Genomic DNA, 54,596 nt, shown 5'->3' with positions numbered 1-54,596 from the left:
CCACGCTGGCCGTGCTGGAAACGACCGACCTGCACACGAACGTGCTGTCGTACGACTATTTCAAGCTTGCTGCCGACAATTCGCTCGGCTTCGAGCGCGTGGCGACGCTCATCAACCAGGCGCGTGCGCAGTTTCCGAACACGCTGCTGCTGGATAACGGCGACACCATCCAGGGCACCGCGCTGTCGGACTACCAGGCCATGGTGAGCCCGGTCACGTGCGACCAGACGCTGGCGATCTACAAGGTGATGAACGCTGCCAAGTTCGACGGCGGCGGCATCGGCAATCACGAGTTCAACTATGGCCTGCCGTATCTGTCGCAGGTTACGGGCAATACGTTCAACGTCGATGGCCTGCCCGATCCGGCCACGCAGAAGAAATGCGCAGGCCCGGCCTTCCCGCAGGTGCTGGCCAACGTGGTGAGCGCGAAGACCAACGCGCCGCTCTTCCAGCCGTACACGATCATCACCAAGACGGTAACCGCCACGGCGCCGGATGGCAGCACGATCAGCGCACCGGTCAAGGTCGGCATCATCAGCTTCACGCCGCCCACGATCACGAGCTGGGACAAGCGCTGGCTCGACGGCAAGGTCTATACGGTCGGCATCAAGGAAACGGCAGCCAAGTACATCCCTGAAATGCGCGCGAACGGCGCCGACCTGGTGGTGGCGATTTCGCACGGCGGCCTGGATAACTCGACGTATTCGCCGACGATGGAAAACGGCAGCTGGTGGCTGTCCACCGTGCCGGGCATCGACGCCATGTTGATCGGCCACTCGCACCAGCTCTTCCCGGATGCAAAGAGCACGGTCAGCCAGTTCAACCTGCCGGGTGTGGACAAGGTTGCCGGCACCGTGAACGGCGTGCCGACCGTGATGGCCAACTACTGGGGCAAGCACCTCGGCGTGATCAAGCTGGGCCTGACGTTCAACGGCACGAACTGGGCCGTCGACAAGACGCAGACCACGGTGGAAGCGCGCTCGATCCAGAACGCCGACAAGACGTACGTGGCCGCCGACCCGACGGTCTCGGCCGCAATTGCCACCGAACACCAGGCGACGATCAACTACGTGAAGACGCCGGTGGGCAGCACCGACTTCAACATGAGCACGTACTTTGCCGACGTGGGCGACCCGGGCGCGATCGAGATCGTGAACCAGGCGCAGGCCCAGTATGTGTCCGACTATGTCCAGGCGAACCTGCCGCAATACGCGTCGCTGCCGGTGCTGTCGGTGAGCGCGCCGTTCAAGAGCGGCTTTGGCGGCGGTACGGATTTCACCGATGTTGCAGCCGGCCCGCTGGCGATCAACAACGCAGCTGACCTGTACCTGTATCCGAACACGGTCTACGCGGTGAAGGTGGCCGGCTCCGACATCAAGAACTGGTTGGAAACGGCAGCCAAGCGCTTCAACACCATCGACCCGACGCAAGCGACGGTGCAGAAGCTGGTGAGCACGTTCCCGGGCTACAACTTCGACATGTTCACCACGCCGGACCTGACGTATGAGATTGACGTCACGCAGCCAGTCGGTAGCCGCATCAAGAACCTGATGTACAAGGGCGTGGCACTCGACCCGGCAGCGCAGTTCATCGTGGCGACCAACAACTACCGCGCAAGCGGCGGCGGCAACTTCCCCGGCCTGGATGGCAGCAAGACGATCTATGCGTCGCCCGATGCCAACCGTGACGTGCTGATCAGCTACATCAAGAAGATCGGCAGCGTGAAGCGTGCGACGAACGGCTCGCAGCGTAGCTGGCGCTTTACGAAGCTGGCGACGTCTTCGGCAACGGTGGTGTTCCCGTCGGCGGCGGGCAAGTTGGCTGTGGCCACGGCCGCGGGCATCAACAACGTCACGCTGTATCAGGCCGACGACGGCACCAACAAGGGGCTGTCGCTGTACCAGATCGACCTGACGCAGTAAGAGGAACTCGCCATGCCTTCTCTTCGTTCCGCATGGGTTGGTGCACCGGCCATGGAATCTCCGCGCCAGTCGGTGCCGATGCTGACCGTGGCCGCGGCGCTTGCGATCATCGTGGCGGCAGGCGGTTGGCTGTCGCATGCGCGCCAGGCACCCGCCGTCGATGCCACGCAGCTGGAATCGTGGCGCGCGATGGTCGTGCAGGCCATGGAGCCCGAGGCGCTGCAGCAGCTGCGTCAACGCGCCCGCAGCGGCTCGGTGCCGGCGCAATCCGCGTTGGGCGAAGCCTTGCTCAGCGCGCACGACGGCACCTTGCGAAATGAAGGGATGCGCTGGCTTGAAACCGCTGCATCGAGCGACCCACGTGCGCAGTTATCGCTGGGCAAGGCGCTGCTGCTCGGTACCGGCGGTGTGGAACGCGACTACCCGCGTGCGTTGCGCCTGCTGCGTCAATCCGCTGACAAGGGCGACGCGGCCGCGGCGTACTACCTGGGCGTGATGTATCGCAGCGGCTACGGCACGGCAGTCGACACAACGCAGGCTGCACACTGGTTTGATCGTGCTGCCCGCCACGAGATTCCGGCCGCGATGTTCATGCTGGCGAATGCCTACCGCGACGGTGATGGTGTGCCACGCGATGAAGCCCGCGCGCTGGCGTTGTATCAGGACGCCGCCGAGCACGAATTGCCGGAGGCCGTGCAAGCTCTGGCGATGGCGTATCAGAACGGCGAACTGGGTCTCAAGCGCGACGATGCCGCGTATCACCAGCAGTGGATTGAAACGGCGCATGCGCTGAAGCATCCTGCGCTCGCGCCGTAATAGAGCGTTCTCTTCAGTAGAGCCCGCGGGTCTGGGCGTGCAGGCGCACCAGACCCAGCAGGGCATCAATCTGCGGCGTCGGCACGCCCACATGCTGGCCGATCTCCCGCACCGACGCCACCAGCGCATCGATCTCCAGCGGGCCGCGTCCGGCCTCTGCATCCTGCAGCATCGACGTCCTGAACGCCCCGAGTTGACGCGTCACCGCGCTGCGTTCTTCGCCGCTCTGCTCGATCGGGCAGCCGATGCGTGCCCCAATTGCTTTGGCCTCTTCCATGACGCCGAGGCAAAACGCGCTGACCAGCGGATCATCGAGAATGCGATCGCACGTCGCGCCCGTGAGCACCGACACCGGGTTCATCGTCATGTTGCCCCACAGCTTGAACCAGATATCGCGCTGGATGGCTTCGCTGCGTTCGATCTGCAAACCAGCGCGTTCAAGCAGCGCACCGATTGCATCGAGGCGCGGTGAGGTGCCGCCCGCAGGTTCGCCGATGATCAATCGCTTGCCGAACCCATGGCGCACGCGGCCCGGCGCAGCGGTCGAGCACGTCAGGTGCACCACGCAGCCGACCACGTTCTTCGTTGGAATGGCCTGCGCGATGCGTCCGTGTGGATCCACCGATTGCAGGCGCAGACCTTCCAGCGGGCCAGGTCGATCAAAGAACCACCACGGCACGCCGTTCATCGCCACCACCACGGAAGTCTCAGGGCCGACGAGCGGGCCGATGGTTTGGGCCACGCTGTCCATGGCTGGCGCCTTCACGGCCACGACCACGACATCCTGCACACCGAGCGCATGCGCATCGTCACTCGCGTGCACCGGCACAGATCGTGTGTTGCCGTCTTCGGTCAGTCGCAGCCCTTCGGCCTGCAGTGCTTGAAGCGTCCTGCCCCGCGCCAATACGTTGACGGGTTGATCGGCCAGTGCGAGCTTCGCCCCAAGATAGCCGCCGACCGCGCCGGCGCCCACGATGCAAATGCGTGTCATGTGATCAGGTTCGGTAGGAAGGATCGATGCGGTCGATGGTGCGGGTGAGCGCCGCAAACACATCTTCGCCTGCGCCAAAATTTGGGTTGAACTGCAGCGAATCGCGCGTGCAGTTGCGCGCAATCGCTTCGGGAATCTCCAACACCGGGCCCATCGATGTGGAAGCGAGCTGGATTTCGCACGCGCGGTTGAGCAGCCACAGCACCGCAAACGCCCGCGCAATCGAATCGCCCCAGGCCAGCAGTCCGTGGTTGCGCAAGATTACCGCGGGCTTGTCACCGATGTTCCTGACCAGGCGCGGCCCTTCATCGGCATGCACGGTAATGCTTTCAAAGTCGTGATACGCGACCTTGCCGTGCAGCTGCGCCGCATAGAAATTGCTGATCGACAGACCATCGCGCGCGCAGGCCACGGCCATGCCGGCGGTCGTGTGGGTGTGCATCACGCAGTGCGCGCCCGGGATACCGGCATGAATGGCGGCATGCACGGTAAAACCCGCCGGGTTGACCGGCCAGTCCGGCTGACCCGCTGTGCGCCGCACGTTGCCCTGCAGGTCGATCTTCACCAGGTTCGACGCGCAAACCTCGGCATAAGTCAGGCCAAACGGATTGATCAGAAAGGTCGGACCGTCATCGTCATCCGCACCGTCTTCCGGTTGCAGGCGCAGCGTGATGTGGTTGTAGATGAGTTCGGTCCAACCCAGCTGCGCAAAGATGCGATAGCACGCCGCCAGCTTCACGCGCGCGCCCCATTCTCTTGGGCCGCACCAAGTCGGGCGATGGGCCTGGATGTCCGAACCGGAATCGGGCGAAAGCGAAAGCACCGTCATGACCTGTCTCCTGATCGCAGGGGCCATGCGCCGGTCGGGTTGCCGGCGCTTAAGTGATTCACATGTTAATGAATTTGCGCCGGGCGTCAAACAACGTTACATCTGCCGTCTGCTAGGGCAACTGGTTGCGCAGGACCACCAACCACTGCATGACCGAATTCGTATACGGATCGAGCTGGTTGGCGTCATTCAACTCGGTGATGCTCATCGACGCGGATTGCTGCACGTTGCCGCCAATCGATTTCACTTCATGGCGCACCGGGTCCATCTCGACGACGAGATCGCAATGCATGGGCGTTCTGCCGGGCTGGATCTCGGCCGGGTCCGTCATGAAGCGATCGGCGCCGCGTGCGGTGCAGATGAGGTCACCCGGACGAGGCACCGCCGGTGTGCGCTCAAGGACAAAGGCGGGATGCCTGAGCAGATGATCGCGCGCGTCGGTCACATATTCCGCATGCGTAGCGCCGGTCAGAAATTGATCGTTCTGCAGGCCGGCCTTGCGCATGATCCACGAGATGAACACCGCAGACCACGCCCAGCCGCCGGTGGTCAACTGCTGGCAGGTCGGTGTCTTGCCGACGATGCCCCAGTAGCGCTTGGCCAGCATGCAGCCGCGCGCGGTGGCTTCGCCGCCCGTGCCGTCCGGATAACGCAGGCAGGGTGCCTGGGCAGGTGCGGCAGGCTCGGCCACTGCCTTGGGCAGCGGCATGTCGGTACCGCTTCCTTCATCAGACGGGGTGGGCATCGGGTCGTCGGGTGTCAGCCAACGGCCTTGCGGCTGGTCAGGAAAACCGCCGCCTGCCACGCAATACGTATCGTCGCGCCCCACGCGCACCACTTGGCGCCCCCACCGATCCCATTCGGTCAGGGCAATCTCGATCATCTTTTCGCGCGGTGTGGCACCCGGGCGCGTCTGCACGACTTCGTTGTCGGGTAGCGGTTCGGCTTGCGGGCGCGCAGGCGGCGTCGCACAACCGGCAAACCAGAAGACCGGTGCGATCAGGACAAGCGGCAGGGCAATGCGCAGAGCGAGCGAATTGCGCAGGAAAGGGCGGGACATGAAAGAGGGAGAAGGGATGGCCTGACGGGGAGACAGGCCTTCCGACGTGGTATGCCAATGCTGCGGTCGATTCACGCATGCAATGGCATGCCACGTCGTTGGCGCTCACCAGACAGGCTGGCTGCGCCGAGGGCTGTCATTGCATCAGGCGTTGACAGCGTCCTTGAACTTCTGGCCGGCCTTGAACTTGACCGTCTTGGCCGCTTCGACCTTGATTTCTTCGCCGGTGCGCGGGTTGCGAGCCATACGCTCCGCACGCTCACCTTGGCTGAAGGTACCAAAGCCGATAAGGCTGACCGCATCGCCCTTGCCAACGGATTCCATGATGGCTTGCAGCGTCACGTTCAGTGCCTGCTCGGCCTTGGCCTTGGTCAGACCGTCTACGCCGCTGGCGATGGCGTCGATCAGTTCGGTTTTCGTCATTGCTTGACTCCCTTCAAGAGTAGATAAAACACACAACAGAGCGTCCGGGGGATGGCTCCAAGGGCGACATGATACCGGCATGCGAACAGCGTCGGCACGTGAGCTTTGTAACGGCGCATGGCATGTGGGTTCCGTAAACCCGCATGGGCGCTACGTTGCGAGGCTATCCCATCACATCAATATTGGCGCTCGATGGTCTGGTTCGCGGTTGGCTTGTCTGCTCGTTGATCGGTTCGACGCAGTCGACTGGTTGGTTTACCTTTTTTCTTATGTATACAGATAGTAGTAGTAGATAACGGTGGACAGTTTCTGTGGATAAGTGAAAAAAGCGCTTTGTGTTCAAGCACTTGTTGCAAGCAAAACAGCGGGTACCGCGTGTGCTCTCAGGTGGATAGCTTGCTGGTTTTTCCGATCGCCCGATTGGCAACCCCGTCACTTGTGCCCACACCGTCGACAGGGCAGCCACAGACAGCCAACAGCCTTTGCCGATAGTTATCCACAGCTGCAGGCGGAGTTATCCACAGCTGCAGGCGGAGTTATCCACAGCTGCAGGCGGAGTTATCCACACTGATGGGGCAGCATGGGGTTGCGGCGCGTGTCGAGATGCCATGCTTTTGGTGTAGGCTCACGGCTTCGTTGATCTACGTTTTTGTTTCGCTTTACAGCGCTATTTCCCAATGACACGCACGTCCCCTGATGCCACGCCGGCTCTGGCTGAGTCCCCGCCCGCGACGGAAGCGCCGGCCAAACTGCGCCGCCGCGATCGCATCGAGGTGCGCGAATCGGGCGTGCACGGACGCGGCGTGTATGCCGTGGTCGCTATCGCACGCGGCAAGAAGATCATCGAATACAAGGGCGAGCACATCACGTGGAAGGAGGCGCTGCGCCGCCATCCGCATGACCCCTCCGACCCGAATCACACGTTCTATTTCAGCCTGGAAGACGGCAGCGTGATCGACGCCAAGTACGGCGGCAACCGCGCGCGCTGGATCAACCACGCCTGCAAGCCGAACTGCGAAGCGCGCGAAGCGGATGGCCGCGTGTTCATTCACGCGCTGCGCGACATCGAAGCCGGCGAAGAACTGTTCTACGACTACGGCCTCGTCATCGAGGGCCGTCAGACCAAGGCACTGAAGGAACAGTTCGCGTGCCGCTGCGGCGCGAAGAAATGCCGCGGCACAATGCTGGCGCCGCCCGAGAAGACCAAGAAGAAGTAAGTCGAACGCTCGTCGTTCAGACGGCGTCGTCTGCCAGCGGCAGACGCAACACGAAGCGCATCACGCGGCTGCCATCGCGCGCGGTTGCATCGTCGATGGCAACGGTGCCGCCGTGCAGGCGCACGATGTCGTGCACGATGGCCAGGCCCAGGCCGCTGCCTTGCGGCTGCCCAGGGCGGTGGTCCGCATCCCCACGGAAGAAGCGCTGGAAGACTTCACCGCGCCGCTCGGGCGGAATGCCCGGGCCGTTGTCTTCCACACTCACCACACCCCACCATCGGGATGCCGCGTCGGCCTCAATGCCGGCGCGCAAGGTCACGCGTCCGCCGGCCGGCACGTATTTGATGGCGTTGTCGAGCAGGTTGTTGATGGCTTCGCGCAGCAGCACTGCATTGGCCAGCACCGGCGCCTGCAACGAACCCGGCAATGTGGCGTCGTGCGGCCAGGCCTCGAAGCCCAGGTCCAGCCCGCGCGCGAGCGCGCGCGGCACCCACTCGGCGCCGGTGTCGAACGCCAGCGAGACAAGATCGACGCGCATCGGCGTGCCCAGTTGGTCCAGCGTCATACCTGGCTCGGCACGCGCCAGCGTGAGCAACTGGTTGGATAGACGCACCGCGCGGTTCGCACCCGATTGCAGCTCGAGCAGCGCGGGGCGGGCATCGTCCAATGTCTTGGCGTCGACAGCGCGATCGGCGTGCAGCTTCAACGCCGTCAGCGGCGTGCGGAGTTGATGTGCCGCGTCTGCGATGAAGGTGCGCTGCGCTTCCAGTGCGTCGCGCAGCCGGGCCAGCAGCGCGTTCATCGCGTTGATGAGCGGCTGCAGTTCGGCCGGCACGCGTTCGGCCGATTCCGCCGGCAGCGGTGTCACCGAACGCGCGCTCTGCTTGTTGAGCGTATCGGCCAGCGTCTGCAACGGCTGCAATTCTTCCTTGAGCACGAGCGAAAGAATCAGCCCGCCAATTGCCAGCAGCACGATCAATGGAATCGATACCGACAGCAGCACTTCCTTGGCGGCCGTATCGCGATGGTCCAGCAGCTCCGCCACTTCCACGACGATGCCGCCCTCGGCCTGCATGGCATCGGGCGGGTTGGACGGGTTGAACGCCGGTGCCGTCTGCGCCTGCGTGGGCGCGAGCGCAGGGCGCGTGACATCGTCTTCGGGATCGGGCGGTACAGGTAGTCGCGGCGAGCGCGGCTTGGGCACCTCCGCGCTCACGCCCGGCACGAGCAGATGCACCGCACGTACCTGTTTGCCGTCGATCCAGCTGTAGAACACGCGCGCATCGCCAATGCGAACCTGGCCCGAGCCGTAGCCCAATGGCGTGTCGCGCCCAACGAGGGTGCCGGTGGGGCCGGAAATGCGCCAGTAGATGCGGTCTTCGCCGCTGTTCTGGACGAGCGTCTGGGCGGTGAGAGCAATGTCGTAGAGCTTGGCCGCCGGCACATGCGGACCGGCGATGCGCAATTGCTCAGCCAGCGTGTTCGCCACCCCCACCAATGCGCGATCGAACACCTGCGCGGTGTAATGCGCGGCGAGCCAGTACGACAGCGCGCCGGTCCCCACAATGAGGCCGAACAGCGGTGTCGCCAGCGCACGCAACAGATGCAGGCGCAGGCTGATCGCACCGTTGCCGCCCTTGGCCGGTGCAGCTGAAGCCGACGACGAGGCGGGACGGTGGCGCTTGAACATGGATGAGACCTACGCCGCCGCGCGTGCCTGCAGCAAATAGCCGAAGCCGCGCACCGTGACGATCTCTGCCTCGGAATGTTCGATCTTGCGGCGCACGCGGTGCACATAGACTTCGATGGCCGTATCGCCCACCACGTCGTGGCTGGCTTCACCGATGGCGTGGCCGAAGCTCGCAAGGTGGTCCTGCAACTGCACCTTGCTGACCACCCGGCCTTGGCGAAGCATCAGCAACTCCAGCACGGCAAATTCGCGCGGCGACAGTTCCAGCGGTGCGGCATCGACAAAGATGCGGCGCTCCACGCCACTCATGCGCAACCGTCCGACAAGGATGTCGGGCCGCGCGGCCGGCTCGGTCGAATCATTGCGACGGCGCAGCAGGGCGCCTACGCGGGCCACGAGTTCGAGCATCTCGAACGGTTTGAGGAGGTAATCATCGGCGCCGGCGTTCAGCCCGTTCACCTTGTCGAGCAGGCCGTCCCGTGCGGTGAGGATCAGCACCGGGGTCACGCGATCGCGCGCCCGAAATTGCGACAGCAGCGTCATGCCGTCGATGCCGGGCAGCCCGAGATCGAGGATCACCAGGTCGTGCGTCTGCCTCGTGAGCTGTTCCGTGGCGAAAACACCGTCGTGCACGACCTGCACCCGATGCCCGGCTTGGGTGAGTCCGGCATGGATGCCGCTGGCGATGGCGCGGTCGTCTTCAATCAGCAGGATGCGCATTGACTCGATCCAGAGTGCGGGCGGAAAAGGGCAAAAAGGCGCAATCGGCGAGATTTGGCAGCGCTACAATGCGCGGATGACCGATGCCCTGCTCACCATCACCGATCTGGAGGCCGCCATCAATTTCTGGCGCGCCCGTTCGCCCGCGGAAGGCGAGGAACTGCGGCTGTGTGCCGAGGCGTCGGCGCTGGCCAAGCCGTATGCGCTGATGATTGTACAAGGCGCCACCCGCATCGCCCCTGAGCAACTGGGCGACAAGGCGCGGGCGGCCTATGAAGCGTGGCGCGCAGCCACACGGGGCTGAGCGCCAGCATTGCGATCGTTACTTCGTGCCTTTCGCGGCCTGCTCGATAAAGCGCGCGAGATCGGCGTCACGGTGCGTGAGCCCGTTTGCATCATGCGTGGACAACGTGATCTCCACGCGATTCCACACGTTGAACCACTCCGGGTGGTGATTCATCTGCTCGGCCTTGATCGCCACGCGCGTCATGAAGCCGAAGGCGGCGTTGAAGTCGGCAAAGGTGAAAGTCTTCTGGATGGCGTCGCGGTCGCTCTGCAGCGTCCAGCCGGGCAGTTCGGCAAAGAGGGCCTTGCGTTGGTCGTCGTTCAGGGTCGGCATCATGAGGGGTGCGAAGTTCTGTCTTGAATGCGCGCAGTATAGTCAGCGCGCAACGATCTGCGCTCAGATGTCCGCCGTGTCTGCCCAACCTTCGCGGTTTCCGACGTTCAGCACCACATCGCCATCCATCACATCGCCCGCACCGATGGTCGGCAGCGCGGCGAGTTCTTCATACAGCGGCGTGAAGTCCGGGCGCGTGGCATCGAACAGTTGCTCGAAGCTGTCGATGGTGAAGTAGGTCTTCTGAAACGTGTCGATGCGATAGCGCGTGCGCATGATGCGGCGCACGTCAAACCCGATGCGGTTCGGGCTGGCCGAATCCAGCGCATATACCGATTCACTCTTGCTCGACACGATGCCCGCCCCGTAGATGCGCAGGCCGGCCGGCGTACGGATCAGCCCGAATTCCACCGTGTACCAGTACAGGCGCGCCAGCATGTCGAGCTGACCCAGGCGTGCAGCCTTCAGGCCACCCTTGCCGTAGGCTTCCATGTAGTCGGCAAAGATCGGGTTAATCAGCAGCGGCACGTGGCCGAAGATGTCGTGAAAGCAATCCGGCTCTTGCAGGTAATCGAGCTGATCGGGGCGACGCATCCACCAGCTCGCGGGGAAGCGACGGTTGGCCAGGTGATCGAAGAACACTTCGTCGGGCACCAGGCCGGGCACGGCGACGATCTGCCAGCCGGTGGCGCGCATCAGCGTTTCGTTGAGCTGGTCGAAGGACGGCACGGCATCGCGGCTCATGCCCAGCGTCGACAGGCCTTGCAGGAATTCGTCGCACACACGGCCGGGCAGCAGCGCTTCCTGGCGGTCGTACAGCGTGCGCCACGTTGCATGGTCGGCGGCGGTGTAGCGATGCACCGGTTGCTGCATGGTGAAGTCGGCGCGCAGCGTCTGGCCGTCAAGGCCTTCTGCAAATTGCTCGCGCAGCTTGTCGGTCAGGGTGCCGTTGAAGCCGGCCGGAGCGGCGTTTTGGGCTGCTTCGGGGGCATTGGTTGCGATGGCCATTTGTGATGTCGATCTTGTGCAATCAGAGTCCGGCCAGTGTAGGGGCGCGTCGACGCGGGTTGGCCGCAAAACGGCCACACATTGCACGTGGTTTGCGGAAATCATGCAGAATGCAGCCTGTCAACGCAGGAGGTGTGCATGATTTCGCTTGATACCTTCGATCTAGCCCTGTTAGCGGCGCTTCAGCGCGATGGGCGTGCGACGCATCAGCAGCTTTCGGAGCAGGTTCACCTTTCGGCCAGCCAGGTCGGGCGGCGTCTGGCGCGGCTTGAATCGGAAGGCGTGATCGAGGGCTACCGCGTCGTGCTTTCGCCGACCGGGCTGGGGTTGGGCGTGACGGTGTTTGCCAGCGTCAAGCTCGCCCATCACGGCGACGCCATCGTCGAACGCTTTCATGAAGAGATCAGCCTGCTCGATGCGGTGCAGGAATGCTATTCCGTGGCGGGCGACGCCGATTACATGCTCCGCGTGGTGGTGCCGGATCTGCCCGCACTGTCGGAATTCGTCATGCGCAAGCTGATGCGCGTGCCGGGTGTGGATAACGTGCGGTCCAATATCGTACTGACAGCCCTGAAGAGGGATGGCGCGTTGCCGCTATCCCACCTTGGTGGGTAAATTGGCGCCTTGCGCCAGGGTGCTCGGCGTGTCACGCTGCAAGCCGACATGACTTTGCTGATATGAAACGCCTGTCTTGGGCGGGAGACCACGATGGTTGAAGGGCACACCACGCATCCGGCGCACGCGCCGGCGCATCTGTCAGGCGGCTACGGCATGCCGGCACGGGTTCGCGCGTGGTGGGTGGCTGCTGCCGTGGCAGGCGTGACCTACGGCGGCATGCTGACCATGGTGGCCGTGGAAGTCCCACCCGGCACCCCGCTGGTCGGTCGCATCGTCGCGCAGCCGCTGTGGAAAATGCTGATGGCGTTGCTGCTGGCGCGCGCCGCCTCGCTGCACGAGATTCCGCGCGAGCGGCGCTGGCTGATCGGCGCCATGATGTTTTCCGCACTCGGGGATCTGTGGCTCGCTCTGCCGGGGCTCGCGTTCTCGTTCATGGCCGGGCTGGGCTGCTTCCTGCTGGCGCATCTGTGCTATCTGCGGGTGCTGGTGGGGCTGCGTGGCGTGTCGTCGGCCATCCGCATGATCGGTGTCGGCGTGATGATCGGCGTGGCCATCGGCATGCTGCTGTGGTACTGGCCAGGCCTCGGCGAGCTCAAGGGGCCCGTCATCGCCTACATGATCGTCCTCTCGGCGATGGTGTGCGCGGCATTGCTAGCCCGCCTGCCGGGGCCGCTGACGGCGTGGGGCGCACTCGCGTTTGCAGCTTCCGACGCGATGATCGGCATCAGCGTGTTCGTCTTTCCGTTCACCGACCACGAGCTGGCGATCTGGTGGAGTTACGCCGCTGCGCAGCTGCTCATCAGCGCGGGATTGCTCACGCGCCGCACACCGCCGCCGCGCCGCGCTGCTGCATAAGTCCGTCCGACGTTTCTTCCGCTGCGGGAGCCCGATGCTGGAGACCCTCGACGCTGCCACCACGGCAGCCCGCTTGCCGTATGCCGCCTTGGCCGATGCCATCGCCCAGGTGTTGCGCGACGCGCGCGCAGGCCGTGCCCTGGCGCCGGCCCGCCTTGTGATGCCCGTGGCGGGCGGGGGCAGTCTGTTGCTGATGCCCGCGTCCAACGCCGACATCGCCATCACCAAGATGATCACCGTGCATCCGCACAACCCTGGGCAGGGCTTGCCGGCGATCCACGGTGAGGTGGTGGTGATGGATGCCCGCACGGGTGTGCGCCGGCTGATGCTGGATGGCCCGACCGTTACCGCGCACCGTACCGCCGCTGTGTCGTTGCTGGCGGCGCGCTTGCTGGCACCTGAGCCCGCGGGAGATCTCCTGTTGATCGGCGCCGGTGCCCAGGCCCGCGCACATCTGGAGGCCTTCCGCTTCGGACTGGGCACGCGTCGCGTCACCATCATTGCGCGCACGGCTGCAAGTGCCGATGGGCTGGCTGACTACGCACGCGCGCTCGGCATGAACGCCACCGCGCTCGCGGGCGGCGATGCGGCAGGCGTGGCGGATGCGGCCCGCGCAGCATTGCCGCAGGCCTCTCTGGTGATCACTGCCACACCGTCATCGCAACCGGTGCTCCCGGATTTGGGGGATCCAAGCCAACCTGCGGGCTACGCGTGGGGAGCGCATCACTTCATCGCGGCTGTTGGCGCATTCCGGCCCGACATGGCGGAGCTGCCGCCACGCCTGTGCGTGCATGCCGCAGCGGTCGACCGGCTGTACGCCGATACGCTCGTCGACCTGGAAGCCGAAGCCGGTGACCTACTCCAGGCTGGCGTGCCATGGTCCCGTGTGCGGCCGTTACAACAGTGCATCGATACGCCGCCCGACACGCTCACGCAGCCCGCGCCGGTGTCCCCGGTGGTGTTCAAAAGCGTCGGCAGTGCCCTGTGGGATCTGGCTGCTTGCGTGCTTGCGCTGACCAAGTCCACGGCTGTTTAAAAATTGGGCATGTGCTGCAGAAGCGCGCCGCAGGCCGATCGCGCGCACATGTTGTAACAGGAAACCTCTAGAAAAAGGGTTCTAGTCTAGGCAATCACACGGGATAATGGCCATCCCTTCCGCCTGGGAGGAGACGTAGAACGCACCGCAAACGAATCAACACATTTTTCGCGGATGCGTCTGACACAGGAGCACATACAGAGATGGCCTATAAAAAAGCACTGGCGGCCGCCGCCGGGATGATCCTCGCCACCGCCGCGCACGCACAGGCTGCCGGCAGCAATATCGTCAGCCTCGGCTGGTTCCGCGTGATGCCGGACAGCTCGAGCGATCCGCTGTTCATCAACAGCGTTGGCGGCGCACCCATCAATCAACCGGTGCCGAACACCGGCGCAAAGATCAAGGAAGCGGATACCGTTGGCCTGGCCTTTACGCACTTCTTCACCGACAACATTGCCGTGGAGCTCGTCGGTGGCATTCCGCCGCGCCACAAGATTGAAGGTACGGGCTCGTTCTCCGGCTATGGCGAGATCGGTTCGGCCAAGCAATGGAGCCCGGCCGTGCTTGCCAAGTGGTACTTCTTCAACGCGGACAGCAAGTTCCGTCCGTATGTCGGCGCCGGCTTGAACTACACCTGGTTCTCCGACGAGAAGATCACCAACAGCGCGTTCCAGAATCAGGTCCTGGGTCGTGGCACGCCGGGCAGCACGAGCAATGTGACGACCGACAGCTCGCTCAACCCGGTGCTGAACGTGGGCGCCACGTACGCCATCACCAAGGATTGGTTCGTTGGCTTGTCTGTGTCCTACCTGCCGCTGAAGACCACGGCAAAGATCGACACCACGCTGATCAACGGTGTGCACATTCAGAGCGAAGCGAAGATCAAGATCAATCCGGTCGTGACCTTCCTGAACGTCGGCTACCGCTTCTAAGCGGCTTCCGCGTCAACAAAAAGGCGTGCCACAGCGGCACGCCTTTTTTTGTTGCCAACTCCCGCTCCCGGTTCAGCCGGAAGATTTGACCGGGTAGCCGGCTTGCTCGATGGCGGCCTTGACGGCGTCGGTGCTGGCACCGCTGGTGACGGCCACGGTTTGCTTGTCCAGATCGACCTGCACATTGGCGCCGGCATCGACCTGCTGCACCGCACGGGTGACAGCTGAGACGCAATGGCCGCAGCTCATGCCGCTCACGGAAAAGGTCGTGGAAGACGTCGTCATCGTTTGCTCCTGAAAGAGGGAAGGGGGATCACGGCAGCAGTATGAACCTTCCCATCATTGGAAGCGCAAGCGTAAAATGGGCTTGACCTTGCCAAGATGGGAAGGTCTAGGCTGATGCCATCTCTTCAGAACGGACGCTTTCATGACTGCAGCCAGCCTTCCCGACGTGCCTTCGACCGATCTCGATATCGGTGGGATGACGTGCGCTGCCTGTGCGGGCCGTGTCGAACGTGCCTTGCGTGCCGTGCCCGGCGTGACCGAAGCGAGCGTGAATCTCGCGACCGAGCGGGCGCGCGTGCAAGGCGGCGCGGCAAGCGATGCGCTGATCGCCGCTGTTACCGCGGCCGGCTATGAGGCCCACGTCGCTACCGATGAAACCGCTGCGCCCGCTGCTGCCGAACCCGACTTCTGGGAAGGCGCCGGCCCTGTGTGCATTGCCGCCGCACTGTCTGTGCCGCTTGTTTTGCCGATGATTGTCGGGTGGTTCGGTGGCGACTGGATGTTGCCGGCCTGGGTGCAATGGCTGCTGGCAACGCCTGTGCAGTTCGTGATTGGCGCACGCTTCTACAAGGCCGGCTGGAAGGCGCTCCGTGCGGGTGCCGGCAATATGGATCTGCTGGTCGCGCTCGGCACGTCGGCGGCGTATGGGCTGTCGCTGTGGCTATGGTGGCGTGCCGGGGCGGACGGGATGCACCACGCGCCGCACCTGTACTTCGAAAGCGCCGCCGTGGTCATCACGCTGGTGCGGCTTGGCAAGTGGCTGGAAGTGCGTGCCAAGCGCCAGACAGCCCAGGCCATCCGTGCCTTGCAGGCGCTGCGTCCCGACACCGCTCGCGTGCGCGGTGCCGACGGCACGCTGCGCGATACCCCTGTCGCCCAGGTGCGCGTGGGCGATGTGGTGTCCGTGCGCGCCGGTGAACGCATCCCCGTGGACGCGGTGGTGCTGGAAGGCGCGAGCCACGTCGATGAATCCATGCTGACCGGCGAAAGCCTGCCCGTGCCCAAGCGCGAAGGCGACCGCGTGACCGCCGGCGCCATCGCCACCGATGGCGTGCTGCTGGTGCGTACCACGGCGATTGGCGCGGACACCATGCTCTCGCGCATCATCCGTCTCGTTGAAGACGCACAGGCTGCCAAGCCGCCGATCCAGCAACTGGTCGACCGCGTCAGCGCCATTTTCGTGCCGGCGGTGCTGGCGGCGGCGTTGCTCACGCTGGCGGGTTGGACCATTGCCGGTGCGGGGTGGGAGACGGCCATCGTCAACGCTGTTGCCGTGCTGGTAATTGCCTGCCCATGTGCGCTGGGTCTTGCGACGCCGTCCGCCATCATGGCCGGCACGGGTGCGGGCGCGCGGCGCGGCATCCTGATTGCGGACGCGCAGGCGCTGGAACGCGCGCAACAAGTGGATTTCGTCGTCTTCGACAAGACGGGCACGCTCACCGTCGGCCAGCCGCGTGTGACGTCGGTGGAACCGGCATCCGGCATCGACGCCGACATGCTGCTCGATCAGCTTGCCGCGCTGCAGGCCGAGAACACGCATCCGCTGGCACAGGCCACGCGCGACTATGCCAAGGAGAGGGGTCGCGCTATCACGCCCGCGCAATCGCCGGAAGTGCTGGCCGGACGCGGCACGCGGGGCATCGTGAATGGCGCATCGCTGCAACTTGGCAATGCGCGGTGGATGGATGAACTGGGGCTCGATCGCAGCGCATTGCAAGCGCGCGCCGATGCGCTGGAGGCGCAAGGCAACACCGTCTCGTGGCTCGCACAACGTGATGAAGGTGGCGTGCAGTTGCGTGGCCTGATTGCATTTGGCGATGCGCTCAAGCCCGGTGCGAAGTCGGCCGTGGCGGCGCTGCAGGCCCGTGGCGTGCGCACCGCGCTCGTGACGGGCGACAACGCTGGGGCAGCGCACAGCGTGGCGCGGGCACTCGGCATCGATGAAGTGGCTGCGCAAGTGCTGCCGCAAGACAAGGCCGCACGCGTGACGGCGTGGCAGCAGGGCGGCCATGTGGTGGCGATGGTGGGCGATGGCATCAACGACGCGCCTGCGCTGGCGGCGGCCGATGTCGGCATCGCCATGGCCACCGGCACCGATGTGGCGATGCAGGCCGCCGGTATCACGCTCATGCGCGGCGAACCGCGTCTGGTGAGCGACGCGCTCGACCTCTCGCGCCGCACCGTGGCCAAGATCCGCCAGAACCTGTTCTGGGCCTTCATCTATAACGTGGTGGGCATTCCGCTGGCGGCATTCGGCTTGCTGAACCCGACATTTGCCGGCGCGGCCATGGCGTTCTCCAGCGTGAGCGTGGTCACCAATGCGCTGATGCTGCGCCGCTGGCGCGCCACCGGAGACAAGGCATGACGCGCACCGATCTGATCGACAAAGGCCCCGTCAACATTGGCGAGGCCGCAAAGACCAGTGGCGTGTCGGCCAAGATGATCCGGTACTACGAAAGCATCGGCCTGCTGCCGCCGAGTCCGCGCACCGAAGGCAACTACCGCATGTACGACGCGCGGGCGTTGCATGTGCTGCGCTTTATCCACAGGTCGCGCTCGCTGGGTTTCGCGCTGGAGGAAATCCGCACGCTGCTGTCGTTGTGGAACGATCGCGAACGGGCCAGCGCCGATGTGAAGGCCGTCACCCTGCGCCACGTGGCGGATCTCGACGCGCGCATCAGCGAGCTGCAGACCATGCGCGACACGCTCATGACGCTCGCCAATGCGTGCCACGGCGATGATCGCCCCGATTGCCCGATCCTCCAGAGCGTGGCTGGCGAGGGCGGGGAGGCCGGCGGCTCCGACGCCTGCTGTCTCTGACAGGCCGCGCGACTGACGCGCATTGCGGCGGGCGGCGTCTATGCCACAATCTGGCAACCCAAGGAGGAGACGCCGATGACGCAAGCCCCCGCGCAGGTCACTGCCCATCAAGCACTGGAAACCCGCCAGCGCATGAAGGACGGCACTGAACTGCTGGTCCGCACCTGGTTGCCCGCGCCGGACACCGGTGAGCCGCGCGGCACCGTCATCCTGGTTCACGGCATGGCCGAACACAGCGGCCGTTATCCGCATGTGGCCAAGGTGCTCACCAACCTGGGCTTGCGCGTACGTGCCTTCGACCTGCGGGGCCACGGCAAGAGCGGCGGCCCGCGCATGGCGCTCGACGCGCAAGACAACTACCTCACCGATCTTGCAGAAATCGTCGATGCCGTCGTCGCCGAATGGCACGAGATGCCGTTCGTGCTCGGCCACAGCATGGGCGGGTTGATCGTCGCGCGCTTTACCACCGCGCGTATCCGGCCCGTGCGGGGCGTGCTGCTGTCATCGCCTGCGCTGCGAGTGAAATTGCCGCCCGGAGCGGGGATCGTGCGTGGCCTCCTGTCTGCGCTGGCGCCCAAGCTGGCGGTGCCCAATCCGGTGGACCCGGCCAAGCTCTCGCATGACCCGAGCATCGCCGCCGCCTATCGCGCAGACCCGCTGGTGCAGGGCACGATCAGTGCGTCGCTGCTCGAATTCATGCTCAATGCGATCACGCAGGCGCAGCAGGATGCGCCTCGCCTCGAAGCGCCGATGCTGCTGATGGCCGGTGGCGCGGATTCGATTGTCGATCCGTCAGGCAGCCGGGATTTCTATGCGAATGCGCCGGAAGATTTGCGGACCTTGGCGTGGTTCGACAACGGGTATCACGAGATCTTCAACGAAGCCGAGCCGCTGCGTAGCGAGGTGTTTGGAAAGATGACGGAGTGGCTGGCTTCGCGGATTTGATTTGAAGTGAATTGGTTGCACCACAACAATAAAAACCAATAACACCAAGGAAAAGAAGCACGGAGACATGGATACCTACGACTACATCATCATCGGCGCAGGCTCCGCCGGCTGCGTCCTCGCCAACCGGCTGACCCGCGACCCCGACGTTTCCGTCCTGCTGCTCGAAGCGGGCGGCAAGGACGATTACCACTGGATCCACATCCCCGTCGGCTACCTGTATTGCATCGGCAATCCGCGCACCGATTGGTTGTATCGCACGCGCGAAGAGCCCGGGCTGAACGGCCGCTCGCTCGGCTACCCACGCGGCCGTGTGCTGGGAGGCTGCTCGTCGATCAACGGCATGATCTATATGCGGGGCCAGCGCGAGGACTACGACGGCTGGGCCGCCATCACCGGCGACGATTCATGGAAATGGGATGCGGTGCTGCCGCTCTTCAAGGCCAGCGAAAACCACCACGGCGGTGCCAACGAATGGCACGGCGCCAACGGCGAATGGCGCGTCGAGCCGCAACGCCTGCATTGGCAGGTGCTCGAGACATTCATCGAAGCGGCCGTGCAGGCGGGCATTCCGCGCACGAGCGACTTCAACCGTGGCGACAACTTCGGCGTCGGCTACTTCGAGGTCAACCAGAAGCGCGGCATCCGCTGGAACACGGCCAAGGGCTTTCTGCGCCCGGCATCGCAGCGGCCGAACCTGACCATCGTGACGGGCGCGCAGGTGCGGGCGCTGACGTTTGACGGCAAGCGCTGCACCGGCGTGACCTATCGCGGCGCAGGGCAGGACTACACCGTGGCCGCGCGCGAAGAGGTGATCCTGTCGGCCGGCGCGATCAACTCGCCGCAATTGCTGGAGCTGGCGGGGATCGGCCAGCCGGAGCGTTTGCAGGCGCTCGGCATTCCGGTGCGCCAGGCGCTGCCGGGCGTCGGAGAAAACCTGCAGGATCACCTGCAGCTGCGCAGCGTGGTCAAAGTGAACGGCGTACCCACGCTCAATACACGCGCCTCCAACTGGTGGGGCAAGGCCCTCATCGGCATGCAATACGCATTCAATCAGAGCGGGCCGATGAGCATGGCGCCGTCGCAGCTGGGCCTGTTCGCGCGCTCGAACCCGCACGTGTCGCGCCCCGATGTGGAGTATCACGTGCAGCCGCTTTCGCTCGACAAGTTCGGCGATCCGCTGCACGCGTTCAATGCGTTTACCGCGAGTGTGTGCAACCTGCGGCCGACTTCGCGCGGCACGGTGCATGTCACGTCCGCCGATCCGTTTGCGGCACCGACCATCGCGCCGAACTACTTGTCGACCGAGGAAGACCGCAAGGTCGCGGCCGATTCGCTGCGGCTCACGCGCCGCATCGTCGCGCAACCGGCCTTGGCGCAATACAAGCCGGAGGAGTACCTGCCCGGCGCGGCGTTTCAAACCGACGAAGAACTCGCCCGCGCCGCCGGAGAAATCGGCACGACCATCTTCCACCCGGTCGGTACGTGCCGCATGGGGCGCGCCGATGACGCAAACGCCGTGGTCGATGCGCAGCTGCGCGTGCGCGGCATTGACGGCCTGCGGGTGGTGGACGCGTCCGTCATGCCGACGATTACCTCGGGCAACACCAACTCGCCGACGATCATGATTGCGGAGAAGGCGAGCGAGATGATCCGTGCCGCGCGCAAGGCCCGCGCGCGCGGTGAGGCCGTGCCAGCCTGACGCCGGTTCCGACGCGATGACACGGGCATGACACACCGCCCGTGTCCACTGGATACGCAATCGGCATTGCCCCCATAGGTAACTCTACGTATCACCCCCATGTGGGGCAGAAAGCTAATACTGGTGCGGGTTTCCGGCGCGTAAGCGGGGTGTAATCGACTCGGTAAAAACCCCGATGTTTTGCAACGCAACAGCCGTTGACAATCATCCGCACCATAAAAAGGGCGGGAGACCAGAGGGAATCATGGCGCAGGACATCATTCTCGAAACGCGCGGACTGACCAAGGGCTTCAAGGGCTTTACCGCCGTGTCCGACGTCAACCTGCGCGTGCAGCGTGGGTCCATCCATGCGCTCATCGGCCCGAACGGTGCCGGCAAGACGACCTGTTTCAACCTGCTGACCAAATTCCTGGTGCCCACGCGCGGCACGATCCTGTTCAATGGCGTCGATATCACGTCGGAGAAGCCGGCACAGATTGCGCGCCGCGGCGTGATCCGCTCGTTTCAGATCTCCGCCGTGTTTCCGCATCTGACGGTGATGGAAAACGTTCGCGTCGGGCTGCAGCGGCAGCTTGGTACGGCGTACGCGTTCTGGCGTAGCGAGCAGTCTCTCAACACGCTGAATGCGCGGGCGATGGAGCTGCTCGAACAGGTGGGGCTGACGGAGTTTGCGCACACCGTGACGGTGGAGCTGCCCTACGGCCGCAAGCGCGCACTGGAGATTGCCACCACGCTGGCGATGGAGCCCGAGCTGATGCTGCTCGACGAGCCCACGCAGGGCATGGGCCACGAAGATGTGGACCGCGTGACGGAGCTGATCAAGCGCGTCGCGCAGGGCCGCACCATCCTGATGGTGGAACACAACATGAACGTGGTCTCGTCCATCGCCGACAAGATCACGGTGCTGCAGCGCGGCCAGATCCTGGCCGAAGGCCCGTACGAAGACGTCTCGAAGAACCCGCAGGTGATGGAAGCCTATATGGGCACCGCCGATGCGGCGCTGGAAGGCCATTAGGCCATTGAGGCTGTTGAGGCCACTGATCGGCGCTGATCGATCACGCGGCGCGGCGGCATGCCGCGCATCAAACGTAAGCGAACGCTAGACCCGAACACACGAGAACACTGCATGAGCACGCCCGCGCTCCAGATCAAGGACCTGCACGCCTGGTACGGCGAATCGCACATCCTGCATGGTGTCGACCTGACCGTGAACCGCGGCGAGGTGGTCACGCTGCTCGGCCGCAACGGCGCGGGCCGCACCACCACGCTGCGCGCCATCATGGGCCTGGTGGGCACGCGCAAGGGCTCCATCGTCGTGCATGACGCAAGCGGCCAGGGCGTGGAAACGATCGACCTGCCCACGCACAAGATCGCCCACTGCGGCATCGGGTACTGCCCCGAAGAGCGCGGCATCTTCTCGAGCCTCTCGTGCGAAGAAAACCTGATGCTGCCGCCGGTACTGAAGGGCCAGGTGGCCAAGACCGGCAATGCCGGCATGAGCATCGAAGAAATCTACGAGATGTTCCCGAACCTGGCCGAGCGGCGCCAGAGCCAGGGCACGCGCTTGTCGGGCGGCGAGCAGCAGATGCTGGCGGTCGGACGCATCCTGCGCACGGGTGCCAACCTGTTGCTGCTCGACGAGATTTCCGAGGGCCTTGCGCCGGTGATCGTGCAGGCGCTGGCCCGCATGATCCTGATGCTCAAGAAGCGCGGCTACACGGTGGTGATGGTGGAGCAGAACTTCCGCTTTGCCGCGCCGCTGGCAGATCGCTTTTATGTGATGGAACACGGCCGCATCGTCGAGCGTTTCGAGGCGGCGCAACTGCAGGACAAGATGCCGGTGCTGCACGAACTGCTCGGCGTGTAAGACGTTTTCCCGATCGACTTGCAAGACCCATGCGCCAGCGTGATCCGCGGCGCGCACGACACAGGAGACAAGACCATGACACTCAAGAAGCTGGCTGGTGCATTGATGGCGGTAGGACTGGGCGCGGCTGCTTTCGGCGCGCATGCGCAGGTGAGCGGCGACAAGGTGAAGATCGGCTACATCACCGATCTGTCGGGTCTGTATGCCGACATCGACGGGCAGGGCGGTGTCGAGGCGGTCAAGATGGCGATCGAGGATGCGGGCGGCAAGGTGCTGGGCAAGCCGATCGAACTCGTGACGGCGGACCACCAGAACAAGGCCGACATTGCTGCTTCGAAGGCGCGCGAGTGGATGGACCAGCAAGGCCTGGACATGCTGCTGGGCGGCACGAACTCCGCCACCGGCCTGGCCATGAACAAGGTGGCTGCTGAGAAGAAGCGCGTGTTCATCGACATCGGGGCCGGCACCGCACGCCTGACCAACGAAGAGTGCACGCCGTACACGATCCACTATGCGTACGACACCGTGGCGCTGGCCAAGGGCACGGGCAGCGCGGTGGTCAAGCAGGGCGGCAAGTCGTGGTTCTTCCTGACCGCTGATTACGCCTTCGGTCATTCGCTGGAGAACGACACGACCGCCGTGGTCAAGGCCAACGGCGGCACGGTGGTGGGTTCGGTCAAGCACCCGCTGTCGGCGTCGGACTTCTCGTCGTACCTGCTGCAGGCGCAGTCGTCCAAGGCGCAGATCCTGGGCCTGGCCAATGCCGGTGGCGACACGATCAACTCGATCAAGGCAGCCAAGGAATTCGGCATCACCAAGACGATGAAGATCGCGGGCCTGCTGATGTTCATCAACGACGTGCATAGCCTGGGCCTGCAGACGGCCGAAGGCCTGCTGATGACCGACAGTTGGTACTGGGACATGAACGACGCCACGCGCAAGTTCGCCAACCGCTACTTCATGAAGATGAAGAAGATGCCGAGCAGCCTGCAGGCGGCGGATTACTCGGCAGTGTCGAACTACATCAAGGCGGTGGCGGCTGCTGGCACGGATGATCCGGACAAGGTCATCGCGCAGCTCAAGAAGACCAAGATCGACGACTTCTACACGAAGGGCACCATCCGCCAGGACGGCCGTGCCATCCACGACATGTACCTGCTGCAGGTGAAGTCGCCGGCCGAATCGAAGAAGCCGTGGGACTACCTGAAGGTCGTGGCGACGATCCCGGGCGAGCAGGCTTTCACCACGCCGGCCGAGTCGAAGTGCTTGCTGATGAAGAAGTAAAAGCGTAGGCAATCCGGCGCCGCCGTCCGTGTGGATGGCGGCGTCATCAACGTTGTTGGTGTGGTGTTCTCTTCCTGACCGCGATGGAAATCTTCGGCGTTCCGCTACCGGCCATGCTCAGCCAGCTGCTGCTGGGCCTGGTCAACGGTTCCTTCTATGCGATGTTGAGCCTCGGCCTTGCGGTCATCTTCGGGCTGCTCAACGTCATCAATTTTGCGCACGGGGCGCTGTTCATGCTGGGCGCGGTGCTCACCTGGATGGGCTTCTCGTATCTGGGCGTGCCGTACTGGGCGATGCTGGTGCTGTCGCCGCTGGCGATCGGCCTGCTGGGCGTGGTGATCGAACGCACGCTGCTGCGGTTCATCTACAAGCTTGATCATCTCTACGGCCTGCTGCTCACGCTGGGCGTGACGCTCGTCATCGAAGGCGTGTTCCGCGCCATCTACGGTGTGTCTGGCTTGCCATATGACACGCCCCAACTGCTGCAGGGTGCCACCGACCTCGGCTTCATGATGCTGCCCAACTATCGCGCGTGGGTGGTGGTGGCGTCGCTGGCGGTGTGCTTCGCCACGTGGTTCATGATCGAGAAGACGAAGCTGGGCGCCTACCTGCGCGCCGGCACCGAGAACCCGAAGCTGGTCGAAGCCTTTGGCGTGAACGTGCCGCTGATGGTCACGCTCACCTACGGTTTTGGCGTGGCGCTGGCGGCGTTTGCGGGCGTGCTGGCGGCACCGGTCATCCAGATCTCGCCGCTGATGGGGCAGAGCATGATCATCACCGTGTTTGCGGTGGTGGTGATCGGCGGCATGGGGTCGATTCTCGGTTCGATCGTCACCGGCCTGGGCCTGGGTGTGATCGAGGGGCTGACCAAGGTGTTTTATCCACAGGCGTCGGCCACCGTGGTGTTCGTGATCATGGTGCTGGTGCTGCTGGTGCGTCCGGCGGGCCTGTTCGGTAAAGAGAAATGAGCGGCGCGGCCAACATGACCAACTCTTCCTCCTTCAAATACGTCCTGTACGCCCTGCTGCTGGTGGCGCTGATTGCCGCGCCGCTGGTGGGCGCGTATCCGGTGTTCGTTGCCAAGCTGCTGTGCTTCGCACTGTTTGCCTCCGCGTTCAACCTGCTGCTGGGCTACACGGGGCTGCTGTCGTTCGGGCATGCGGCCTTCTTTGGCGGCGCGGGCTACGTGGCCGGCTACATGATGCGCGACTTGCACGTCACGCCGGAGCTTGGCCTGCTGGCCGGCACCGCAGCCGGCGCGTTCATCGGCCTGATCGTGGGCCTGCTCGCCATCCGCCGTCAGGGCATCTACTTTGCGATGATCACGCTGGCGCTGGCGCAGATGCTGTACTTCTTCTGCCTGCAGGTGCCGTTCACGGGCGGTGAAGACGGCCTGCAAGGCGTGCCGCGCGGCAAGCTGTTCGGCGTGGTGGATCTGTCGTCGGACCTGACGCTGTACTACGTGGTGCTCGTGATCGTGGTCGCGGCGTTCCTGCTGATCGTGCGCACGATCCATTCGCCGTTCGGGCAGATCCTCAAGGCCATCAAGGAGAACGAGCCGCGCGCCACGTCCCTCGGCTACGACACCGATCGCTTCAAGCTGCTGGCCTTCGTGCTGTCGGCGGCGCTGACGGGCCTGGCCGGTTCGCTCAAGACCCTGGTGCTCGGTTTCGAGACGCTCACCGACGTGCACTGGTCGATGTCCGGCTCAGTCATCCTGATGACGCTGGTGGGCGGCCTCGGTATCCTGTCCGGCCCGCTGCTGGGCGCGGCGCTGGTGATTGCACTGGAAAACAAGCTCGGCGACATCGGCAGCTTCCTGGCCGGCGCCACCGGCATCGACGGCTTCAATATCCTCGGCGAATCGGTCACCACGGTCACGGGCGCGATCTTCGTGATCTGCGTGCTGACCTTCCGCCGCGGCATCATGGGCGAAATTTCGGCGCGTGTGCCCTGGCTGCGACGTTGACGCCACAATGCGCGAAGATGCCGCTAGATTTCAGCCGAACAGCTGATCTTGGTGCCTGATGCACCGTAAGGGTTTGCTCTAGTTGCTGCATTGCGGTGCATCTTTTACAGTCGCGTTACGGTTTTCGCACGAGATAAATGAGGCGGGAGCGAGGAGACGACAGCACACACCGCACGTACGGTGGAGATGCAAAATAGATGAAGGCCCTGCCAGGCGATCCCCGGCAGGGCCTTTTAGTTTGTGCGTTTAGCCGGTGGCGCTCGCCGCCAATAGCGCCCGGCCGCGGGCGCTGACCGTCACCAACTGCAGCCCCGGCGCGGAGTCGGGCACGCAGTCCACCAGCCCATCGATGCACGCATCTTCCCAGATCGACAGCCGCGGGCATGACGTCCGCCAGGTTTCCAGCACTTCGGCATAAGGCCTGGGCCGTTCGGCCAGCGACTGCAGCAATTGCAGGGTGAGGGCGCGCGTCGGATCGGTCATGGCGGGCTCCGTGGTGAGACGCATCCATTCTGGTTCGCGCCGACTTACAAGAGAAATGCATTCGCTGTCGACGCCTATGCGCGCGCTGCATGACAATGGCGCTTCGCCAGAACTGTCCATGACCCTCTCCACTCGCCTTGCCACGCCCGAAGATCGGCCGCGCCTGCTGGCCGCCGTCGCGTCGACCGCCTCGCCGCTGCAGGTGGCGCATGCCGTCGATACGCTGCTCGCCCATCCGAGCGTGCATCCGTGCTTCCTCGTTGAAATGGGTGAAGAGCTGGCCGGCGTGGCGCCAATGACGCTCGTGCCGCATCTGGCGCTGGGCGGTTTGGTGGCGTGGTTGCCCGTCGGCGTGATGGTGCTTTCCGGTGACACTGCCACGCGCGATGCGGCCCTGGCGGCCATCAATGAGTACGCCAGGGCACATGGCATACTCCACGTCCTGTTGCCGCCCGCGGCACTTTCGGCTGAAGACGCCGCAGCGCTCGGCTTTGCGTCCGACGCATCGGGCTGCTGGCGGCGTAGCGCTCGCCCGTCGCCCAAGTCGCTGGGCTAATCCTTCCTGTTTCGTTTCTCCTGATGGAATTCGCTTTGCTCGCCGTGGCCGGTTTTCTGGCCGGCCTGATCGATGCGGTGGCCGGTGGCGGCGGCCTGGTGCAGATTCCAGCGCTCTTCTCGGCGTATCCCAACATCGCCCCCGCCACGCTGATCGGCACCAACAAGGTCGCGTCGATGTCGGGCACCGCGACGGCGGCGGTGCGCTACGGCCGCACGGTGCGTATTTATTGGGGCGCCACGGCACCGGCGGTGGTCACGGCGTTTGTGTTTTCGCTGCTCGGCGCGTGGGCGCTCACGCATATTCCGGCCGAGCCGCTGCGCCGTGCGCTGCCGTTCGTGCTGGCGGTGCTGCTCGTCTACACGGTGGCCAAGAAGAATCTGGGCGCCGACCACGCTCCGAGCCTCAAGGGCTGGCGCGAGCGCGCGGCGGCATTGCTGGCCGGCGCGGCCATCGGTTTCTACGACGGCGTGTTTGGCCCGGGCACCGGCAGCTTTCTGATGATCGTGTTCGTGCGCGTGTTCGGGTACGACTTCCTGCACGCGTCGGCGTCTACCAAGATCGTGAATCTGGCGACCAACGTGGCTGCGCTGTTGCTGCTGGCTGCCAAGGGACACGTGTGGTGGCAGCTCGGCCTGGTGATGGCGGTGGCCAACGTGGCCGGCAATCAGGTCGGCAGCCACCTCGCGCTGCGGCACGGCAGCCGCTTCGTGCGCAAGGTGTTCATCGTGGTGGTGCTGGCGTTGATTTTGAAGACGGCTTACGACGCGTTCATCCGTTGAGTTGCTTCTCGAGCGCCACGCTGCGCTCGGTAATGACGTCGCCCGTGTGCTGCGTCGTCACGGTTTCGATCAGAATAATTCCGCATTCCTCGTCGGCAACGGGAAAGTGACGCACGCCGCGCGGCACGACGCAGAATTCGCCGGGGCCGAGGTGCACATCGGCGCGGTCTTCGAAAGCAATTTTCAGGTGGCCGTAGACCACGAAGAACAGTTCGTCTTCATTCGGGTGGTCATGCCAGACGAACTCGCCCTTGAGCTTGGCGACCTTGATGTATTGGTCGTTGACCTGGCCGACGACGCGCGGCGACCAATAGTCCGTGACCTGTTCCAGCGCCTGGGTGACCTGTACGGCGTGTCCTGCGAGCATGATGCGCTCCGATGGGGGGGAAGGCACCGAAGATAAGGCCACGTGCCGCGCATGCCCAACCAAACTTTCTAATCGGGTAGATCACGCGGGCTAATGCGCGACGCGTTGTCATAGTGATGCCGCATGGGCGGGCTAGGCTGCAAGGTTCCGCTTTTGCACGCGCAGCATCATGGCCCTGACTCTCGACGACATCCGCACGCTATTCGATCGCCACGGCAACATTGCCTACAGCGGCGAGCCTGTCACTCAGTTGGAACATGCCTTGCAGACGGCGACGCTGGCGGAGGCGGCCGGCGCGTCGGATGTGCTGGTCACGGCGGCGCTGCTGCACGATCTTGGCCATTTGCTGAACCTGCAGGGCGACACGCCTACCGCCCACGGCATCGACGATCAGCACCAGTACTTTGCGCTGCCGTTTCTGCGTGCGACGTTTCCCGATGCCGTGCTGGAGCCGATCCGCCTGCATGTGGACGCAAAGCGGTGCCTCTGCGCGATGGATGCGCATTACTACGCGCGTCTGTCGCCGGATTCCATACGCAGCCTGGCGTTGCAGGGCGGCGTGTTTTCGGCGCACGAGGCGGAGGCGTTCATGCAGCGTCCGTACGCTGCCGATGCGCTGCAGTTGCGCCAGTGGGACGATCTCGCCAAGGTGGCCGGGCAGCGCACGCCGGATCTTGCGCACTTCCTGGCGACGGCCGCGCGGGTTTCAGCGGCAGCCTAGGCTGCGCAGCGTGGCGCCCACGGCTTCATCCCACGGCGTGTGCGGTTCGGCGCCGAGCGCCTGCACGAGCTTGGCGTTGTCCATGCGCACCGGGTGCTGCCACAGGTATCGCATCTCGCGCATCTCGCGCAGCATCTCCGAGAACGGCGCCAGCGCGGGCATCAGCCACCACGGGAATGCGCGCGTCTTGACGGGGCGGCCCACCGCGCGGCCAATCGCTGAGGCCATCTGCGTGCCGTCGGCATCCCAGTGACCGCGCATGTGGTAGACGGCAAAGTCCGACAGACGGTCGCCTTGCTCGACAAGACGCAGCATCGTTTCGGCCACGTCCGGCAGGTACGCCCATTGATGGCCGATGCCCGCAGCGCCCGGCTGCGTGACGGTGCGGACGGGCTTGCCCGGCTTGACCAGCGCGCCGGCAAACCATGTGTTGCTGGTTTGCGGCCCGAAGAAATCGCCGGCACGCACGATCAGGCTGCGCACGCCGTCTGCGCTGGCGGCCTGCATGCGGCGCTCCAGCTCTGCGCGGATCTTGCCCTTGCGCGTGAGCGGTGCCTGCGCAGTCGTTTCGCGCAGCACGGGAAACGTGTCCGGCGCAAAGTTGTACACGGTACCCGGCAGCACGATGCGCGCACCTGAAGCGCGGGCGGCGGCGATGGTGTTGTCGATCATGGGCAGTACCAGGCCGGCCCAGTTCTTGTAGCCCGGCGGGTTGACGGCGTGGACGATCAGCTCCGCGCCTTGCGCCGCGCCAACCACATCTTCGCGCACCATCGCGTCGCCGCGCATCCACTCGAATGCAGTGTTGCGGTTCGTCAGCGCATCCGGATTGCGCTGCAGCGCCCGGACATGCCAGCCGCGTGCCACCAGCCGGCGTGCCACTTCGCCGCCGATGCCGCCGGTGGCGCCCAATACCAATGCGATGCGTTTTGCCTGTTGGTTTGCCTGTTCCATGACCGTGCTCCTGATGTGAGAGAGAGCGTTGCGATGGAGGCATTCTGGGCGTACCTGTGCTTCAATGGAATTGTTGATATCGAGCGTGCAACTATACAAATTTGTATGGACACATCGGAACCGGGTTGGGAGTTGTATCGAACGTTTCTTGCCGTCGTGCGAGAGGGATCGCTGTCGGGCGCCGCACGGGCGCTCGGGCTGACGCAGCCAACGGTGGGGCGGCATGTCGATGCGCTCGAACGGGCGCTGGGCATGTCGCTCTTCATCCGCACGCAGCAGGGGCTAAGCCCCACAGAATCGGCGCTGTCACTGCGGCCATTTGCGGAATCGCTCGAGGCCACGAGCGCTGCCTTGCTGCGCGCCGCTTCGAGCCAGGGGGAGGGCGTTCGCGGCACCGTGCGCATCACCGCCAGCGAGGTGGTGGCGGTGGAAGTGCTGCCACCGATCCTCGCCGATCTGCACACCGCCTATCCGGAGCTGACGCTTGAGCTGGTGCCTTCGAACCGGATGGAAGACCTGCTGCGCCGCGAGGCGGACATCGCCGTGCGCATGCAGCCACCGAGCCAGGGCGTGCTCGTCGCGCGGCATCTTGGCAGCATCGAGCTGGGGCTGTTTGCGCATCAGCGCTACCTGGCGCAGCGCGGCATGCCCACCACGGTGGAAGAACTCACTGGCCACACCTTGATCGGCTACGACAAGGAGAACGCGTTCTTGCGCAGCACGCGGGCGCAGTTTCCGTGGGTGCAGCGCAACCGCTTCGCGCTGCGCACCGACAGTGACCTGGCCGCGATTGCCGCGCTGCGTGCGGGCTTCGGCATCGGCTTCTGCCAAGTCGGCTTGGCACGGCACAACGCAGATCTGGTCCGGCTGTTCAGCGAGCAGATCACCATCACGCTCGACACCTGGCTCGCCATGCATGAAGACTTGCGTGACAGCCCGCGCTGCCGCGTCGTGTTTGATGCGCTGGCGACCGGGTTGCTGCGATACATCAACGGCGACTGATCGATCGCGTTGTCACCGATTCTGGCGCAGCGGGTCGAGCAGACCCTTCAGGCCGTTGTGATCCAGCTCCTGCATCAGCGCGAGCAAGCGGCCGATCTGCCCCGGCGGAAAGCCCTCCCGCGCAAACCAGTTGAGGTAATGGCCCGGCAAGTCGGCAATCAGGCGGCCCTTGTACTTGCCGAAGGGCATTTGCGTGGTGACGAGGCGTTGGAGGTCTTCGGGGTTCATGGGCGCTATTGTGCCGCCGATGCGGGGACGAACGTGGGCACCTGCTCCAGCAAATGCCCCACAAAACCGGAGAGCTTCGGCAGCGGCCGCCAATCCTGCCGATACACGACATGAATCGGCCGCGGTTCGGGCGCATACGCCTGCAGCACGCGCACGAGTCGGCCGCTGGCGAGGTCTTCGGCGACGAGCACTTCGGGCTGCAGCAACAGACCGGCTCCGGCAACCGCGGCCGCGCGCAAGCCATGGCCGTCGTTGCAGGTGAAGGCCGGGTCGTCGCGCCAGGGCGTGGCGCCGCTCCAGCCGGCAAGCTGCCACGCATTGCGGTTGTTCCACACCATGTGCGACAGGCAGCGATGCTGCGGCAGGTCGGCCGGCGTTTCCGGTCGGCCGTACCGCGCCAGGTACTGCGGCGACGCGCAGATGACCATGCGATACACGCACAGCGGCTTGGCCACCAGATCGGCATCGCCGAGCGGCCCGATGCGCACGGCAAGGTCGAACCCCTCGTCGACGAGATCGACCATGCCGTTGCTGAGGTTCAATTCCACGCGCACCTGCGGATGCGCCTGCTGGGAAGTCGCCGCCAATGGCGCAATCACGCACGCGCCGAATGTGGTGGGCGCGCTCACGCGCAGCGTGCCGGAGGGTGATGCGCGCAACCGTTCGACGGAGGTTTCCGCCCAGCGCACCTGTTCTAGCACGCGCTTGGCATCTTCGTAGAACACGCGGCCGGCGTCGGTCAGGCTTTGGCGGCGCGTGCTGCGCTGGAGCAGGCGCGCGCCCAGCTGCGTCTCCAGCGCGCTCACATATTTGCCGACCATCACTGCGGACATCTCGAGCCGCGCCGCCGCCTCGGTGAAGTTGCCGTCTTCGACCACGGCAACGAAGGTCTCCATGCTGCGCAGCTTGTCCATATTCCGAACCATTGATTTGGAATGCTCGAAGGTATCACGGCTTTATCGCATGAGGGGTTCGGCCAAGAATAGGCGCCATTCCAACCGGATTTGCGAAGGAGCACAGCATGAAAATCGTCGTGATTGGCGCCAGCGGCACACTGGGCCGCGCCGTGGTGGCAGAACTGGAGCAGGGCGGTACGCACGAAATCATCCGCATCGGCCGCACGCAGGGCGAGCATCAAGTCGACATCACCAACGCCGACAGCGTGGCCGCACTGTTCGACAGGGTTGGCCGCGTTGATGCGATCGTCTCCACCGCCGGCAACCTGTTCTTCGGGCCGCTGACCCAGATGACGGCGGCGGATTTCAACGTTGGCCTGCAGGACAAGCTGCTCGGCCAAGTGCGCCTGGCGCTGGTCGGCCAGCATTATCTGAACGACGGCGGCTCGATCACGCTGACGACCGGCATCGTCGGGCAGGAGCCGATCGCACAAGGCGCCAACGCCACCGCCGTGAACGCCGGCGTGGAGGGCTTTGTGCGCGCGGCGGCATGCGAGCTGCCGCGCGGCATCCGCATCAATGCGGTCAGCCCGACAGTGCTGACTGAATCGATGGAAGCGTATGGCCCATTCTTTCCGGGCTTCGAACCGGTCTCGGCAGCGCGTGCGGCGCTCGCATACCGGCGCAGCGTGGAGGGCGTGCAGAGCGGACGGGTCTATCGCGTGGGATGAATTTGCCTGGATCGTGAACACGTTAAGTTTCGGGGTATCTCCCCCTTGCTCGCGTGGCGTGACTCCTTCTAGACTCGATCATCCCCGACCCTTCGGTCGGTCAATCGTAGATTCAGGGCGGGCGCAGACCCGCTCGTCCTATCTAAGGAGACGGCATGAAGGTATCGCGCGCATCCCGCATTGCACTCGCCGCGACGGCGCTGTTGGCAGGAACGGCATTCGCCCAGGTGAAGGTCGGCATCACGGTGTCGGCCACCGGGCCGGCGGCGTCGCTGGGGATTCCCGAGAAGAACACCGTGGCGCTGCTGCCCAAGGAAATCGCCGGCAAGAAGATCGAGTACATCGTGCTCGACGATGCGTCCGACACCACCACCGCCGTCAAGAACACGCGCAAGCTCATCACCGAAGACAAGGTGGACCTGGTGATCGGTTCGACTGTCACGCCCAACTCGCTGGCGATGGTCGACGTGGTGGCCGAGAACGAAACGCCGATGATCACGCTGGCCGCCTCCGCGCGGATCGTCGAGCCGATGGACGCCAAGCGTGCGTGGGTCTTCAAGACGCCGCAGAATGATTCCCACATGGCAACGGCCATTGCCGAGCACATGGCAAACCATGGCGTGAAGACCGTCGCGTTGATCGGCTTCGCCGATGCCTACGGCGATTCGTGGGCGCAGGAGTTCGACAAGGTGGCAGGGCTGCGCAAGCTGAAGGTTGTCGCCAACGAGCGGTTTGCGCGCACCGATACGTCGGTGACGGGCCAGGTGTTGAAGATCATGGCGGCCAATCCGGATGCGGTGCTGATCGCCGGCTCGGGTACGCCGGCCGCGCTCCCGGAGCGCGCGCTCAAGGAACGGGGATACAAAGGCAAGCTCTACCAGACGCACGGCGTGGCGAACGCGGACTTCCTGCGCGTGTGCGGCAAGGACTGCGAAGGTACCTTCCTGCCGGCGGGTCCGATCCTGGTGGCCGAGCAGCTGCCGGACAGCAACCCGGTGAAGAAACCGGCGCTAACGTACAAGACGGCATATGAGAAAGCGTACGGCGGACAGGTTTCCACATTCGGCGGACACATGTGGGATGCCGGATTGCTGCTCGCGCAGGCGATGCCTGAAGCGCTGAAAAAGGGGCAACCCGGCACGCCGGCGTTCCGCAAGGGATTGCGCGATGCGATGGAAACAACGACCAATCTGGCGATCTCGCACGGCGTGATGAACATGAATGCGAAGGACCACCTTGGCTTGGATCAGCGCTCGCGCGTCATGGTCGAGATCAAGGACGGCAAGTGGAAGCTGCAGAACTGATGACGTAGCCCTAACGTCATCGGCCCACGCAAAACGCACGGTTCGCGCCGTGCGTTTTGCTTTCAAGAGGAAAGGAGCCCAAGCACTGACGAAAGCGGCGAAGCCGGCATTGGCTTGGTGCACGTGCCGGGTTACACCGTTGCCGACCAGATGGCGGTCGGTCCCTCGTTCGAGTGCGTGAGCCTTGGTGCCCGCCGATGCAACGCTTTCATCTCCAGTTCCCGCATGCCGCAACCGCCCGGCAAGCTACGGTCTTTATCGATTATCTGCGTGCGCCTCAGAGAGGCGAGGCCAGGGCACCCGCCTACTGATGTGTTTCACGTGAAACACAACCGGGGTCGACAAAGCGGTGCATGTTTCACGTGAAACGCGAAAACCAGGGCAAATTCGTCTCGATTGCCGCATCGTCGAACTGCAGTGAAGCTGCGCGACTTATAATTCCGCTTCTTCAAATTTTCGATGCCTCCAAGCGAGGAGGAAGCCATGCTGTATCCAATTGAATTCGATGTGATCGTGGTGGGCGGCGGACACGCTGGCACAGAGGCCGCCTTGGCGGCGGCGCGCATGGGCTGTCAGACCCTGCTGCTGACGCACAACATCGAGACGCTGGGGCAGATGAGCTGCAACCCGTCCATCGGGGGCATTGGCAAAGGCCATCTGGTCAAGGAAGTGGATGCCCTGGGCGGCGCTATGGCCATTGCGACGGATGAGGGCGGTATCCAATTCCGTATCCTCAATTCCAGCAAGGGCCCTGCCGTGCGAGCGACGCGCGCCCAGGCGGACCGGGTGCTGTACAAAGCGGCGATTCGCCATCGCCTGGAAAATCAGCCGAATTTGATGCTCTTTCAGCAGGCGGTCGAAGATCTGCTGGTGGAGGGCGACCGCGTGGTCGGGGCAGTGACGCAGGTCGGCGTGCAGTTCCGTTCACGTGCCGTGGTACTGACGGCGGGAACATTCCTCGATGGAAAGATCCATGTCGGGCTGAATAACTACACCGGCGGCCGTGCCGGCGATCCGGCGGCCGTGTCGCTGTCGGCACGTCTGAAAGAGTTGAAGTTGCCGCAGGGCCGTCTTAAGACCGGCACGCCGCCGCGCATTGACGGCCGGTCCATCAACTTTTCCGTGCTCGAAGAGCAACCGGGCGATCTCGATCCGGTGCCGGTGTTCTCGTTCATGGGCCGGGCGGAGATGCACCCACGCCAAGTGCCGTGCTGGGTGACGCACACCAACGAGCGCACGCACGACATCATCCGCGCGGGGTTGGATCGCTCCCCGATGTACACGGGCGTGATCGAAGGGGTGGGGCCGCGCTACTGCCCCAGCATCGAAGACAAGATCCACCGCTTCGCCAGCAAGGACAGCCACCAGATTTTCCTGGAGCCGGAAGGCCTGACGACCAACGAGTTCTACCCGAACGGCGTGTCGACCAGCCTGCCGTTTGATGTGCAGCTGGACCTCATCCACTCCATGCGCGGGCTGGAAAACGCCCACATTCTGCGGCCCGGATACGCCATCGAATACGACTATTTCGATCCGCGCGCACTGAAGGCTTCACTGGAGTCCAAGGCGATTTCCGGTCTGTTCTTCGCCGGGCAGATCAACGGGACGACCGGCTACGAAGAGGCTGCGGCGCAAGGCCTGCTGGCCGGTATCAACGCCGGCCTGCAAGTACAGGGCAAGGACGCCTGGACGCCGCGCCGCGACCAGGCTTATCTGGGCGTGCTCGTCGACGACCTCATCACCCGGGGCGTGACCGAGCCGTATCGCATGTTCACCAGCCGGGCCGAGTTCCGTCTCAGCCTGCGTGAAGACAACGCCGACATGCGCCTGACCGAAGTTGGCCGCGCGCTTGGCGTCGTCGACGATGCACGCTGGGACGCGTTCAACCGGAAGCGCGACGCTGTTTCACGTGAAACAGAGCGCCTCAAGTCGACGTGGGTGAATCCGGCCACGCTGCCCTTGGAGGACGCTGAGCCGGTGCTGGGCAAGGGCATTGAGCGTGAGTACGCCCTCGCCGATTTGCTGCGCCGCCCGAACGTGACGTATGAAACGCTCATGGGTATGCAGGGCGGCAAGTACGCGCTCGAAGCGCCGTTGGCTGAAGACCCGCTGCTGGCGGAACAGATCCGTGAGCAGGTCGAAATCGGCATCAAATACCACGGTTATATCGCCCGGCAAGCCGATGAAGTGGAGCGCCTTGGTGCAAACGAAAACACGCGCCTGCCGGCCGATTTCGATTACTCGCAAGTGCGCGGCCTGTCGATCGAAGTCCAGCAGAAGCTCGCCAAGCACAAGCCCGAGACCATCGGACAAGCTTCGCGTATCTCCGGCATCACGCCGGCCGCCGTGTCGTTGCTGCTCGTGCACTTGAAGAAGGGCGTGCTGCGTGGCCAAGTCGGCCCGCGCGCCAGCGCAGATGGCGAGGCCGCTTGATGGCGAACGCACTCACAGACGCCCGGGCAGAGCTGGAAGCCGGCGCCCGCGCGCTTGGCTTATCCCTGGACGAAGCGCGAGTCGATCGCCTACTGGCGTACCAAGGGCTGCTGGCCAAATGGAACCGCGTCTACAACCTGACCGCCATACGTGATGCCGGCGACATGCTGACGCACCACCTGCTGGATTCGCTGTCGGCGGTGTCGCGCATCGCCGAGCTGGCCCGCCGTGCTCAACCCGACTTACCGCGCGTGCTGGACGTTGGTTCGGGCGGCGGCCTGCCGGGCATCCCGCTGGCCATCACCTTTCCGGATGTCAGCGTCACGATGGTCGACATCGTGCAAAAGAAAACGGCCTTTCTGACGCAGTGCCGTGCCGAGCTTGGCCTGACCAACGCCCAATCGCATTGGGGCCACGTGGAAAAACTGACCGATGCCACCGGCTACGGCGTCATCACCTCACGTGCCTTTGCCGAGCTGGTCGATTTCGTGAATCTAGCCGGGCATCTGCTGGCGCCGCACGGCCGCATGGTCGCCATGAAGGGCGTGCGCCCGGATGCCGAAATCGAGCGTCTGCCCGCCGGCTGGACCGTCGAAGCCATCGAGCGCCTGACGGTGCCGGGGCTGCCGGCCGAGCGTCACTTGGTCATCCTCGCGCCGTCGGCGTGAGCGAACGTTGTAGCGAGCCATTCACCGCAGAGGAGTCATGTCGAATATTTTCGTGATCGCCAACCAGAAGGGCGGGGTCGGCAAGACCACCACCACGGTGAACCTTGCGGCCGGGCTGGCCGCGCAAGGGCAGCGCGTGCTGCTGGTCGACCTCGACCCCCAGGGCAATGCGTCGATGGGCTCGGGCATCGATAAGCACACACTCGAATCCAGCGTCTACCAGGTCCTTGTCGGGCTGGCGACGATTCCGCAGGCGCGCCAGCGCTCGGAGGCCGGGCGCTACGACGTGTTGCCAGCTAACCGCGACCTGGCCGGCGCCGAAGTCGAGCTGGTCGATCTCGAGCATCGCGAAAACCGCCTCAAGCTTGCGCTGGCCGAGGTGGAAGCCGATTACGACTTCGTCCTCATCGACTGCCCGCCCTCGCTCTCGCTGCTCACGCTCAATGGCCTGTGTGCCGCGCACGGCGTCGTCGTGCCGATGCAGTGTGAGTACTTCGCGCTCGAAGGCCTGTCGGATCTCGTCAACACCATCAAGCAGGTGCACGCCAACCTGAACCGCGACCTCAAGGTGATCGGTCTGTTGCGCGTGATGTTCGATCCGCGCGTGACGCTGCAGCAGCAGGTCTCGGCCCAGCTCGAATCGCACTTCGGCGACAAGGTGTTCAAGACGGTGATCCCGCGCAACGTGCGCCTGGCCGAAGCGCCGTCGTACGGCATGCCGGGCGTGGCGTTTGACGTGGCATCGAAGGGGGCGAAGGCCTATCTGGATTTCGGCGCCGAGATGATCGCGCGCGTGCGCCAGATGGCCGATATGCCGGCCTGAGCAGCAAGAGGAACAACATGAGCACGATGAAGAAGAAGGGACTGGGGCGCGGCCTCGAAGCACTGCTCGGCAGCCCCGCCGAGATTGTCGAAGCCGCCAGGCAAGAGGGCGCGCCGACGGTGCTGAAGCTGGAGCAGATGCAGCCCGGCAAATATCAGCCGCGCACGCGCATGGACGAGGGCGCGCTGCAGGAGCTCGCCGCGAGTATCCGGGCGCAGGGCCTGATGCAGCCGATTCTGGTGCGCAAGGTCGAGTCCGACGGTGCCAAGCCCAAGTACGAAATCATCGCGGGTGAACGCCGCTTCCGCGCTTCACGCCTCGCCGGCCTGACCGAGGTGCCCGTCCTCGTGAAGGACGTGCCGGATGAATCGGCCGCCGCCATGGCGCTGATCGAAAACATCCAGCGCGAGGATCTCAACCCGTTGGAAGAAGCCCAGGGCATTGCGCGCCTGGTGCGTGAATTCCAGTTCACGCATGAGCAGGCGGCGGAATCGGTCGGGCGTTCGCGCAGCGCGGTGTCGAACCTGCTGCGCCTGCTCAATCTCGCTCAGCCAGTGCAGACCATGCTGATGGCCGGCGACCTCGACATGGGCCACGCCCGCGCGCTGCTCGCCGTCGATGGTGCCACACAGATCACATTGGCCAACCAGATCGTCAACAAGCGCCTGTCGGTGCGCGAGACGGAAAAACTGGTGGCGTCGACGCTCAAGCCGTTCGAGCTGAAATCGCTAAAGCAGAAGGGTGGGCACCAAGGCGGCCGCGACGTGGCCCGCCTCGAAGAGGAGCTGGCCGACCAGCTCGGCCTGGGTGTGCAGATCAAGCTGGCGGCCAAGGGGCGCGGTCAGCTGACCGTGCAATTCAGCAGTCTCGACGAGTTCGATGGGCTGCTGGCGCGTCTGCGTCTCGACGCCGGCGAAGAGGCTGCCTGAGTGGACCTGCGACCGTTTGACGCAGGGGCGGGAATCCGCGCCTCTGCGCCATGTGCGGGTGCACGCTCGCACGGAATTGGTGCGATTACCTCGCACGTCATCGACGCTCGACGCTACCAACACCATCATGGAATCAACCGGGCGCCGCGCCGTCAGCCGGATTGGTTACCCCGGCAGCAGCACCGCATTGCGTGCTCCGAACGGAACGCGGCCGCGCGAAGTGCTGTCGAAGGCGCCCACAGAAGGGTTCGCTTGTGCGTTGACTGGCGAACGCCATGTCCCGTAAAATCGTGCGGTTTTAAATCCGCCTGACCCAAAGCGGTGCGGCATGATGAAAGCACATTCTTCCATGCAGCCAGCTGACCGGCAACGGCCCGATTCTTACGCTTCGTTGAAAGCCGCCCGGCCCCAGCCGATGCAGGATCCGAAGCACGACAGTTGGGACGATGATCAGCAGGCGGAGCCGCCGGTGCATGTGCTATCGCATGACGAAGCGGTCGCCCTGTTTGGCGAGCAGGCTGTGCAGGCCTCGCGTATCACGCCCTTTTCCATCGTGCTCGGCCAAGTGGCCATCACACTGTTGTGTGGGCTCGGTTGGTATGTCGGCAGTTGGTTCGCGGGCACGGGCGCTGCGTCAGCTGCCGAGGCTGGATTGTCGGCGCTGCTGGGCGGGGGCGTATGTGTGGTGCCTTCGGCATGGTTCGCGATGCGGCTGTCGACGGCCAAGGGGTTCGAATCCATTGCCCGCCTCGTAGTGGGCGAAGCGATCAAGGTGCTTGGCACGGTCGCGCTGCTGGTGATCGTGGTGGTGGTGTTCAAGGGTCTGCATTGGCCGCCCTTGCTGATCACCCTGATCCTGGCGCTCAAGATGTATTGGGTCGGTCTCGCACTGCGCTAGTGCGTTGAGGCGGCTCCAGCCCACTGCGGCATGGCGGGCACACTGGCGTGTTGGCACACGGCAAGGACCTGAGGCAGGAGAAGCCCGGTTCATTGCGCTGACACTCCGCAAGAATAAGGTGACGCGTTTCAGCCGCGTGCAGTCCGCGATCTCCAGGAAACACCTGGCAGAATTGGGCGCGGGTCGGAACGGATCACGAAGAATGTTTCGCAATATTGGACTGAATCATCATGGCAACTGAAGTCGCAGAAGCCGCCGGCCACGCCGCCGAGCACGCTCTCACGCCTTCCGCGTATATCGCGGAGCATTTGCAGAATTTCAATAGCATTGGCGGCAAACAGGCCTCCGTGGTCGACTTCTCCGTCATCAACTGGGACACGATGTTCTGGTCCGTGTTGATGGGCCTGATTGGCATCGTCTTCCTCGGTATCGCTGCGCGTCGTGTCACCTCTGGCGTTCCGGGCCGCTTCCAGGCTTTCGTTGAACTCGTCGTCGAGATGGTCGATGACCAGGCCAAGGGCATCATCCACGGCGATCGTTCCTGGATCGCTCCGCTGGCGCTGATGGTCTTCGTGTGGGTCACGCTGATGAACGCGGTCGACTTGATCCCGGTGGACTGGGTCACGGGCGTCAACCACCTCCTCGGCACGTTCGGCGTGCATGTGCCGCACCACCGCGCGGTAGCCACGGCCGATCTGAACGGCACGTTCGGCATGTCGTTCGCCGTGCTGATCCTGATGATTTACTACAGCTTCAAGATCAAGGGCACCGGCGGCTTCGCGCACGAGCTGCTGTCGGCCCCGTTTGGCGCCAAGTGGTATCTCGCGCCGTTCAACCTGATCCTCAACATCATTGAATTCCTCGCCAAGGCTGTGTCGCTGGGCATGCGGTTGTTCGGCAACATGTACGCGGGCGAACTGGTGTTCCTGCTGATCGCGCTGCTTGGCTCGGTCTGGACGTTCGGTGCCGACACGTCGGCACTGGGTTTCGTGGGTCACGTGGTGGCTGGCGCAGTGTGGGCGATCTTCCACATCCTGATCGTGCTGCTGCAAGCCTTCATCTTCATGATGCTGACGCTGGTGTACATCGGCCAGGCACATGAACACCACTAAGTAGTTGCGGTTCAGGTTCTCCGGTTCCGTTTGATTTTTCCAAGTTCTCAAGTTCTTAGTCTTTCACGTAAAAGGGAGTCATCATGCAAGCATTTCTCGCCAACATCCAAGGTCTGACCGCCATCGGTATCGGCATCATCATCGGCCTGGGTGCTATCGGCGCCTGCCTCGGCATCGCACTGATGGGCGGCAAGTACATCGAAGCGTGCGCACGTCAGCCTGAACTGATGAACCCGCTGCAAACGAAGATGTTCCTGCTGGCTGGCCTGATCGACGCGGCATTCCTGATCGGTGTTGGTGTGGCCATGCTGTTCGCGTTCGCCAACCCGCTGCTGTCGGTCATCAAGTAATTCTTTTCGGTCTGCATGATGCCGGAGGCGGCCTGGGTGAACGCTGCGCGTAACCCTCGCCGCTTCGTGCATTGATCCGTAGTCTCAATACCGAAAGGAACACACCATGAACCTGAACGCCACACTCGTCGCGCAGATGGTCGTGTTCTTCATCCTGTGGTGGGTTGTTGCCAAGTTCATTTGGCCGCCCCTGGTGAAGGCGCTCGACGAACGCGCGAAGAAAATTGCCGATGGCCTGGCCGCTGCCGATAAGGGCAAGGCTGAGCTGGAGCTGGCCAACAAGCGGGTCGAGCAGGCACTGACCGAAGCGCGCAATGAAGGCGCGCAACGCATCGCGGACGCTGAAAAGCGTGCCCAGATGAGCGCCGAAGAGATCAAGCAAAACGCCCAAGCCGAAGCCGCGCGCATCATTGCGCAAGCCAAGGCCGAAGCCGAGCAGCAAACCGTGCGCGCGCGTGAATCGCTGCGCGACCAGGTTGCCACGCTGGCCGTCAAGGGTGCCGAGCAGATCCTCAAGCGTGAAGTCAATGCGCAGGTCCACGCCGATCTGCTCAATCAACTCAAGGCTGAGCTGTAATCATGGCAGAACTCGCAACCGTTGCCCGTCCGTACGCAGAGGCGCTGTTCCGCGTGGCGAAGGCCGGCAATCTGGGTGCATGGTCTGAGCTCGTGTCGGAAATGGGGCAAATTGCCGCCGTGCCCGACATGAAGGCAGTCGCCGATGATCCGAAGCTCTCCAAAGCCGATGTGGCGGGGATCTTCCTGTCGGCGCTGAAATCTCCGGTTTCGCATGAGGCGAAGGAACTGGTTGGCCTGCTGGTGGCCAACAAGCGCCTGTCGCTGCTGCCGGAAATTGCCGCGCAATTCCATGTGCTGCGGAATGCCAGTGAAGGCGCCGCCGACGTCGAGATCACCAGTGCGTTCCCGCTTGAGGGCGCGCCCCTGACCGAACTGGTCGCCACGCTCGAACGCAAGTTCGGCAAGAAGCTGCAGGCTCACGTGAGCGTCGATCCTTCGTTGATCGGCGGCGTGCGTGTGCAGATTGGCGACGAAGTGCTCGACACCTCGGTGCGCGCGCGCCTGACGCAGATGCAGTCTGCGCTGACCGCCGCGTAATGCTGCTCCGCGAGGCGCCGATGAATCGACGCGATTTCATCGACGTAGCGCGCCCGCAGACAGATTGAAGAATTAGGAGCATTCGATGCAACTGAACCCCTCCGAGATCAGCGACCTGATCAAGACCCGTATCGAGGGCTTGAAGGCTGGCGCTGACGCAAAGAACACCGGCACGGTTATCTCCGTGACGGACGGTATCTGCCGCATTCATGGCCTGTCGGGCGTGATGCAAGGCGAAATGCTGGAATTCCCGGGCAACACGTTCGGCCTCGCGCTGAACCTCGAGCGCGACTCCGTCGGCGCTGTGGTGCTGGGTGAGTACGAGCACATTTCCGAAGGCGACGAAGTCAAGTGCACGGGTCGCATTCTGGAAGTGCCGGTTGGCCCGGAACTGCTGGGCCGCGTGGTGAACGCACTGGGCCAGCCGATCGACGGCAAGGGCCCGATCAACGCCAAGAAGACGGACGTGATCGAAAAGGTCGCTCCGGGCGTGATCGCACGTCAATCGGTGAGCCAGCCGGTGCAGACCGGCCTGAAGTCGATCGACGCCATGGTGCCGATCGGCCGTGGCCAGCGTGAGCTGATCATTGGCGACCGCCAGACCGGCAAGACCGCTGTTGCAGTCGACGCCATCATCAACCAGAAGGGCAAGGGCATCTTCTGCGTATATGTGGCAATCGGCCAGAAGGCTTCGACGATCGCTAACGTGGTTCGCAAGCTGGAAGAGCACGGCGCGCTGGAATACACGATCGTGGTGGCTGCTGCCGCTTCGGATTCTGCCGCCATGCAGTACCTGTCGGCCTACGCCGGCTGCACGATGGGCGAATACTTCCGCGACCGCGGCGAAGATGCCCTGATCGTGTATGACGATCTGACCAAGCAAGCTTGGGCGTACCGTCAGGTTTCGCTGCTGCTGCGCCGCCCGCCTGGCCGTGAGGCCTACCCGGGCGACGTGTTCTATCTGCACTCGCGTCTGCTGGAGCGCGCTGCACGTGTGAACGCTGATCACATCGAAAAGATCACCAACGGTGAAGTCAAGGGCAAGACCGGTTCGCTGACCGCACTGCCCGTGATCGAAACGCAGGCCGGCGACGTGTCCGCGTTCGTGCCGACCAACGTGATCTCGATTACCGACGGCCAGATCTTCCTGGAAACCGATCTGTTCAACGCCGGTGTGCGCCCCGCAATCAACGCCGGTATTTCGGTGTCGCGCGTGGGTGGTGCTGCTCAGACCAAGGTCATCAAGAAGCTGTCGGGCGGTATCCGTACCGACCTGGCTCAGTATCGTGAACTGGCTGCGTTCGCGCAGTTTGCTTCCGACCTGGACGAAGCGACCCGCAAGCAGCTCGAGCGCGGCCGCCGCGTGACCGAACTGCTCAAGCAGCCGCAATACCAGCCGCTGCAGGTGTGGCAGCTGGCCGCGTCGCTGTACGCAGCCAACAACGGCTTCCTCGACAACGTGGACGTGAAGGACATCCTGGCTTTCGAAAAGGGCCTGCACGACACGCTGAAGACGAAGTACGCCGATCTCATCAACCGCATCGAAGATACGAAGGATCTGTCGAAGGAAGATGAGGCCGCCCTGCGTGCCGCGATCGAGGATTTCAAGAAGTCCGCCGCGTTCTAACCGCGTCATTCCCGAAACTGGTCGCGCGTAGCCTGCGTGACCAGGTTTGAACGGAGAGGAAGAAATGGCCGGAACAAAAGAAATCCGCACCAAGATCAAGAGCGTGCAAAACACGCGCAAGATCACCAAGGCGATGGAAATGGTCGCCGCATCCAAGATGCGCAAGGCGCAGGAGCGGATGCGTGCTGCTCGACCGTACGCCGAGAAGATCCGCAACGTGGCCGCGCACATGGCACTGGCCAATCCGGAGTACAAGCACCCGTTCATGGTGGCGCGCGACATCAAGCGTGCCGGCCTGATCGTGGTGACGACGGACAAAGGCCTGTGCGGTGGCTTGAACACCAACGTGCTGCGTGCCGTCACCACCCAACTGCGCGATCTGCAGAACAAGGGCGTTGAGACGCAAACCACCGCCATCGGTACCAAGGGCATGCAGTTCCTGGGCCGCGTCGGTGCCAAGGTCGTCTCGAATGTCGTGCATCTGGGCGACACGCCGCATCTGGAAAAGCTGATCGGCGCGATCAAGGTGCAGCTGGACGCGTTCAACGCGGGTCAGATCGATGCCGTGTACCTGGCGTACACCCGCTTCATCAACACGATGAAGCAGGAGCCGGTGGTCGAGCAACTGCTGCCGCTGACCGCCGACAAGCTCACGCAGAGCGACGCCGAGAAGCAGGCCTACTCGTGGGATTACATCTACGAGCCGGACGCGCAGACGGTGGTCGACGAGTTGCTGATCCGTTACGTCGAGGCACTGGTGTACCAGGCGGTGGCCGAGAACATGGCCTCCGAGCAATCGGCCCGGATGGTGGCGATGAAGGCGGCTTCGGACAACGCAAAGAACGTGATCGGCGAACTGCAACTGGTCTACAACAAGACCCGTCAGGCAGCGATCACGAAGGAACTGTCCGAGATCGTCAGCGGCGCAGCTGCAGTCTGATAGCCACGGCAAAGAATCAAGTTATTTGGAGATACAAATGAGTATCGCAAACGGAAATATCGTGCAGTGCATCGGCGCCGTGGTGGACATTCAGTTCCCGCGCGACGCGATGCCGAAGGTCTACGACGCGCTGGTGCTGGACGACAGCAATGACGCTTCGTTCGCCGAGAAGGGCCTGACCTTCGAAGTGCAACAACAGCTGGGCGACGGCGTGGTGCGTACCATTGCGCTGGGTTCGTCCGACGGTCTGCGTCGCGGCATGCGCGTGGCGACCACCGGTGCGCCGATCTCGGTGCCGGTCGGTCACGGCACGCTGGGCCGCATCATGGACGTGCTGGGTCGCCCGATTGACGAAGCCGGTCCGATCGCGTCCGACGAGAAGCGCGCCATTCACCAGAAGGCCCCGAAGTTCGACGAGCTGTCGCCGTCGGTGGACCTGCTGGAAACCGGCATCAAGGTGATCGACCTGGTCTGCCCGTTCGCCAAGGGCGGTAAGGTGGGTCTGTTCGGTGGCGCCGGCGTCGGCAAGACCGTGAACATGATGGAGCTGATCAACAACATCGCCAAGCAGCACTCGGGCTTGTCGGTGTTTGCTGGCGTGGGCGAGCGTACCCGTGAGGGCAACGACTTCTACCACGAAATGAAGGACTCCAACGTGCTCGACAAGGTGGCCATGGTGTTCGGGCAGATGAACGAGCCGCCGGGCAACCGTCTGCGCGTTGCGCTGACCGGCCTGACGATGGCCGAGCGCTTCCGCGACGAAGGCCGTGACATCCTGTTCTTCGTCGACAACATCTACCGCTACACGCTGGCCGGCACTGAAGTGTCGGCACTGCTGGGCCGTATGCCTTCGGCCGTGGGCTATCAGCCGACGCTGGCTGAAGAAATGGGCAAGCTGCAGGAACGTATTACGTCGACCAAGACCGGCTCGATCACGTCGATCCAGGCCGTGTACGTGCCTGCCGATGACTTGACCGACCCGTCGCCGGCAACGACCTTCCTGCACTTGGACTCGACCGTCGTGCTGTCGCGTGACATCGCTGCACTGGGTATCTACCCCGCAGTCGATCCGCTCGACTCGACGTCGCGCCAGCTCGACCCGCAAGTGGTCGGCCAGGAGCATTACGAAGTCGCCGACCGCGTGAAGAAGACGCTGCAGCGCTACAAGGAACTGCGCGACATTATCGCGATTCTGGGCATGGACGAACTGTCGCCGGAAGACAAGCTGGCTGTGGGCCGCGCCCGTAAGATCCAGCGTTTCCTGTCGCAGCCGTTCCACGTTGCTGAAGTGTTCACGGGCTCGCCGGGCAAGTACGTGCCGCTGAAGGAAACCATCCGCGGCTTCAAGATGCTGGTGGACGGCGAGTGCGATCACCTGCCGGAACAGGCGTTCTACATGGTCGGCTCGATCGACGAAGCCTTCGAGAAGGCCAAGAAGCTCCAGTAAGAGCAACGTCTGGCACCGCGCGTGAGCCGGGGCCAGTACTGGCTTCCTGAAGCCCCTTCAGGAAGCTGCTTTTCTGAGCAAAGGAATCGAGATGGCAACCATTCATGTAGACGTCGTCAGCGCTGAGCAGGAGATCTTCTCCGGCAACGCCAAGTTCGTGGCGCTGCCTGGTGAAGCCGGCGAGCTGGGCATTCTGCCCGGCCACACGCCGCTGATCACGCGCATCAAGCCGGGCGCCGTGCGCATCGAGAAGGAAGACGGCGGCGAAGAGTTCGTGTTCGTTGCCGGTGGCATTCTCGAAGTGCAGCCGAAGAGGGTGACCGTGCTGGCCGATACCGCAATCCGCGGTCACGACCTGGACGAAGCCAAGGCGAACGAAGCCAAGCGTGCGGCCGAAGAGGCGCTGCAGAACCAAAGCAGCGATCTGGATCTGGCCCGTGCGCAAGGTGAACTGGCCGTGGCCGCTGCGCAGCTTGCAGCGATCGCGCGCCTGCGTCGCAAGCGCTAAGGCAAGTCAAGTGTGAGCTGGCCAGTGTCATCGGCCACGAGCGCAGACGAAAAAAGCAGCCCCGAAGGGCTGCTTTTTTTTTTGCCTATCAAAGGCGAGGCGCTCTGTTCAGCGGTGCTCACCTTCGTGCTTTTCCTCACCGCGATTGCCTTGCGGATGCGGTTGGGCATCATGGTGTTCCTGCCGAGGCGGTTGGGCCTGCGGTTGAGGTTGCGGCGGGCGAGCCTCAGATGGACGTGGCTGAGCCTGCGGTTGCGGCGGGCGCATCTCAACATGGGGTTGCGGTGCCGGCCGCGGGGCTTCCATGTGCGGTTCCGGCCGGCGCTGTTCTGTCTCCGGCCGGGCGTGCACCTGCGGCTGCGGCGGCTCGTTGTGCGGGTGCTCCTGTGAGGCCGGTGCTGGGGTGCCGTTGAAGCGATTCAGCTCCTGACCACCGTGCTGTGGTTGCGGTTGCGGGTGCGGCGCTTGCGTGCTGGGCTGCGGCAGTTGCGGACGCGGCTCGAAGCCCCGGCGCTCCTCGCGCGGTGTGCCGGGCGTGCCGTCGCGCTGCGGCGGGCGTGTCGTCATGCCCGCCGGGCCCTGAGGCGCCTGCGCAGTCTGCGGTTGTCCCGGGGGTTCCTGCGGCGCGGCAGCACCAGGCAAGGGGCGTGGAAGGTTGATCGAGCCTGGCGCCATCAGCGCCTGCGGAGCCGGTCCAGGCTGGGCACCACGCGGCCCTTGCGCACCTTGCGGATTCGGCGAGCTCATCAAGCCTTGCGGCCCGTTCGCAGCGTGCTGTTCCTGCGGTCGGCCCGCCTCGCTGCCGGCGTGCGCCGGCGCACTCTGCGCATTCGGAGCGGCGTGGCTCAACCGTAGACCCGCAGCCTGCGCAGCCGCGGGTGCGGTCGACATCTCTACATTGCCCTGCCCCCGCACCGGCGCGACCCGGGTGCCTGCATTGCCGCCCGTCCACGCCGGGCCAGCACCCGGCAGCGCACCGCCCTGCGAGCGGAACCGCTCTGCCAACGCATCGTGCCCGCCTGCCGGCACGGCAGGTGCGCGCACCGCAATCGCCTGGCGTGCAAATGCCTGCGGCGGCGGCAATTGATGCGGCCCGCCGTTGGCTGCTGCGCCCACAAGGCTGGCACGCACCGGTGCCAGCGCCGGCGTCGACACAAATTGCGCATGCGCCATCTGCGCGCGCAATTGTTCCGGTCGCAGATGCGTCATGGCAGGACCGACCGGCTGCCCGTTGACGAAAGTCTTGGCTGGCACCGCCGTCAGTGCGGCTGGGTTGTTGGCATTGACATAGGTGACCCGGTTCACGTTCCGAACGTTGGTCACGTTGGTGGTGTTGTTGATGATGGTCTTGTTGACCGTGACGTTGTTCACCACCACCGTGCGGTTGATGTTCGTCACGTAGGTCGGGCTGGCTGCATACACCGGGCGATACGCCTCGCCGGGCGCCAGGGGGAACCATGCCACCCCGGGTGAGCCGATCGAGATGTTGATCCCCCAGCTCACGCCGCCGCCGCCTCCGCCGCCCACGAAGCCGACGAGCGCCGGCGCATAGACGGGCCGGGGCACGACCGGCCCCGGTACCCAGCACCAGGTCGAGCCGACGTACGCCCAGCGGCCGTAGTGGAAGGGGGCGAAGCCCCACGGCGCGTCGTCCACCCACGTCCAGCCCCACGGCGCAACCCACGCCCAATGGCCTGTGCGATACGGTGCCCAGCCGACGGGTACGGCGCGCGGCACCCACACGGCGCCGTAGCCGTCTTCTTCACGCCATGTGCCGTTGTCGTCGAGGGCTTCGTAGCCGGTCATTTCGCGGCCGACGTAGCGGGCGGACACGGAAGCGTCTTCGCGGGCGTCGCGCGATTCGGCCCAGCGGTCGAAGGCGTCGCGACTGGGATTGTCGGTGCCACCGGCCTCGGCGAGGTCCGTGCCGCCAAACCGGATTTGTTGACCCGCGCCCAGCGGGGTGGAGCGGTCGTCGCCGTAGGCGGTGCCTTGACCGTGCCACACGGTGACGGTCGTGCTGGAACCATCAGGGGCGACGTCAAGACGGTATTCGCCCGGTGCCTGGGGCGTGAACGCCAGGTTGGGTGTATCGATCTCGATGGTCTGGTCGGCCGGCAGCGACCGCACGCGTACCGACAGCGCGCCTTGCGTGAGTTTTACCTGCGTGTTGCGGTCGTCCAGGTCGATCAGCGTAGCGCCAGTGTTCTGCCCGAGGCGCAGCGCCGTGGAGCCGACGTGGAGTTCGCTGTGGCTGCCCTGGTCCGACCACAGGCGATCTCCCGTGGTGAGCGGGCGGTTGAGCGAGGCGCCCGCCCAGTCGTCGGAACCCGCGGGCGCGAAGCTCACCGTGCCCGAAAAGTCCGACAGCCGAGCCACCCTCGAAGCCGGGTCGGCGGCCATCGCAGCTTGCGCACCACAGACCAGCAATACGGCGGCAACCCCCACCGCGCGCAACACGTGCGGCAGCCGTACACCGGAGCAGAGAGGGGAACGACGGGAAACCTTGGACATGATGAGGCCCTCGTTTTTATGGCGGCCTGTGCCGCGTGGATGTCTCCATTTAACGCGGCAGGCGCCGAGGGGCCGACTTGCCTTTGTAAGAGCGTGTTTCGCGCAGATGCAGGTTGGCAGCGAGATCGGCTGGATGCAATCCAATGCGGGAAGACGCCCGGACGGGGAGGCAGGCGCGCGAATTGCGCACGCAAAAAAAAGCGCGCGGGCCGGGGAGCACCGCGCGGACGGGAAATCCCTTCGAGGGGTCAATTCGAAAGGAGGGGGTAACTTTGCACCGCGACTGTGTCGTCATGAGCGCGCCAGGCGGATAGGTCATCCGGGGCCCGAGGTAGCGCACAACATTTGGACACAAACGCTGGGGTGCGAAGGCATTGTGGGTGACGGGTGGGCCCCGAGGCGTAACAAAGTGTGTCGGATTGCAATCGAATGCAAGCGTGGTAAAAGCCGCCTGGTGTGCGCCCCAATTCGCTTCTTTGGGATGTCCGGGGAACGCCTGCTGCACCTGCACAGTCCCATCGACTTGCCGCTTAGGCAGACGGAGCTTGGAAGAAGGCGAACCAGCGGGGCGTGTCCTAGTCTGGGGTGTCGCTTTGATAGGAGGGAGGCATGCACAGGCATGCGATGCACCATGTGTTGCGGAAGCCGGTGAGAGCCGGCGTTTTTGTTACCTTGATCGGGGCACTCGGCGGGGTCGGGGCCGCACAGGGCGGCACAGAAGCGGCTGCTGCTGCGCCTGCCAGCTCGGCAAGTGCGCCGGCAGCCTCCGCACCTGTTGCTTCTGCACCAACTGTCCCTCTTGCAAAAACGAAAGAGCAGCACGAGCGTCAGGCCGGCAGTTTCTGGCAGGGCACGGTGGGCAAGGGCGCCGACAGCCCTGGCTGGAACGTGTGGCTGAACGTGTACGACGTGCCACCCAAAGAGCAGGACAAAGACAAGGACCCGGTGGCCGAGACGCTGACCGGCGAAGCGTACGACGATCGCCCTCAAGGCCGCGCCTTCTGGACCATCGAAGGCCGCAACGTGCCCGAACGCCGCTTCGTGTGGCGCGAGCGCGCGGAAGCGCTCGATGCGGCCGGCCAGCCCGTGGTGCGCGAGGGCGGCACCCTTTCCGGTGCACTCTCCGCCGACGGCGCCACTGCAACCGGCACCTGGAGCGACGGTGGCCGCAGCCAGCCCTTCACGCTCAAGCGCGGGGCGCGCTATCAGGAAGCCACGGGCGGCTCCGGCCAGGCCAAGCTGACTGAGCGCTATCCGGTGACGGGCGATGCCGCCGTCGACGCGCTGATCCAGTCGCTGCGTGTGCGCAAGTGCGACCAATACGACACCGAATGCGTCATCCGCATCAGCGCCGTCGGCCTGGGCGACACCGTGAGCCTGTTGCGCATGGTCTGGGCGTACAGCGGCGGCGCGCATGGCAACTACAGCTTCACGGCCGGCAACTGGCGACGCACCGGCCAAGGTTTTCAGCCCATCGCCCTGGCCGATGTGCTGAACCCCACGCCTGCCTGCCTGCAGAGTTTCAATACGCAGGTTGTCGATGCGCTCAAGCGCGAAGGCGCACCTGATGCGCCACGCGGCGCGCTGAAGGAGCGCGACCTGCGTAACGCCGCGTTTCCGTTTACGCTGCAAGGTGACCGTATCGTCGTGCACTACGGGCCGTATGAGGTGGGGCCGTATTCGTCGGGCGCGTTCCGTGCCGCCGTGCGCTTTGACGACCTAGGCACCGCCTGCAAGCGGCCCACAACCTGATTGCCTCTGCATCGCCAACCATGTCCGCCAATCCTTCCTACGTCGACGAGCAAGCCGCCATGCGCGGGCTGCTGTCAGGCAAGACCATCGCCGTGGTCGGGCTGTCGCCGCGCCCCACGCGGCCCAGCTATGACGTGGCGCGCTATCTGCAGCAGGCCGGCTATCGCATCGTGCCCGTCAATCCGCAGCACGCGGGCGAAGACGTGCTCGGCGAGCCCTGCTATGCCACGCTCACCGAAGCGGCGACGACCCTGGCCGCCGCGGGCCAGCGCATCGATCTGGTCGATATCTTCCGTCGCTCAGAACAGGTTCTGCCCGTGGTCCAGGAAGCCGTGACGTTGGGCGTGGGCGGCATCTGGGTGCAGCTCGGCATCGTGAACGACGAGGCGATGGCCGTGGCGCGCAACGCCGGCATTCCGGCAGTGCAAGACCGCTGCACAAAGATCGAACACTGGCGACTCGGTATTGGCGAGCAAAAATGAACGCTGTACCGATGCCCCGTGAGAGACACAGCGGCACTGCCGCTCCCGCCGTTTGGATTCCTGACCTATCGGGCGATTGAAGCCAGCGCGGCGCGCTACACTCGGGCGGTCATCGCATCCCGCTTACATCATGGCTGTCGATCCGCACATCCTGCAGTTCTACCAACGTCTTGCCGACCAGTTCGGCGCCTTGCCGCCACCTGAAGATGCCGTCGCACAGCGCGCGCGATTCGAGGCGATTGCGGCTGTGTCCGATCGTCCCGATCCTGACGGCGTTGAAGTTTCCGATCTCAGCCTGCCGCTTGCCGGGCGCACGCTCGACGCCATCGTCTTTCGTCCGAAGGGTGTGGCAACGCCGCGTTTGCTGGTGTGGTTTCACGGTGGCGGATGGGTGGTCGGCGCACCGCGCACAACGCACCGCATGCTTGCTGCATTGCTGGCCCTGGACACGCGTTGCGCCGTGGTGAGTGTCGATTACCGCCTTGCGCCCGAGCACGCGTTTCCCACGCCGGCCGACGATGCACGCGACGCGCTCGCGTATCTGGCGGAGCAGCGCGCGCACCTCGGCTTCGATCCGGACTTCATCGCGGTGGGCGGCGACAGCGCGGGCGGCCATCTCGCGGTGCAGGCTGCGCAGGGCATGCGTCCTGGTCTCGTCAGCGCGCAGTTCCTGCTGTACCCCGTCACCACGCCGGCTTTCGGCAGCGAGAGCTACAACGCGTTTGCACAAGGCCCGGGTCTCACACGCGATGAAATGCGCTGGTACTGGGAGAAATACATCGGCGCTGAAGCCCTCGCCAAACCACTCGCCGAGCAGGACCCCCGCATCTTCCTGATGGCACGCCCGCCGGCCTATACGCCGCCCGATACGGTCGTCATCGTGGCCGCGCACGATGTGCTGCGCGACGACGGCCTGCAATACGCCGACTATCTCGTGCAGCACGGCGCGCAGGTCATCACCATCGAGGCGTCGGGCATGACACACGCTTTCGCGCGAATCCAGTTCGAGGCAGAGCGCGCACGCGAGTGGATGCGCCGCGCGGCGCATGCATTCGTCGGGATGATCAGCGAGGAATAAGCGGAGGGCAGGGCTAGCGCGTCGGCGTCCGGCGCGGGCGGAACGCGGCGAGCACCCGGCGTGTGACAAACAGCGAGAGATAGTCGTGCACGCTGGCATCGGCGGCCAATGTGCGCATTGTCTGCATGTACTGCTCGCGGACGAGATCGGCCGGTGCGCCGGTGTCCTGTGCGATCTGCTGGATCTGCTCGTCCTGGTCTGCGATGGCGGTGCCCATGATTCCCTCCCGTCGTTGCTTTGGCAGTGACGCGCGGGGCTGTCGTGCGCGGCGAGTGATCACTATAGGAAACACGCCGGAACAATCCAGCCTTGTTGCAAAGCTTTCAGCGGGGCATGTGCGCGGCATCAAAACGGTGCTGTTGCCGGGCAGACACTGCACCGGCAAGGATCATTTCCCCCAGTTTGCGGGCATGCTCTGGAGGCCGATGGCTGCGCCCGATGCATCCGTCACGCGTGCCAGTTCGCGATACGCAATCGCCTGCACGCGCTCGGGCAGCGGCACGAACTTCGCACGCGCGGCCAGCTCGTCGCCGTGGAAGTAGCCCCACGTCAGGAACTTCAGCGCGGCTAGCGTGCGTGGGCCCGACGCACTGACCGCCGGCACGATGATGAAGGTGCCCATGGTGATCGGCCACGTCTCCGCCCCCGGCAGGTTCACCAAGGGCGCGGTGAAGTCGCCCTTGCGGTTCCACGCGCTCTGCATCACGGCCTCGCGGAAGCCGCTCACCTGGGCGCTCACGAAGCGGCCTGCCACATTGCGCAGTTGCACGCCGCTCAGGTCGTTGTCGAGGATGTAGTTGTAGTCGACGTAACCGATGGCGCCGGGCGTGGCCTGCACCGCCTTGACCACATCGCCGCTTCCCTTTGCCGCGGTGAAGCCTGCCGGCCAGTTGATCGTCGACTTGGTGCCGTAAGCGCTTTTCCAGTCGGCGCTGACTGCACTCAGATAGTCGGTGAAGTGGTACGTCGTACCTGAGCCATCGGCGCGCACGACCGGATGGATCTTCAGCTTGGGCAGCGTCACACCGGGGTTCAGCGCGCGCAGCTCGGGCGCATCCCAGCTCTCGACCTTGCCGAGGAAGATCTGCGCCAGCAGTTCGCCCGTCAATTTGAGTTGACCGCGTGGTACGCCCGGCAGATTCACGAACGGCACCGCACCCGTCACGACCGACGGCACGCAGACGAGGCCGGCCTTGGCTGCCTCGGCGCTGGAGAGCGGCACGTCCGACGCCCCGAAATCGACGGCGCCCGCGCGGATGCGCTTCAGACCTTCCCCGGAGCCCACCGCGTCATAGCTGAGCGTGACGCCTGATGATGCGGCATACCCCGCCGACCAGACACGATAGACCGGCGCAGCGGCGGTCGAACCTGCGCCGCGCACTTCCGCGCGCGCGAGAACCGGCAAGCCCGAAACCGCAACGGCCAGGGCGAGAACAACGTGCTTGAACATGGGGAGACCTGCGGACTGCAGAAGACGCAAAGCGTGCGATTGTAGCGACGCACGTGTGACAACGCGCCATGCCCCGCAGATAGAGCCTATCTACAACATGGGGATGTGTTGTAAGACGTTCCGCAAACGTTAGGCGGAGTAGGGGGAGGGATCAGCGGTTGTGTTTAAGCCCCGCCGATCCCGGGCGACGGATCAGGCGACAGCGCTGGTCGCGTCAGCCTTGATCAGGCCTTCCGCCGTCAACGCTTCAACCACGTGCGGCCGTGCAGCCACCCGGGCCATATACGCCTGCACATTCGGATAGGCGCCCATCGGCAGCGCCAGGATGTTCGTCCAGTTCAGCACCGCAAAGGCGTAGGCGTCGGCCACGCTGTAGGTGTCGGCCAGGTATGGCTGTTTGGCAAGGCGCGCGTCGAGTTCGGCAAAGCGCCTGGCCAGCTTGTCTTTAGCGCCTTGGCGCGTGGCTTCGGGGGTGTCCTTGTACCAGAGCGGGCCGAAGCCTTTATGCAGTTCGGTGCTGACAAAGGCGAGCCATTCGATCACGGCCAGGCGGTGCGCACTCCCAGGCTTGCCGATCAACGCCTGCGCCGGGTCGAGGTCGGCCACATATTGCAGCAGCGCAGCGCCTTCGGTGTGGCGCGAGCCGTCGGCCAGTTCCAGCAGCGGCACGTAACCGCGCGGCGAAATCGTATAGAAATCCGTGCCGTCAGCGGTGAGGTGCTTGGTCAGGTCGACGGCGGTCAGGTCAAACTGCGCACCCACTTCGCGCAGGGCGATATGCACAGCCAGCGAGCAGGCGCCGGCGGAGTAATAGAGCTTCATGGTCATCGTCTCGTG

Annotated in this window: 57 protein-coding genes (1 of these 57 running past the window's edge); 39 read left to right on the top strand and 18 right to left on the bottom strand. The window is 64.3% G+C overall.

The window, feature by feature from the left end; translation table 11 throughout:
- Together N5B55_RS15775 and N5B55_RS15770 are read left to right on the top strand one after the other, a co-directional pair.
- Nucleotides 1-1,922: the 3' portion of a bifunctional 2',3'-cyclic-nucleotide 2'-phosphodiesterase/3'-nucleotidase gene (locus N5B55_RS15775; RefSeq protein ID WP_304538631.1), read on the top strand. The gene continues 133 nt to the left of window position 1, outside the view; 1,922 of the gene's 2,055 nt are visible here — the last part of the coding sequence; the start codon falls outside the window, past its left edge; it ends in the stop codon at nucleotides 1,920-1,922.
- A 12-nt stretch (nucleotides 1,923-1,934) separates the two neighbouring features.
- The gene (locus N5B55_RS15770) at nucleotides 1,935-2,738 is read left to right on the top strand and encodes a tetratricopeptide repeat protein (RefSeq protein ID WP_304538630.1); all 804 of its coding nucleotides are present in this window, start codon (nucleotides 1,935-1,937) and stop codon (nucleotides 2,736-2,738) included.
- 13 nt (nucleotides 2,739-2,751) lie between these two features.
- Here N5B55_RS15770 and N5B55_RS15765 read toward each other — a convergent pair whose 3' ends face one another.
- The 4 genes from N5B55_RS15765 to N5B55_RS15750 all read right to left on the bottom strand — a co-directional run bounded on the left by N5B55_RS15765 (nucleotide 2,752) and on the right by N5B55_RS15750 (nucleotide 6,041).
- Nucleotides 2,752-3,729, bottom strand: coding sequence for a 2-dehydropantoate 2-reductase (locus N5B55_RS15765; RefSeq protein WP_304538629.1), 978 nt, complete (start codon nucleotides 3,727-3,729; stop codon nucleotides 2,752-2,754).
- Between the two features lie 4 nt (nucleotides 3,730-3,733).
- Nucleotides 3,734-4,558: a class II aldolase/adducin family protein gene (locus tag N5B55_RS15760; RefSeq protein ID WP_304538628.1), complete on the bottom strand. Its 825-nt coding sequence runs from the start codon at nucleotides 4,556-4,558 to the stop codon at nucleotides 3,734-3,736.
- A 112-nt stretch (nucleotides 4,559-4,670) separates the two neighbouring features.
- Nucleotides 4,671-5,618 carry a DUF2272 domain-containing protein gene (locus N5B55_RS15755; RefSeq protein WP_304538627.1) on the bottom strand — a complete coding sequence of 316 codons (948 nt, stop codon included), beginning with the start codon at nucleotides 5,616-5,618 and terminating at the stop codon, nucleotides 4,671-4,673.
- Between the two features lie 144 nt (nucleotides 5,619-5,762).
- Nucleotides 5,763-6,041, bottom strand: coding sequence for an HU family DNA-binding protein (locus N5B55_RS15750; RefSeq protein WP_004628548.1), 279 nt, complete (start codon nucleotides 6,039-6,041; stop codon nucleotides 5,763-5,765).
- Nucleotides 6,042-6,718: 677 nt separating this feature from the next.
- On the opposite strand from N5B55_RS15750, the gene N5B55_RS15745 reads away from it, so the two are divergent.
- On the top strand, nucleotides 6,719-7,258 hold the full coding sequence (locus N5B55_RS15745; protein WP_304538626.1) for an SET domain-containing protein: 540 nt from the start codon (nucleotides 6,719-6,721) through the stop codon (nucleotides 7,256-7,258).
- A gap of 16 nt (nucleotides 7,259-7,274) precedes the next feature.
- Here the strand turns inward: N5B55_RS15745 and N5B55_RS15740 are convergent, their stop codons facing one another.
- Nucleotides 7,275-8,948: a sensor histidine kinase gene (locus N5B55_RS15740; RefSeq protein ID WP_304538625.1), complete on the bottom strand. Its 1,674-nt coding sequence runs from the start codon at nucleotides 8,946-8,948 to the stop codon at nucleotides 7,275-7,277.
- A gap of 9 nt (nucleotides 8,949-8,957) precedes the next feature.
- On the bottom strand, nucleotides 8,958-9,668 hold the full coding sequence (locus N5B55_RS15735) for a response regulator transcription factor (protein WP_065858355.1): 711 nt from the start codon (nucleotides 9,666-9,668) through the stop codon (nucleotides 8,958-8,960).
- Between the two features lie 76 nt (nucleotides 9,669-9,744).
- Here N5B55_RS15735 and N5B55_RS15730 point away from each other — a divergent pair, with 76 nt between their 5' ends.
- A complete protein-coding gene (locus N5B55_RS15730; RefSeq protein WP_065858353.1) occupies nucleotides 9,745-9,972 on the top strand; it encodes a DUF3717 domain-containing protein in 228 nt (75 codons plus the stop codon).
- A gap of 18 nt (nucleotides 9,973-9,990) precedes the next feature.
- Here the strand turns inward: N5B55_RS15730 and N5B55_RS15725 are convergent, their stop codons facing one another.
- The gene (locus N5B55_RS15725) at nucleotides 9,991-10,290 is read right to left on the bottom strand and encodes a 4a-hydroxytetrahydrobiopterin dehydratase (RefSeq protein WP_065858351.1); all 300 of its coding nucleotides are present in this window, start codon (nucleotides 10,288-10,290) and stop codon (nucleotides 9,991-9,993) included.
- A 60-nt stretch (nucleotides 10,291-10,350) separates the two neighbouring features.
- A complete protein-coding gene (phhA, locus tag N5B55_RS15720; protein ID WP_304538624.1) occupies nucleotides 10,351-11,295 on the bottom strand; it encodes a phenylalanine 4-monooxygenase in 945 nt (314 codons plus the stop codon).
- Nucleotides 11,296-11,433: 138 nt separating this feature from the next.
- On the opposite strand from phhA, the gene N5B55_RS15715 reads away from it, so the two are divergent.
- The 4 genes from N5B55_RS15715 to N5B55_RS15700 all read left to right on the top strand — a co-directional run bounded on the left by N5B55_RS15715 (nucleotide 11,434) and on the right by N5B55_RS15700 (nucleotide 14,736).
- On the top strand, nucleotides 11,434-11,910 hold the full coding sequence (locus N5B55_RS15715) for an Lrp/AsnC family transcriptional regulator (RefSeq protein WP_004628561.1): 477 nt from the start codon (nucleotides 11,434-11,436) through the stop codon (nucleotides 11,908-11,910).
- Nucleotides 11,911-12,003: 93 nt separating this feature from the next.
- Complete coding sequence (locus tag N5B55_RS15710; protein WP_065858347.1) at nucleotides 12,004-12,768, top strand: lysoplasmalogenase; 765 nt, start codon at nucleotides 12,004-12,006, stop codon at nucleotides 12,766-12,768.
- Between the two features lie 34 nt (nucleotides 12,769-12,802).
- Nucleotides 12,803-13,804 (top strand): delta(1)-pyrroline-2-carboxylate reductase family protein, encoded by a 1,002-nt coding sequence (locus N5B55_RS15705; protein WP_009239527.1) that lies wholly within the window; start codon nucleotides 12,803-12,805, stop codon nucleotides 13,802-13,804.
- A 203-nt stretch (nucleotides 13,805-14,007) separates the two neighbouring features.
- Nucleotides 14,008-14,736, top strand: coding sequence for an OmpW/AlkL family protein (locus N5B55_RS15700; protein ID WP_304538623.1), 729 nt, complete (start codon nucleotides 14,008-14,010; stop codon nucleotides 14,734-14,736).
- A 72-nt stretch (nucleotides 14,737-14,808) separates the two neighbouring features.
- Here N5B55_RS15700 and N5B55_RS15695 read toward each other — a convergent pair whose 3' ends face one another.
- Entirely contained in the window at nucleotides 14,809-15,021 is a 213-nt protein-coding gene (locus N5B55_RS15695; RefSeq protein ID WP_065858341.1) for a heavy-metal-associated domain-containing protein, read from the bottom strand.
- Nucleotides 15,022-15,163: 142 nt separating this feature from the next.
- Between N5B55_RS15695 and N5B55_RS15690 the strand changes: the two genes are divergently transcribed.
- The 9 genes from N5B55_RS15690 to N5B55_RS15650 all read left to right on the top strand — a co-directional run bounded on the left by N5B55_RS15690 (nucleotide 15,164) and on the right by N5B55_RS15650 (nucleotide 25,608).
- Nucleotides 15,164-17,386: a heavy metal translocating P-type ATPase gene (locus N5B55_RS15690; protein ID WP_304538622.1), complete on the top strand. Its 2,223-nt coding sequence runs from the start codon at nucleotides 15,164-15,166 to the stop codon at nucleotides 17,384-17,386.
- Nucleotides 17,383-17,841, top strand: coding sequence for a Cu(I)-responsive transcriptional regulator (gene cueR, locus N5B55_RS15685; RefSeq protein WP_304538621.1), 459 nt, complete (start codon nucleotides 17,383-17,385; stop codon nucleotides 17,839-17,841). Before N5B55_RS15690 ends, cueR begins: the two co-directional genes overlap by 4 nt.
- A 75-nt stretch (nucleotides 17,842-17,916) precedes the next feature.
- Nucleotides 17,917-18,786 (top strand): alpha/beta hydrolase, encoded by an 870-nt coding sequence (locus tag N5B55_RS15680; protein WP_304538620.1) that lies wholly within the window; start codon nucleotides 17,917-17,919, stop codon nucleotides 18,784-18,786.
- Between the two features lie 67 nt (nucleotides 18,787-18,853).
- Nucleotides 18,854-20,488 carry a GMC family oxidoreductase gene (locus N5B55_RS15675; protein ID WP_304538619.1) on the top strand — a complete coding sequence of 545 codons (1,635 nt, stop codon included), beginning with the start codon at nucleotides 18,854-18,856 and terminating at the stop codon, nucleotides 20,486-20,488.
- Between the two features lie 244 nt (nucleotides 20,489-20,732).
- The gene (locus tag N5B55_RS15670; protein WP_009239534.1) at nucleotides 20,733-21,503 is read left to right on the top strand and encodes an ABC transporter ATP-binding protein; all 771 of its coding nucleotides are present in this window, start codon (nucleotides 20,733-20,735) and stop codon (nucleotides 21,501-21,503) included.
- Between the two features lie 111 nt (nucleotides 21,504-21,614).
- Nucleotides 21,615-22,355 (top strand): ABC transporter ATP-binding protein, encoded by a 741-nt coding sequence (locus tag N5B55_RS15665; protein ID WP_027678827.1) that lies wholly within the window; start codon nucleotides 21,615-21,617, stop codon nucleotides 22,353-22,355.
- A gap of 75 nt (nucleotides 22,356-22,430) precedes the next feature.
- Nucleotides 22,431-23,639, top strand: a complete 1,209-nt coding sequence (locus N5B55_RS15660; protein WP_304538618.1) for an ABC transporter substrate-binding protein — start codon at nucleotides 22,431-22,433, stop codon at nucleotides 23,637-23,639.
- 83 nt (nucleotides 23,640-23,722) lie between these two features.
- A complete protein-coding gene (locus N5B55_RS15655; RefSeq protein ID WP_065858327.1) occupies nucleotides 23,723-24,607 on the top strand; it encodes a branched-chain amino acid ABC transporter permease in 885 nt (294 codons plus the stop codon).
- A gap of 14 nt (nucleotides 24,608-24,621) precedes the next feature.
- Entirely contained in the window at nucleotides 24,622-25,608 is a 987-nt protein-coding gene (locus N5B55_RS15650) for a branched-chain amino acid ABC transporter permease (protein WP_304538617.1), read from the top strand.
- Between the two features lie 246 nt (nucleotides 25,609-25,854).
- Here the strand turns inward: N5B55_RS15650 and N5B55_RS15645 are convergent, their stop codons facing one another.
- On the bottom strand, nucleotides 25,855-26,091 hold the full coding sequence (locus N5B55_RS15645; RefSeq protein ID WP_304538616.1) for a hypothetical protein: 237 nt from the start codon (nucleotides 26,089-26,091) through the stop codon (nucleotides 25,855-25,857).
- A 118-nt stretch (nucleotides 26,092-26,209) separates the two neighbouring features.
- Here N5B55_RS15645 and N5B55_RS15640 point away from each other — a divergent pair, with 118 nt between their 5' ends.
- A complete protein-coding gene (locus tag N5B55_RS15640) occupies nucleotides 26,210-26,647 on the top strand; it encodes a hypothetical protein (RefSeq protein WP_304538615.1) in 438 nt (145 codons plus the stop codon).
- A gap of 23 nt (nucleotides 26,648-26,670) precedes the next feature.
- The gene (locus tag N5B55_RS15635; protein WP_027678832.1) at nucleotides 26,671-27,429 is read left to right on the top strand and encodes a sulfite exporter TauE/SafE family protein; all 759 of its coding nucleotides are present in this window, start codon (nucleotides 26,671-26,673) and stop codon (nucleotides 27,427-27,429) included.
- Here the strand turns inward: N5B55_RS15635 and N5B55_RS15630 are convergent.
- Entirely contained in the window at nucleotides 27,419-27,796 is a 378-nt protein-coding gene (locus tag N5B55_RS15630; protein ID WP_065858324.1) for a cupin domain-containing protein, read from the bottom strand. The two genes, N5B55_RS15635 and N5B55_RS15630, sit on opposite strands and share 11 nt — an antisense overlap.
- Nucleotides 27,797-27,965: 169 nt before the next feature.
- Here N5B55_RS15630 and N5B55_RS15625 point away from each other — a divergent pair, with 169 nt between their 5' ends.
- Complete coding sequence (locus tag N5B55_RS15625; RefSeq protein WP_154207883.1) at nucleotides 27,966-28,517, top strand: phosphonate degradation HD-domain oxygenase; 552 nt, start codon at nucleotides 27,966-27,968, stop codon at nucleotides 28,515-28,517.
- Here N5B55_RS15625 and N5B55_RS15620 read toward each other — a convergent pair.
- Nucleotides 28,503-29,471, bottom strand: coding sequence for an SDR family oxidoreductase (locus tag N5B55_RS15620; protein WP_304538614.1), 969 nt, complete (start codon nucleotides 29,469-29,471; stop codon nucleotides 28,503-28,505). The genes N5B55_RS15625 and N5B55_RS15620 overlap by 15 nt on opposite strands.
- Before the next feature lie 105 nt (nucleotides 29,472-29,576).
- Between N5B55_RS15620 and N5B55_RS15615 the strand changes: the two genes are divergently transcribed.
- Nucleotides 29,577-30,473 (top strand): LysR family transcriptional regulator, encoded by an 897-nt coding sequence (locus tag N5B55_RS15615; protein WP_304538613.1) that lies wholly within the window; start codon nucleotides 29,577-29,579, stop codon nucleotides 30,471-30,473.
- 12 nt (nucleotides 30,474-30,485) lie between these two features.
- Here N5B55_RS15615 and N5B55_RS15610 read toward each other — a convergent pair whose 3' ends face one another.
- Both N5B55_RS15610 and crgA read right to left on the bottom strand, forming a co-directional pair.
- Nucleotides 30,486-30,701: a DUF3820 family protein gene (locus N5B55_RS15610; protein ID WP_009239545.1), complete on the bottom strand. Its 216-nt coding sequence runs from the start codon at nucleotides 30,699-30,701 to the stop codon at nucleotides 30,486-30,488.
- Nucleotides 30,702-30,706: 5 nt separating this feature from the next.
- Nucleotides 30,707-31,615, bottom strand: coding sequence for a LysR family transcriptional regulator CrgA (crgA, locus tag N5B55_RS15605; RefSeq protein WP_304538612.1), 909 nt, complete (start codon nucleotides 31,613-31,615; stop codon nucleotides 30,707-30,709).
- A 107-nt stretch (nucleotides 31,616-31,722) separates the two neighbouring features.
- Between crgA and N5B55_RS15600 the strand changes: the two genes are divergently transcribed.
- From N5B55_RS15600 to N5B55_RS15530, 15 genes are all read left to right on the top strand, one after another.
- On the top strand, nucleotides 31,723-32,328 hold the full coding sequence (locus N5B55_RS15600) for a short chain dehydrogenase (protein WP_304538611.1): 606 nt from the start codon (nucleotides 31,723-31,725) through the stop codon (nucleotides 32,326-32,328).
- 155 nt (nucleotides 32,329-32,483) lie between these two features.
- The gene (locus N5B55_RS15595; protein WP_304538610.1) at nucleotides 32,484-33,632 is read left to right on the top strand and encodes an ABC transporter substrate-binding protein; all 1,149 of its coding nucleotides are present in this window, start codon (nucleotides 32,484-32,486) and stop codon (nucleotides 33,630-33,632) included.
- Nucleotides 33,633-34,115: 483 nt separating this feature from the next.
- Entirely contained in the window at nucleotides 34,116-36,065 is a 1,950-nt protein-coding gene (gene mnmG, locus N5B55_RS15590) for a tRNA uridine-5-carboxymethylaminomethyl(34) synthesis enzyme MnmG (RefSeq protein ID WP_304538609.1), read from the top strand.
- A complete protein-coding gene (gene rsmG, locus N5B55_RS15585) occupies nucleotides 36,065-36,733 on the top strand; it encodes a 16S rRNA (guanine(527)-N(7))-methyltransferase RsmG (protein ID WP_304538608.1) in 669 nt (222 codons plus the stop codon). The genes mnmG and rsmG overlap by 1 nt, the downstream gene beginning before the upstream one ends.
- A gap of 37 nt (nucleotides 36,734-36,770) precedes the next feature.
- Nucleotides 36,771-37,556 carry a ParA family protein gene (locus tag N5B55_RS15580; protein WP_304538607.1) on the top strand — a complete coding sequence of 262 codons (786 nt, stop codon included), beginning with the start codon at nucleotides 36,771-36,773 and terminating at the stop codon, nucleotides 37,554-37,556.
- 17 nt (nucleotides 37,557-37,573) lie between these two features.
- Nucleotides 37,574-38,485, top strand: coding sequence for a ParB/RepB/Spo0J family partition protein (locus tag N5B55_RS15575; RefSeq protein WP_009239551.1), 912 nt, complete (start codon nucleotides 37,574-37,576; stop codon nucleotides 38,483-38,485).
- A 349-nt stretch (nucleotides 38,486-38,834) separates the two neighbouring features.
- Nucleotides 38,835-39,383 (top strand): ATP synthase subunit I, encoded by a 549-nt coding sequence (locus tag N5B55_RS15570; RefSeq protein ID WP_304538606.1) that lies wholly within the window; start codon nucleotides 38,835-38,837, stop codon nucleotides 39,381-39,383.
- A gap of 230 nt (nucleotides 39,384-39,613) precedes the next feature.
- Entirely contained in the window at nucleotides 39,614-40,495 is an 882-nt protein-coding gene (atpB, locus tag N5B55_RS15565) for a F0F1 ATP synthase subunit A (RefSeq protein ID WP_065858305.1), read from the top strand.
- An 83-nt stretch (nucleotides 40,496-40,578) separates the two neighbouring features.
- Nucleotides 40,579-40,845, top strand: a complete 267-nt coding sequence (atpE, locus tag N5B55_RS15560) for a F0F1 ATP synthase subunit C (RefSeq protein ID WP_003262709.1) — start codon at nucleotides 40,579-40,581, stop codon at nucleotides 40,843-40,845.
- Nucleotides 40,846-40,951: 106 nt separating this feature from the next.
- Nucleotides 40,952-41,422 (top strand): F0F1 ATP synthase subunit B, encoded by a 471-nt coding sequence (locus N5B55_RS15555; protein ID WP_009239554.1) that lies wholly within the window; start codon nucleotides 40,952-40,954, stop codon nucleotides 41,420-41,422.
- A 2-nt stretch (nucleotides 41,423-41,424) separates the two neighbouring features.
- Nucleotides 41,425-41,961: a F0F1 ATP synthase subunit delta gene (locus N5B55_RS15550; RefSeq protein ID WP_009239555.1), complete on the top strand. Its 537-nt coding sequence runs from the start codon at nucleotides 41,425-41,427 to the stop codon at nucleotides 41,959-41,961.
- 85 nt (nucleotides 41,962-42,046) lie between these two features.
- Entirely contained in the window at nucleotides 42,047-43,588 is a 1,542-nt protein-coding gene (atpA, locus tag N5B55_RS15545) for a F0F1 ATP synthase subunit alpha (protein WP_009239556.1), read from the top strand.
- 64 nt (nucleotides 43,589-43,652) lie between these two features.
- Entirely contained in the window at nucleotides 43,653-44,528 is an 876-nt protein-coding gene (atpG, locus tag N5B55_RS15540; RefSeq protein WP_178959601.1) for a F0F1 ATP synthase subunit gamma, read from the top strand.
- A gap of 43 nt (nucleotides 44,529-44,571) precedes the next feature.
- On the top strand, nucleotides 44,572-45,975 hold the full coding sequence (atpD, locus tag N5B55_RS15535; protein WP_037028786.1) for a F0F1 ATP synthase subunit beta: 1,404 nt from the start codon (nucleotides 44,572-44,574) through the stop codon (nucleotides 45,973-45,975).
- A 91-nt stretch (nucleotides 45,976-46,066) separates the two neighbouring features.
- Nucleotides 46,067-46,483 carry a F0F1 ATP synthase subunit epsilon gene (locus tag N5B55_RS15530; protein WP_304538605.1) on the top strand — a complete coding sequence of 139 codons (417 nt, stop codon included), beginning with the start codon at nucleotides 46,067-46,069 and terminating at the stop codon, nucleotides 46,481-46,483.
- A gap of 108 nt (nucleotides 46,484-46,591) precedes the next feature.
- On the opposite strand, the gene N5B55_RS15525 is transcribed toward N5B55_RS15530, so the two are convergent.
- Nucleotides 46,592-48,997 (bottom strand): DUF6600 domain-containing protein, encoded by a 2,406-nt coding sequence (locus N5B55_RS15525; protein ID WP_304538604.1) that lies wholly within the window; start codon nucleotides 48,995-48,997, stop codon nucleotides 46,592-46,594.
- 609 nt (nucleotides 48,998-49,606) lie between these two features.
- Between N5B55_RS15525 and N5B55_RS15520 the strand changes: the two genes are divergently transcribed.
- The 3 genes from N5B55_RS15520 to N5B55_RS15510 all read left to right on the top strand — a co-directional run bounded on the left by N5B55_RS15520 (nucleotide 49,607) and on the right by N5B55_RS15510 (nucleotide 52,309).
- Entirely contained in the window at nucleotides 49,607-50,749 is a 1,143-nt protein-coding gene (locus N5B55_RS15520; RefSeq protein ID WP_304538603.1) for an RsiV family protein, read from the top strand.
- Between the two features lie 20 nt (nucleotides 50,750-50,769).
- A complete protein-coding gene (locus tag N5B55_RS15515) occupies nucleotides 50,770-51,231 on the top strand; it encodes a CoA-binding protein (RefSeq protein WP_304538602.1) in 462 nt (153 codons plus the stop codon).
- Between the two features lie 130 nt (nucleotides 51,232-51,361).
- Complete coding sequence (locus N5B55_RS15510) at nucleotides 51,362-52,309, top strand: alpha/beta hydrolase (protein WP_304538601.1); 948 nt, start codon at nucleotides 51,362-51,364, stop codon at nucleotides 52,307-52,309.
- Between the two features lie 13 nt (nucleotides 52,310-52,322).
- On the opposite strand, the gene N5B55_RS15505 is transcribed toward N5B55_RS15510, so the two are convergent.
- The 3 genes from N5B55_RS15505 to gstA form a co-directional block, all read right to left on the bottom strand.
- The gene (locus N5B55_RS15505; protein ID WP_304538600.1) at nucleotides 52,323-52,526 is read right to left on the bottom strand and encodes a DUF3562 domain-containing protein; all 204 of its coding nucleotides are present in this window, start codon (nucleotides 52,524-52,526) and stop codon (nucleotides 52,323-52,325) included.
- Between the two features lie 171 nt (nucleotides 52,527-52,697).
- Nucleotides 52,698-53,759, bottom strand: a complete 1,062-nt coding sequence (gene pstS / locus N5B55_RS15500; protein ID WP_304538599.1) for a phosphate ABC transporter substrate-binding protein PstS — start codon at nucleotides 53,757-53,759, stop codon at nucleotides 52,698-52,700.
- Nucleotides 53,760-53,951: 192 nt separating this feature from the next.
- Entirely contained in the window at nucleotides 53,952-54,581 is a 630-nt protein-coding gene (gstA, locus tag N5B55_RS15495; RefSeq protein WP_304538598.1) for a glutathione transferase GstA, read from the bottom strand.
- Nucleotides 54,582-54,596: the final 15 nt, after the last annotated feature.

It is taken from the genome of Ralstonia pickettii (assembly GCF_030582395.1).
Classification (GTDB): Bacteria; Pseudomonadota; Gammaproteobacteria; order Burkholderiales; family Burkholderiaceae; genus Ralstonia; species Ralstonia pickettii_D.
Note: the sequence above shows the minus strand (reverse complement) of the source record. Positions and strands in the feature narration are given on the sequence as shown.

Coding starts and splice junctions, on each gene's coding strand:
- N5B55_RS15665 (WP_027678827.1), top strand. CDS start 21,615: ATGAGCACGCCCGCGCTCCAGATCAAGGACCTGCACGCCTGGTACGGC.
- N5B55_RS15600 (WP_304538611.1), top strand. CDS start 31,723: ATGAAAATCGTCGTGATTGGCGCCAGCGGCACACTGGGCCGCGCCGTG.
- N5B55_RS15690 (WP_304538622.1), top strand. CDS start 15,164: ATGACTGCAGCCAGCCTTCCCGACGTGCCTTCGACCGATCTCGATATC.
- N5B55_RS15630 (WP_065858324.1), bottom strand. CDS start 27,796: ATGCTCGCAGGACACGCCGTACAGGTCACCCAGGCGCTGGAACAGGTC.
- N5B55_RS15675 (WP_304538619.1), top strand. CDS start 18,854: ATGGATACCTACGACTACATCATCATCGGCGCAGGCTCCGCCGGCTGC.
- N5B55_RS15610 (WP_009239545.1), bottom strand. CDS start 30,701: ATGAACCCCGAAGACCTCCAACGCCTCGTCACCACGCAAATGCCCTTC.
- N5B55_RS15615 (WP_304538613.1), top strand. CDS start 29,577: ATGGACACATCGGAACCGGGTTGGGAGTTGTATCGAACGTTTCTTGCC.
- atpE (WP_003262709.1), top strand. CDS start 40,579: ATGCAAGCATTTCTCGCCAACATCCAAGGTCTGACCGCCATCGGTATC.
- N5B55_RS15680 (WP_304538620.1), top strand. CDS start 17,917: ATGACGCAAGCCCCCGCGCAGGTCACTGCCCATCAAGCACTGGAAACC.
- cueR (WP_304538621.1), top strand. CDS start 17,383: ATGACGCGCACCGATCTGATCGACAAAGGCCCCGTCAACATTGGCGAG.
- N5B55_RS15575 (WP_009239551.1), top strand. CDS start 37,574: ATGAGCACGATGAAGAAGAAGGGACTGGGGCGCGGCCTCGAAGCACTG.
- N5B55_RS15520 (WP_304538603.1), top strand. CDS start 49,607: ATGCACAGGCATGCGATGCACCATGTGTTGCGGAAGCCGGTGAGAGCC.
- rsmG (WP_304538608.1), top strand. CDS start 36,065: ATGGCGAACGCACTCACAGACGCCCGGGCAGAGCTGGAAGCCGGCGCC.
- atpA (WP_009239556.1), top strand. CDS start 42,047: ATGCAACTGAACCCCTCCGAGATCAGCGACCTGATCAAGACCCGTATC.
- crgA (WP_304538612.1), bottom strand. CDS start 31,615: ATGGACAAGCTGCGCAGCATGGAGACCTTCGTTGCCGTGGTCGAAGAC.
- N5B55_RS15570 (WP_304538606.1), top strand. CDS start 38,835: ATGCAGCCAGCTGACCGGCAACGGCCCGATTCTTACGCTTCGTTGAAA.
- N5B55_RS15745 (WP_304538626.1), top strand. CDS start 6,719: ATGACACGCACGTCCCCTGATGCCACGCCGGCTCTGGCTGAGTCCCCG.
- N5B55_RS15655 (WP_065858327.1), top strand. CDS start 23,723: ATGGAAATCTTCGGCGTTCCGCTACCGGCCATGCTCAGCCAGCTGCTG.
- N5B55_RS15750 (WP_004628548.1), bottom strand. CDS start 6,041: ATGACGAAAACCGAACTGATCGACGCCATCGCCAGCGGCGTAGACGGT.
- N5B55_RS15625 (WP_154207883.1), top strand. CDS start 27,966: ATGGCCCTGACTCTCGACGACATCCGCACGCTATTCGATCGCCACGGC.
- N5B55_RS15765 (WP_304538629.1), bottom strand. CDS start 3,729: ATGACACGCATTTGCATCGTGGGCGCCGGCGCGGTCGGCGGCTATCTT.
- N5B55_RS15760 (WP_304538628.1), bottom strand. CDS start 4,558: ATGACGGTGCTTTCGCTTTCGCCCGATTCCGGTTCGGACATCCAGGCC.
- N5B55_RS15725 (WP_065858351.1), bottom strand. CDS start 10,290: ATGATGCCGACCCTGAACGACGACCAACGCAAGGCCCTCTTTGCCGAA.
- N5B55_RS15705 (WP_009239527.1), top strand. CDS start 12,803: ATGCTGGAGACCCTCGACGCTGCCACCACGGCAGCCCGCTTGCCGTAT.
- N5B55_RS15755 (WP_304538627.1), bottom strand. CDS start 5,618: ATGTCCCGCCCTTTCCTGCGCAATTCGCTCGCTCTGCGCATTGCCCTG.
- N5B55_RS15650 (WP_304538617.1), top strand. CDS start 24,622: ATGACCAACTCTTCCTCCTTCAAATACGTCCTGTACGCCCTGCTGCTG.
- N5B55_RS15530 (WP_304538605.1), top strand. CDS start 46,067: ATGGCAACCATTCATGTAGACGTCGTCAGCGCTGAGCAGGAGATCTTC.
- N5B55_RS15550 (WP_009239555.1), top strand. CDS start 41,425: ATGGCAGAACTCGCAACCGTTGCCCGTCCGTACGCAGAGGCGCTGTTC.
- N5B55_RS15700 (WP_304538623.1), top strand. CDS start 14,008: ATGGCCTATAAAAAAGCACTGGCGGCCGCCGCCGGGATGATCCTCGCC.
- N5B55_RS15595 (WP_304538610.1), top strand. CDS start 32,484: ATGAAGGTATCGCGCGCATCCCGCATTGCACTCGCCGCGACGGCGCTG.
- mnmG (WP_304538609.1), top strand. CDS start 34,116: ATGCTGTATCCAATTGAATTCGATGTGATCGTGGTGGGCGGCGGACAC.
- N5B55_RS15620 (WP_304538614.1), bottom strand. CDS start 29,471: ATGGAACAGGCAAACCAACAGGCAAAACGCATCGCATTGGTATTGGGC.
- N5B55_RS15525 (WP_304538604.1), bottom strand. CDS start 48,997: ATGTCCAAGGTTTCCCGTCGTTCCCCTCTCTGCTCCGGTGTACGGCTG.
- N5B55_RS15505 (WP_304538600.1), bottom strand. CDS start 52,526: ATGGGCACCGCCATCGCAGACCAGGACGAGCAGATCCAGCAGATCGCA.
- N5B55_RS15740 (WP_304538625.1), bottom strand. CDS start 8,948: ATGTTCAAGCGCCACCGTCCCGCCTCGTCGTCGGCTTCAGCTGCACCG.
- pstS (WP_304538599.1), bottom strand. CDS start 53,759: ATGTTCAAGCACGTTGTTCTCGCCCTGGCCGTTGCGGTTTCGGGCTTG.
- N5B55_RS15510 (WP_304538601.1), top strand. CDS start 51,362: ATGGCTGTCGATCCGCACATCCTGCAGTTCTACCAACGTCTTGCCGAC.
- N5B55_RS15695 (WP_065858341.1), bottom strand. CDS start 15,021: ATGACGACGTCTTCCACGACCTTTTCCGTGAGCGGCATGAGCTGCGGC.
- N5B55_RS15640 (WP_304538615.1), top strand. CDS start 26,210: ATGACCCTCTCCACTCGCCTTGCCACGCCCGAAGATCGGCCGCGCCTG.
- N5B55_RS15770 (WP_304538630.1), top strand. CDS start 1,935: ATGCCTTCTCTTCGTTCCGCATGGGTTGGTGCACCGGCCATGGAATCT.
- gstA (WP_304538598.1), bottom strand. CDS start 54,581: ATGAAGCTCTATTACTCCGCCGGCGCCTGCTCGCTGGCTGTGCATATC.
- N5B55_RS15515 (WP_304538602.1), top strand. CDS start 50,770: ATGTCCGCCAATCCTTCCTACGTCGACGAGCAAGCCGCCATGCGCGGG.
- N5B55_RS15635 (WP_027678832.1), top strand. CDS start 26,671: ATGGAATTCGCTTTGCTCGCCGTGGCCGGTTTTCTGGCCGGCCTGATC.
- N5B55_RS15555 (WP_009239554.1), top strand. CDS start 40,952: ATGAACCTGAACGCCACACTCGTCGCGCAGATGGTCGTGTTCTTCATC.
- N5B55_RS15670 (WP_009239534.1), top strand. CDS start 20,733: ATGGCGCAGGACATCATTCTCGAAACGCGCGGACTGACCAAGGGCTTC.
- N5B55_RS15735 (WP_065858355.1), bottom strand. CDS start 9,668: ATGCGCATCCTGCTGATTGAAGACGACCGCGCCATCGCCAGCGGCATC.
- N5B55_RS15580 (WP_304538607.1), top strand. CDS start 36,771: ATGTCGAATATTTTCGTGATCGCCAACCAGAAGGGCGGGGTCGGCAAG.
- N5B55_RS15645 (WP_304538616.1), bottom strand. CDS start 26,091: ATGACCGATCCGACGCGCGCCCTCACCCTGCAATTGCTGCAGTCGCTG.
- N5B55_RS15715 (WP_004628561.1), top strand. CDS start 11,434: ATGATTTCGCTTGATACCTTCGATCTAGCCCTGTTAGCGGCGCTTCAG.
- atpB (WP_065858305.1), top strand. CDS start 39,614: ATGGCAACTGAAGTCGCAGAAGCCGCCGGCCACGCCGCCGAGCACGCT.
- phhA (WP_304538624.1), bottom strand. CDS start 11,295: ATGGCCATCGCAACCAATGCCCCCGAAGCAGCCCAAAACGCCGCTCCG.
- N5B55_RS15660 (WP_304538618.1), top strand. CDS start 22,431: ATGACACTCAAGAAGCTGGCTGGTGCATTGATGGCGGTAGGACTGGGC.
- atpG (WP_178959601.1), top strand. CDS start 43,653: ATGGCCGGAACAAAAGAAATCCGCACCAAGATCAAGAGCGTGCAAAAC.
- N5B55_RS15710 (WP_065858347.1), top strand. CDS start 12,004: ATGGTTGAAGGGCACACCACGCATCCGGCGCACGCGCCGGCGCATCTG.
- N5B55_RS15730 (WP_065858353.1), top strand. CDS start 9,745: ATGACCGATGCCCTGCTCACCATCACCGATCTGGAGGCCGCCATCAAT.